The organism is Escherichia sp. E4736 (assembly GCF_005781225.1).
GTDB lineage: Bacteria > Pseudomonadota > Gammaproteobacteria > Enterobacterales > Enterobacteriaceae > Escherichia.
Map to the genome: position 1 here is coordinate 1 of NZ_VATT01000036.1, position 57,671 is coordinate 57,671.

A 57,671-nucleotide genomic window follows, 5' to 3' on the forward strand; every position below is an offset into this window, starting at 1 on the left:
CCGCTTAAGTGAACGGCATTGCCATTATGGAGGCTTCTTTTTTTATCCCTGGCAGATGCGCTAATCACCTACCTTAAAACAATATAATCTATTGTTTTAAAACAAAATCAGAATGGGATATCGTCATCGAAATCCATCGGCGGCTCGTTAGACGGCGCTGCCGGAGCGGACTGCTGCGGGCGAGACTGTGCGCCGCCGCTGAACTGATTGCCACCCTGCGGCTGCTGAGGCTGACCCCAACCGCCCTGCGGCTGACCGCCACCGACGTTACCGCCAGCCGGAGCGCCACCGCCCTGACGACCACCCAGCATCTGCATGGTGCCGCCAACGTTCACCACCACTTCCGTGGTGTAGCGATCCTGACCGGATTGATCGGTCCATTTGCGGGTACGCAGCTGACCTTCGATATAAACCTGGGAACCTTTGCGCAGATATTCGCTGGCCACTTCAGCCAGTTTGCCGAACAGCACAACGCGGTGCCATTCAGTCTGCTCTTTCATCTCGCCGGTCGCTTTATCACGCCAGGATTCGGAAGTAGCCAGCGTAATGTTGGCAACTGCGCCACCATTTGGCATGTAGCGTACTTCCGGGTCCTGACCCAGATTACCAACGAGAATAACCTTGTTTACGCCTCTGCTGGCCATGTTCATGTCTCCTGAAAAAAAACGTTCTAATAAGTGTAAACGCGCGATTGTAGCATTACCAATAGCGGTTTTACTATGTTGTGACCTCGGTTCCGCTAAACAATTCTGGTCAAACATTGTTACATCGCGCTCTGGGTTTCACATTCCAACACTGTATATTCATTCAGGTCATTCTGTGTCATAATTAACCGTTTGTGATCGCCGGTAGCACCATGCCACCGGGCAAAAAAGCGTTTAATCCGGGAAAGGTGAATGGATAAGATCGAAGTTCGGGGCGCCCGCACCCATAATCTAAAAAACATCAACCTCGTTATCCCCCGCGACAAACTCATTGTCGTGACCGGGCTTTCGGGTTCTGGCAAATCCTCGCTCGCTTTCGACACCTTATATGCCGAAGGGCAGCGTCGTTACGTTGAATCCCTTTCCGCCTACGCGCGGCAGTTTCTGTCACTGATGGAAAAGCCGGACGTCGACCATATTGAGGGGCTTTCACCCGCCATCTCAATTGAACAGAAATCGACGTCTCATAACCCGCGCTCTACGGTGGGGACAATCACCGAAATCCACGACTATTTGCGTCTGCTGTACGCTCGCGTCGGTGAGCCGCGCTGCCCGGACCACGATGTTCCGCTGGCGGCGCAAACCGTCAGCCAGATGGTGGATAACGTGCTGTCGCAGCCGGAAGGTAAACGTCTGATGCTGCTGGCGCCGATTATTAAAGAGCGCAAAGGCGAACACACGAAAACGCTGGAGAATCTGGCAAGCCAGGGCTACATCCGTGCGCGTATAGATGGCGAAGTCTGCGATCTTTCCGATCCACCGAAACTGGAACTGCAAAAGAAACACACCATTGAAGTGGTTATTGATCGTTTCAAAGTGCGCGACGATCTTACCCAACGTCTGGCTGAGTCGTTTGAAACGGCGCTGGAGCTTTCTGGTGGTACCGCGGTCGTCGCTGATATGGACGATCCAAAAGCGGAAGAACTGCTTTTCTCCGCCAACTTCGCCTGTCCGATTTGCGGCTACAGTATGCGTGAACTGGAACCGCGTCTGTTTTCGTTTAACAACCCGGCGGGGGCCTGCCCGACCTGTGACGGCCTCGGCGTACAGCAATATTTCGATCCTGACCGTGTGATCCAAAACCCGGAACTGTCGCTGGCAGGTGGTGCGATCCGTGGCTGGGATCGCCGCAACTTCTATTACTTCCAGATGCTGAAATCGCTGGCAGATCACTATAAGTTCGACGTCGAAGCACCGTGGGGCAGCCTGAGCGCGAACGTGCATAAAGTGGTGCTGTACGGTTCTGGCAAAGAAAACATCGAATTCAAATACATGAACGATCGTGGCGATACCTCCATTCGTCGTCATCCGTTCGAAGGCGTGCTGCACAATATGGAGCGCCGTTATAAAGAGACGGAATCCAGCGCGGTACGCGAAGAATTAGCCAAGTTTATCAGCAATCGCCCGTGTACCAGCTGCGACGGAACACGTCTGCGTCGGGAAGCACGCCACGTGTATGTCGAGAATACGCCGCTGCCTGCTATCTCCGACATGAGCATTGGTCATGCGATGGAGTTTTTCAACAATCTCAAACTCGCTGGTCAGCGGGCGAAGATTGCGGAAAAAATCCTCAAAGAGATTGGCGATCGTCTGAAATTCCTCGTTAACGTCGGTCTGAACTATCTGACACTTTCCCGCTCGGCAGAAACACTTTCCGGCGGTGAAGCCCAGCGTATCCGTCTGGCGAGCCAGATTGGCGCGGGCCTGGTTGGTGTGATGTACGTGCTCGATGAGCCGTCTATCGGCCTGCATCAGCGCGATAACGAACGCCTGCTGGGTACACTTATCCATCTGCGCGATCTCGGTAATACCGTGATTGTGGTGGAGCACGACGAAGACGCTATTCGCGCCGCTGACCACGTTATCGACATTGGCCCGGGCGCTGGTGTACACGGTGGTGAAGTGGTCGCGGAAGGTCCGCTGGAAGCGATTATGGCGGTGCCGGAGTCGTTGACCGGGCAGTACATGAGCGGCAAACGCAAGATTGAAGTGCCGAAGAAACGCGTTCCGGCGGATCCGGAAAAAGTGTTGAAGCTGACAGGCGCGCGTGGCAACAACCTGAAAGACGTGACGCTGACACTGCCAGTCGGTCTGTTTACCTGCATCACAGGAGTTTCAGGTTCCGGTAAATCGACGCTAATTAACGACACGCTGTTCCCGATTGCCCAACGTCAGTTGAATGGTGCGACCATCGCCGAACCGGCACCGTATCGCGATATTCAGGGACTCGAGCATTTCGATAAAGTCATCGATATCGACCAAAGCCCGATTGGTCGTACTCCGCGTTCTAACCCGGCGACCTATACCGGCGTGTTTACGCCTGTACGTGAACTGTTTGCGGGCGTACCGGAATCCCGCGCGCGCGGTTATACGCCAGGACGTTTCAGCTTTAACGTCCGTGGCGGTCGTTGCGAAGCCTGTCAGGGCGATGGCGTGATCAAAGTGGAGATGCACTTCCTGCCGGATATTTACGTACCGTGCGACCAGTGCAAAGGTAAACGCTATAACCGTGAAACGCTGGAGATTAAGTACAAAGGCAAAACCATCCACGAAGTGTTGGATATGACCATCGAAGAAGCGCGTGAGTTCTTCGATGCCGTACCGGCGCTGGCGCGTAAGCTGCAAACATTGATGGACGTTGGCCTGACGTACATTCGCCTCGGGCAGTCCGCAACCACGCTTTCCGGCGGTGAAGCCCAGCGCGTGAAGCTGGCGCGTGAGCTGTCAAAACGCGGCACCGGGCAGACGCTGTATATTCTCGACGAGCCGACTACCGGCCTGCACTTCGCCGATATTCAGCAACTGCTCGACGTGCTGCATAAACTGCGCGATCAGGGCAACACCATTGTGGTGATTGAGCACAATCTCGACGTAATCAAAACCGCCGACTGGATTGTCGACCTGGGACCAGAAGGCGGTAGCGGTGGCGGCGAGATCCTCGTCTCCGGTACGCCAGAAACCGTCGCGGAGTGCGAAGCATCACACACGGCACGCTTCCTCAAGCCGATGCTGTAATCCTTAAGGCCGCTTTCTGAGCGGCCTCAGATTATTGACAAAGTGCGCTTTGTTCTTGCCGGATGCGGCGTGAACGCCTTATCCGGCCTACAAAAACATGCAATTTCAATATATTGCAGGGATTACGTAGGCCTGATAAGCGTAGCGCATCAGGCAATTTTGCGTTTGTCATCATTCTCAGGCCGCTTGCTGAACGGCCTCAGATTATTAACAAAGTGCGCTTTGTTCTTGCCGGATGCGGCGTGAATGCCTTATCCGACCTACATAAACATGCAATTTCAATATATTGCAGGGATTACGTAGGCCTGATAAGCGTAGCGCATCAGGCAATTTTGCGTTTGTCATCATTCTCAGGCCGCTTGCTGAACGGCCTTTTCCTTTCAGAGTTACGCCAGCAATTTACGTTTTTCTTCCGGCAGCAAATTCACCGCCTGCTGATACGACGCATCGACCAGATAATAGATTTGCGAATCCGGCAACGAGCCGTCGAGATATACGGTGCTCCAGTGCGCTTTGTTCAGATGCCGACTGGGACGAACATCGCTATGCTGCTGTCGCAAAAGCTCGGCCAGCGCAGGGCTGGTTTTCAGCGAAACCGCTGGGCGATTTTCCACTTCTTTCACCATCGCAAACAGCACATCTTCCACTTTGATTTGCGTTGCTTTCCAGTCACTATGCACACTCTGTTCTGCGCCTGGTTTTGCCATGCAATATTGTAGCAACTCCGAAATGGTCATTTTTTACTCCCCTTGTAGTGTCGCGATAATGCGACGCGAACCGCCGTGGATGCGATGTTCCCCAAGCCATATTCCCTGCCAGGTGCCGGTCTGAATACGCCCCTGATGCACTGGCAATACGAGCGATACCCCCAGCATCGAGGATTTGATATGAGAAGGCATATCGTCTGCCCCTTCATAGTCATGCTCATAGTTTCCGTTGTCGGGAACGGTGCGGAGGAAAAAACGCTCCATGTCATAGCGTACTGTGGGGTCGCAATTCTCATTAAGTGTCAGAGAGGCGGAAGTGTGTTGCAGCAACAGGTGCAGTAAACCGACATTAACACGCGGCATATCAGCTAGTTGAGTCAGGATTTCATCCGTTACCAAATGAAACCCACGAGATTTAGCGCTAAGCGTGAGCGTCTTTTGAAACCACATGTGCTGCTCCTTGATAAAACTCTCTTAATCAGTTTGCAGCAAGACAGCGAAAGGATAAAGGTGCGATTAAAAAAACAGCATTCGGGAGAGTCAGGCGCTCTCCCGACTTATCAGTATTCTGAATTGATGATCACCTCTTCATCGAATGCACCCGCTTGTGGCAAGGGTTTGTAGGTGGAGTTGGAGGCTCGCAGAATGCGGATGCCACGGATGCCAACATCACGTGCAGCGGTAATATCGTTATCGGAATCACCATAAAAAATTCGGATATTTTTATCCTGTAGCCACTGCGTTTTTGTATTTTGTCCTGCTTTATCGCCCGCAAAAATCACCGGGTTCATACTGGTTGCAGGAATGTGAAAGTCATCAGCCAGCGTTTTTGACACTGTTTCAGTTTTCGTAGGGCTACGACCTGTCACAAAGAAAATGGTGTCGCCACGGCGGACATGCATATCAATCAGCTGACGCGCGACCTCTTTTGGAATACTAAATTCATCCCAACCGTTGTTCATCTTTTCCCAGAATGCTGGGTTTTTTAGATAATCTTCGCTTTCTGGCGAGAACGTTTTTTTGCCGCGCCAGAATCCAGGGCTGGAAAACAGAACAGTGTCATCAATATCAAACCCAACAGCCATCTGTGGGCGTCCTGCCAGACTGTTCTCAATTTGGGCGACTGAAACCCAATGAATTGGTGCCTGTTCAGCGAGTTTGGCTACGTTAGTACCCGGATTAAGCGGTGAAGGTGATGAGGCCAGGGCAACAGCGGAACTGTTTAGAGCGAACAATAAGCAAACGGCACTCAATGCCTGTGTGATCTTGCGCATATTTTTCCCTAAATAGTCAGTAAGTTAAAACTTTTTATTGTGAGATTTGTTGAAAAAACCATCTGACCATAACGCCAGCAGCGGAGGAAAGGAAGGATTATCTGCGGTTTTGTTAGAGAAAGGGAGCAGGATCACATGAGAGAAGTTCGTGTTTTTTAATAGCTTAATGTCTATCCATGGAGTAGGTATATCCATTTAGTCCGTGGTTAATATCGCTTACCAGAAGTGAGCGGCTTTATATGAGGGGCAGAATATTTCTTTCTCTCTATTCTCAATGATACTAATTATATCAACAAGTTAAAATTGAGCAGGCGGCTGTTCAACCACCTGCTAACGACATTACATCACGGCTGCAAACGCCTTCGCCACGCGATGCACATTTTGCGCATTAAGTCCGGCAACACACATGCGGCCGCTGGCAATCAGGTAAACACCAAACTCTTCACGCAGTCGGTCAACCTGAGCAGCGCTTAAACCGGTATAACTGAACATGCCGCGCTGCTTAAGCAGATAACCAAAATTGCGTTCTGGCATCTCTTTACTCAATACCTTCACCAGTTCCTGACGCATCGCCAGAATACGGGTACGCATTTCTTCCACTTCTGCCAGCCAGCTAGCTTTTAACGCCGCATCATTCAGCACCGTAGCCACCACCTGCGCACCAAAATTCGGCGGGCTGGAGTAGTTGCGGCGAACAGTTGCTTTCAACTGCCCCAGTACGCGACCTGCGGCTTCGGCATCTTCACACACCACAGAAAGACCGCCGACACGCTCACCGTAGAGGGAGAAAATTTTCGAGAATGAATTGCTCACCAGAGCAGGTAATCCGACGCTGGCGATCGCGCGAATGGCATAGGCATCTTCTTCCATACCGGCACCAAATCCTTGATAGGCAATATCGAGGAATGGGATAAGCTCGCGTGCTTTGAGAATTTCAATCACCGCATCCCACTGGTCGTTGGTGAGATCGGCGCCCGTTGGGTTATGACAACAAGGATGCAGCAGCACAATGCTGCGGGCAGGTAATGTTTTCAGCGTCGCCAACAGGTCATTAAAACGCACGCCGTTAGTCGCTTCGTCATACCAGGGGTAAGTATTCACTTCGAATCCAGCCCCAGCGAATATTGCCACATGGTTTTCCCAGGTGGGATCGCTGACCCAGACGCCTGATTCCGGGAAGTAGCGTTTCAGGAAGTCAGCGCCTACTTTTAATGCCCCCGAACCACCGAGCGTCTGAATGGTCGCCACACGCTGTTGTTGTAGCACCGGATGGTCAGCGCCAAACAGCAGCGGCGAAATGGCATGGCGATAGCTGTTCAGCCCTTCCATCGGTAAATAAAGCGAAGCGCCATGAGGTTGTGCATTCAGACGCGCTTCCGCTTCCGCGACAGCTTTTAGTTGCGGAATAATCCCGTCTTCGTTGTAGTACAGACCGATACTCAAATTCACTTTGTCGCTTCGAGTGTCTTCTTTAAAACGCTCCATAAGCGAAAGAATCGGGTCGCCAGCATAGGCGTCAACTTTTTGAAACACGCGATGGTTCTCCAGGTTTACGGGCAGGTGGTTAAAACACAATAAACCGGAAAATGGCGAAGATCGAGAGGATGTTCAGCGACGAACGGCAATTAACCAGAGGGTAAGACTGATGACAAACGCAAAACCACCAGAAGCATGACGTTTATCAGGCCTATGCGAGAATATCAATTTATTGAATTTACAAGATATTACGTGCCGGATAAGGCATTCACGCCGCATCCGGCACAGACAATCAACTATTACAGAACGATTAATCCACGTATTTCATCGCGACCCTTGACGTCAGGCGCGTGATAAGTTCGTAAGCACTCACTTTTGTTATTTCTGCGATACGCTCTACGGGCAAACCTTCACCCCATAAAATGACCTGGTCCCCAGCTTTATCCTGCGCCTGTGGACCTAAATCTACGCAAATCATATCCATCGCCACGCGACCAACAATCGGCACTTCACGACCATTAACCAGCACTGGCGTACCGGACGGCGCGGCGCGCGGGTAGCCATCGCCATAGCCCATCGCCACCACGCCAAGGCGGGTATCGCGCTCGCTAATCCAGGTGCCGCCATAGCCTACCGGTTCACCCGCTGTATGCTCACGCACGGCAATCAGGCTGGAGGTCAGAGACATCACTGGCTGGCAACCGAAATCAGCACCGGTGGAGCCATCTTCCAGCGGTGACACGCCGTAAAGAATGATGCCCGGGCGCACCCAATCAAAATGCGACTGCGGCCATAACAAAATTCCACCCGATGCGGCGATTGAACGCTTGCCGGGTTTGCCTTCGCAAAAGGTATTGAAGATATCGAGTTGTTTCTCAGTCGAGCCGCATTTTGGCTCATCAGCGCGAGCAAAGTGGCTGACAATATTCACCGGCTGACGGACGTTTTTACATTGCGTAAGACGTTGATAAAACGCCTCAGCTTGTTCCGGTAAAACGCCCAGTCGGTGCATACCGGTGTCGAGTTTCATCCAGACGGTAACTGGCTCCTCCAGACTGGCCTCTTCCAGAGCAGCAAGCTGTTCTTCGTTATGCACGGCGGTATGCAGATGTTCAGCGGAAATCGTCGGCAGATCGTCTGCTTCAAAAAAGCCTTCCAGTAACAATATAGGTTGCGTGATGCCCCCTGCTCTAAGCCGCAGGGCTTCTTCGAGACGGGCTACGCCAAAGGCGTCGGCATCAGGAAGCGTTCGCGCGGTTTCAAGAAGACCGTGACCATAAGCGTTCGCTTTCACCACCGCAACCAGTTTACTGGCGGGGGCCAGTTCACGCAGACGTTGCAAGTTGTGTCGCAGAGCGCGGCGGTTAATCACTACAGTTGCCGCTTGCATTTGTATTCCTTGATAAGTGTTTGCTTTAATTACCTAATACATAAAATAATTATTATTCGTCATCGTACTGCGGCCCCGCGTAGTTGTCGAAGCGCGACCATTGACCGTTAAAGGTCAGGCGTACCGTCCCGATTGGGCCGTTACGTTGTTTACCGATAATAATTTCCGCGATGCCTTTCAAATCACTGTTCTCGTGATAAACCTCATCACGATAGATAAACATGATCAAGTCCGCATCCTGCTCGATGGAGCCGGATTCACGCAAGTCGGAGTTGACCGGACGTTTGTCGGCACGTTGTTCCAGAGAACGGTTCAACTGGGACAGGGCCACCACCGGCACATTCAGTTCTTTTGCCAGCGCCTTCAGCGAGCGGGAGATTTCCGCAATTTCCAGCGTACGGTTGTCGGAAAGTGACGGCACACGCATCAGCTGCAGGTAGTCGATCATGATAAGCCCGATGCCGCCGTGCTCACGGGCAATACGACGCGCGCGCGAGCGCACTTCCGTTGGCGTCAGACCGGAGGAGTCATCAATATAGATGTTACGTTTCTCGAGCAAAATGCCCATCGTGCCGGAAATACGCGCCCAGTCTTCATCATCCAGTTGCCCGGTACGGATTTTGGTCTGGTCAACGCGCGACAGCGATGCCAGAGAACGCATCATAATCTGTTCCGATGGCATCTCCAGCGAGAAGATAAGTACCGGTTTATCCTGCAACATCGCCGCATTTTCGACGAGGTTCATCGCAAATGTCGTTTTACCCATCGACGGACGCGCCGCGACGATAATCAAGTCCGACGGCTGCAAACCGGCGGTTTTTTTGTTGAGATCGTCATAGCCGGTGTTTACGCCAGTAACGCCATCATGCGGCTGCTGGAACAGTTGCTCAATACGCGCCACGGTAGCGTCGAGCACATCGGCGATGTTCTTCGGCCCTTCGTCTTTATTGGCGCGACTTTCGGCAATTTTAAAGACGCGGGATTCAGCCAGGTCCAGCAGGTCTTCGCTGGTGCGCCCTTGCGGATCAAAACCGGCTTCGGCAATCTCATTAGCAACTGAGATCATCTCACGAACAACGGCACGTTCGCGCACGATGTCAGCATAAGCGCTGATGTTCGCCGCACTTGGCGTATTTTTTGACAGTTCTGCCAGATAAGCGAAACCACCGACGCTATCAAGTTGCCCCTGGCGCTCCAGCGATTCCGCCAGAGTTATCAGGTCTATCGGGCTACCACCTTCCTGCAAACGCGCCATTTCGGTAAAGATATGGCGGTGCGGACGGGTGTAGAAATCGTCTGCCACTACACGCTCGGCCACATCGTCCCAGCGTTCGTTATCCAGCATTAAACCGCCCAACACCGACTGCTCCGCTTCGATCGAGTGCGGAGGCACTTTCAGCCCGGCAACTTGTGGATCGCGTTCGCGAAGCTCAGCCTGCTGTTTGTTGAAGGGTTTATTTCCAGCCATAGTGAATGGAGTTACCTGCTGTTAAAAAGGGATAGAGAGTATAGCGAGAAACAGTTTCTCGCTACAGCATTTAACGCCCCCGTCTTCCGGTAGAAGCGCGAATTTGCAGGGTTGGGCGATAGACGTAATGGCTGAGCGGTGCGTCTGGCTGCGCAATACGCCGTAAAATTTGCTGCGCCGCCTGTTTCCCCAGAGCCAATGGTTCTACCGCAATTGTGGTTAACGGCGGGTTACTGTAAGCACAAGCCGCCACGCCATCATTACCAATCAACGAAATATCTTCCCCGGCAAATAATCCTCTTTCGCCCAGTGCCGACTCCGCGCCAAAAGCCATTAAATCGTTATAACAAATCACCGCTGTGGGTGGCGAAGGCGTATCCAACAGTTGTTGCATCAACTGGTAACCGTTGGCCTGAGTCGGTTCAGCGCGAAGCGAAAAAGCATCAGTGCTCCACGGCTGTAAATCATGATGGTTCATCGCCTCCAGGTATCCCTGATAACGCATATGGTGCGTAAGTCCCCCAATAAACACGATGTCTCTGTGCCCTTGTTGAATGAGATATTCCGTAGCTTCCCGGACGCCTGCGTGGCTGTCCACGCCAACGTAATCGACGGGCAATTGTTGCCAGTCCAGAGGGCGCATTGTGATTAATAAGGGTGTGGAACTGTTGGCATAACGCTGTAAATCGGCTTCTGAGGTGCTGTTTACTGGACAGAGGACAATGCCCGCGACGTGGTGTTCCAGCAAGGTATCAAGTACCTGTTTTTGCCGATCGCTACGCTGGGAGGTATTGGACATTACGGTGATAAAACCGTGCTCCGCCAGCGTGATCTCAAGGCCCATTGTAAATTCAGCGAAAAAAGGGTTGGTCAAATCATCAATCACCACGCCGATAGTCAGCGATTTTTGCGAACGCAGATTGGCAGCAAAACGGTTATAGACATAGCCTAATTGCTCAATGGCTTGCTGGACTTTTTGTTGCGTCTCTTTTTTGATAAGCGGACTGTCGTTGAGTACCAGCGACACGGTCGATTTCGAAACGCCAGCCGCACGTGCAACATCGGTTAATGTTACCCGCTTTCTTCCTGTATCCGACTTCGCCATGACTACTCCAACCCCCATAAGATCAAGGCATTTACTTTATCATAATCTCCTTTTACTCATGCGATCCGTTAACGTCGGGGATCGCAGGAGATCGTCGTTTCGATCACAGATTCATACTTCCCTTGTTGTGTTTTTTGCACGCCAATCGTACAAATTACGCATAAATTAGATCGTTCCAATTAATTTATAATTACTATCATATTGTTTTACATGCATATTTTTAATTATTTTTATATCGAAATAAGGAAATTATTATGTGCTCTGTACGCACGATCACTGCATCGGAAGCTGCAGATTTGATTGCTGATGGCGCAGTTGTCACCGTCTCCTCCTCCAGTGGAATGGGGTGTCCGGATGCCGTGCTGGCAGCAATAGGTGAACGCTTTCAACATGCCGGACATCCGCAAAACATCACCAGCATCCACCCTATCGCCGCAGGTGATATGTATGGCGTAAAAGGCATCGATCATCTGGCGCAATCGGGTTTACTGGCAAAAGTGATCGCTGGCTCCTACCCCTCCGGGCCATCATCAATGACGCCTCCGCTAATCTGGCAAATGATCAATGACAACGCGATCCCCGCCTGGAATCTGCCTTCCGGGATCTTATTTGATATGCACCGGGAAGCGGCGGCTCATCGTCCTGGCGTGCTGACACAAACAGGCATGGATACCTATGTGGATCCCCTGTTGCAGGGCGGCGCAATGAATGAAAAAGCGGCGCAACAATCTCTGGTTGAACGTGTTCGATTTGCTAACGACGACTGGCTGTTTTTCCCCAGCATCGTGCCCCAGGTAGCGATCATTCGCGCTACCACTGCCGATGAACGCGGCAACCTGACTTATGAACATGAAGGGGCTTATCTTGGGCCACTGGAACAGGCCACAGCTGTTCGCAATAACGGTGGCATCGTAATTGCGCAGGTAAAACGGCAGGTTGCCGCCGGAAGTCTGAAACCAAAAGAGGTGCGTATTCCGGGTGTACTGGTGGATTACATCGTGATTGCGCCGGAACAAACACAAACCACGCAAACACAATACGAACCTGCCATTTCCGGCGAAATCAGTCGTCCGCTGTCCGCCTTTCGTTATATGGAACATGGCCCGGCGCGGGTTATTGCCCAGCGAGTCGCGCAAGAACTACAAAGTGGAGATGCGGTAAATATTGGCTTTGGTATTTCTGCCAATGTACCGCGTATTTTACTGGAACAAGGTCGCCACGGTGATGTCACCTGGCTGCTGGAACAGGGCGCAATTGGCGGAGTTCCACTACTGGAATTTCAATTCGGCTGCACCTCTAATGCAGAAGCATTTTTACCCTCTCCCCAGCAGTTCACCTATTTCCAGGGCGGGGGTTTTGATCTCACTCTGATGTCATTTTTACAAATCGGCGCAGATGGCTCAGTAAACGTCTCGCATCTGCCTGCCCGTCCACATGTCACTGCCGGATGCGGTGGGTTTATTGATATCACTTCACATGCGAAGCGAATTATTTTCTCTGGCTTTTTCAATGCTGGTGCCCAGCTGCAACTGGATGATGGTCAGCTGCGTATCATTAAAGAAGGCAAAGCCAAAAAGCTGGTGCAAGAAGTCGCCCACGTGACGTTCTCCGGCAAACGCGCAATAAGACTCGGGCAGCAAGTGCAGTACATCACTGAACGCTGCGTTCTGGAATTAACACCAGACGGGCTACTGGTCACAGAAATTGCCCCTGGTATTGATCCTGAACGCGACATTCTCGCCCAAAGCGATGCCCCACTCCGTCTGGCAGACGATCTCAAGCTAATGAATCCCCACTATTTTCAACAAGGACGTCACCATGAATAACGGCACTATTGACCTCCAGCGCAACGGTTTCATTGCCACTCTGGTGATTAATCGTCCGGCGAAACTCAACGCATTAACCCCGGAGATGCTTGAACAGCTGCTGACACATTGCCACACGTTGGAAACGGATTCGGAGATCCGCGTGGTTCTGCTGACCAGCGCCAGTGAAAAAGCGTTTTGTGTCGGTGCGGATATTCATCGCTGGACCTCTCTTTCTGCACTTGATATGTGGCGCAACTGGATCCGCCGCGGTCATCAGGCATTTGACGCTCTGGCACAACTGCCACAACCCGTAATCGCCCTGGTGCACGGACTGGCTTATGGCGGTGGTCTGGAACTGGCTGCTACCGCCGATATCCGTATTTGTAGCGCCGAGGCTCGGATGGCGCTACCAGAAACCGGACTGGCGACAGTGCCTGGCTGGTCAGGAACGCAGCGGCTGACGGCACTACTTGGGCGTTCACTGGTGAAAGAACTGGTATTTACCGGCGAACCACTAGATGCACAGCGTGCGCTGTCCTGCGGGCTGGTGAATCGTGTTGTCGCCAGGGAAACGTTACACGACGCCGGGCTGCAACTGGCACAACGTATCGCCCAACGTGCTCCGGTTGCTGTGCAGATCGCCAAGCAAGTTATCGATGCCGGAGAAGGTATTGCCGTTGCCTCGACGCTTGAAGCGCTTGCTGGCGCTTTTTCCGCCACTACTGAAGATGCTCGTGAAGGAAGTCAGGCATTCGCCGAGAAGCGTCTCCCGCACTTTCAGGCGCGCTGAAAGCCTCTTACAAGGAAAGAAAGATAATGAATATGACAACCTCTGTTCCCCAAACGCCTTCTTTATTCCGGCGAATAATGACAAAACTTGCGGCCTTTGCGCCTGGCATCTTTCTTATTGGCTACAGCATTGGGACAGGCAGTATCACCACTATGGCGAAAGCGGGTGCAAACTATGGCGTCTCGCTGATGTGGGCCGTGGCGCTTTCTTGCATTGTTACCTGGTTTTTAATCCGTATTTATGGTCGTTATGCTTCCGTCACAGGTGAACGCGCGTTGACTGCATTTCGTCGCCATATCCATCCTGGCGTTGCTATGTTGTTTCTGATCGGGTTAACCGTTGCCGTCAGTGGTTCCATTATGGGGGTAATGGGCATTCTGGCGGATGTAATGGCAACATGGTCCACGACCTGGTTTAGTGGCGGTATCTCAGCACTCGCATGGGCTATCGCGATGGTCATTATGATTAACGTGATGCTCTGGACCAACAGCAACGCCGGGTTCGACAAAATCCTCTCCGCGCTGGTTGGCATTATGGGGCTGGCGTTTGTGATTAATTTTTTCATTATGATGCCGCCGGTCGCAGATCTGCTGGCCGGATTTATTCCGTCTGTTCCCGATCCTGTCGCTGGCGATAACAGTACGCCATTTCTGATAATTTCTGGCATGGTGGGTACAACCGTAGCGCCAGCAATGTTTCTTATGCGCACGACTCTGGTAAAAAGTAATGGTTGGGGTGTGGACAATCTGCCTCATCAAAATCGTGATGCCATTGTCAGTGCAGGAATGATGTTCATCATCAGTGCGGCGGTGATGGCTGCGGCTGCGGGTACGTTGTATCAAACTGGCACAGGTTTAAATAACGCCTCGCAAATGGTCATTATTCTCGAACCTATTGCTGGCTCGGCTGCCGTGGGACTATTTGTTATTGGTATTGTTGCTGCCGGGCTTTCCAGTCAGTTCCCGAATTTACTGTTAACGCCCTGGCTGCTGGCTGACTGGCGTGATACCAGCAACGAAGTTAGCCCAGGTTACCGTATCCTGATGACGGTTATGTCTCTGCTTTGTCTGGTTGTGCCGCTGTTCCACGCACGCCCGGTATTGGTGATGATTGCCAGCCAGGCCTTTAACGCCATTATTCTGCCGCTGACTGTTTTATGTATGTTCTGGCTGGCGAACAAGCCTTCGTTAATGGGCGAATATCGTTGCTCACGCTGGGAAAACGTCATGTTTATTGCCATAAGCGCATTTACGCTAATCATGGGCTATATGGCAATGAGCGGCTTAATCGAAAGTCTGATGAAATAGGTGGGACGCAATGATTGACGAAACGCTAACGGCGCTCACTGATATCAAAATGCCCCATTACGCACCGCTGGCTCAAGCCAGCGGTAGTATCGACCTTAACGGCGCCATTTTACCTGAGTACCGCTGCAACACGCTGGTGCTAGGCAGTGGTGCTGCCGGATGGCGAGCTGCCGTCGAGCTGAAACGGCAAAATATCGATGTCATGGTCGCTTCCAGCAAAGTTTTCTGGGGCACTTCCGCCTGTTCTGGTTCTGATAAACAAACTCTCCACACCGCCAATACCCGTGCAAATGGTGACCATTTTCTGGCATTAAGTGACACTCTGGCGGCGGGCGGTTCGATGGATCATGACACTGCCTATGTTGAAGCCGTCGGCTCAGTGAACACCTGTGAAGTACTGAAATATCTGGGTCTGGATCTGCCAGAAGATCTCTTTGGCGCAACGTTGCGTTATCAAACCGATCACGATGAGTTCGGTCGCGCCACCAGTTGCGGCCCACGAACTTCTCGCCTGATGGTTAAAGTTCTGGCTCTGGAGGCAATGCGCCTTAATATTCCTCTGCGCGATCACACAACGGCGATTCGTATCCTGACCCGCGGTGAAGGAGAAAACAGACGAGTCGTAGGGGTGATCGCTATCGATAAAGCCTGTCGGGATAATCCCTGGCGAATGATAGTGATTCGCTGCCAACATCTGGTTTTAGCCACGGGCGGGCCAGGTGAACTTTATCGTGACAGTGTCTATCCGGTGAACTGTTTTAGTGCGTTGGGCATGGCGTTGGAAGCAGGTATAAGCCTGGTGAATCTTACGGAGAGTCAGTTTGGTATCGGTACACCGCGCAGCCAATTTCCGTGGAATCTTTCCGGTACTTACATGCAAGCGATGCCGCGCATCTACTCGCAGGACCACTCCGGACGTCAGTATAATTTTCTGGCAGCTTATTACCCCACGACTCGTATGCTGGCCTCCGCGATATTTCGCAAAGGTTACCAGTGGCCGTTTCACGCGGAACGAATGCTGGAATATGGCTCCAGCCTGCTGGATGTCGCGGTGTATGAGGAGACACAAAAAGGGCGCGATGTTTTCCTCGATTTTCTGCGGGAACCCGAACCCGCAGCGGACGGAACGCCATTCAACCTGCGGGAACTGGATGATGATGTCATCGACTATCTGCAACAAAATCACGCCCTGCTGGCGCAACCGCTGGCGCGATTAACACAGATGAATCCTCTGGCTATTCGTTTGTATCAGATGCATGGTCATGATCTCACAGCCTCACCGCTAAAATTTACGCTAAACAATCAACATCTTAATGGCGGAATTGATGTTGATATTTGGGGGCGTACATCGCTAACTGGTTGTTATGCTGCCGGAGAAAATGCCGGAACACATGGTGTGACGCGTCCTGGTGGGTCGGCGCTCAATGCCGGGCAAGTTTTCGCCCGCCGCTGTGCATTGCATATTGCTCATCAGAAAAGTCAGGACCTCCCTCTCGAGAGGCAACAAATTCTCAGCACGATTAATGAGGCGCAACAGTTCCTGAATCAGGGGCTGCTGCGCGACGACGTGCGAGAAACGATACAAAATACCATGAGCCACCATGCTGCAATTTTGTGTCATACGCAGGGGATCAACACTGCCGCGCAAACCATAGCAACACTTTGTGAAGATATTCGCCGGGAAGGCATTCAAAGCAATGAAAACAGCCTCGCCCAATCTTTCCAGTGGCGGCAAAGTGCGCAACTGGCGCTGGCTGTACTGCGCTCTTTACAATGCTATATCGAAAATGGTGGCGGGAGCCGTGGCGCCAGGGCTGTCTATGATGGCGAAGCCGGTATCGCACCGCAAACGCCAGGTGGGCCACTCCTGACCTGGCGTTTTCGACCAGAAAATCAGGATGCCCGGCAATACATGATTTGTGTTTGTCTGGAAGCTAATGATTGCCATGCCTGGATTCGCTTGTGCCGTGAGCGGGGCGTATTAACGCTAACCAACTTTGAGCGCCAGTGGCAAAACTGGATTGCGGCGACGCTGTTTCAATACTGACCAGAGATATTCCGGGTTGTGACCACAGCCCGGAAAAAATCCCCGCGCGGCCCGGCGACTACTGTTAGGCTTAAAACAGATATGTCGCTCAGTAAAGGAGTTTAAATGGCAACACGCATCGAATTTCACAAGCACGGTGGCCCGGAAGTTCTGCAAGCCGTGGAGTTCACGCCTGCCGATCCGGCGGAGAATGAAATCCAGGTCGAAAATAAAGCCATTGGCATTAATTTTATCGACACGTATATCCGCAGCGGCCTTTATCCGCCGCCATCGCTGCCCAGTGGATTAGGCACAGAAGCGGCTGGCATCGTGAGCAAAGTCGGTAGCGGCGTGAAGCATATTAAAGCAGGCGATCGCGTGGTTTATGCACAGTCAACGTTAGGGGCTTACAGCTCTGTGCATAACGTCAATGCCGATAAAGCCGCAATTCTTCCCGCGGCGATCTCTTTTGAGCAAGCCGCTGCATCATTCCTGAAAGGCTTAACGGTTTATTATCTGCTACGCAAAACGTATGAAATCAAACCTGACGAACAGTTCCTGTTCCATGCGGCTGCTGGCGGCGTGGGCTTAATTGCCTGTCAGTGGGCAAAAGCCTTAGGGGCAAAACTTATTGGCACCGTGGGAACGGCGCAAAAAGCGCAAAGCGCCTTAAAAGCCGGGGCATGGCAGGTCATTAACTATCGCGAAGAGAATCTGGTCGAGCGGTTAAAAGAGATCACCGACGGCAAGAAAGTGCGCGTAGTGTACGATTCCGTGGGCAGAGATACCTGGGAACGCTCGCTGGATTGCCTGCAACGTCGCGGTTTAATGGTCAGTTTTGGCAACTCATCAGGCGCGGTGACGGGTGTGAACTTAGGCATTCTCAATCAGAAAGGCTCGCTGTATGTGACACGCCCTTCCCTGCAAGGCTATATCACCACGCGGGAAGAGTTAACTGAAGCCAGTAATGAACTGTTTTCTTTGATTGCCAGCGGCGTAATTAAAGTGGATGTCGCAGAACATCAGAAGTACCCGCTGAAGGATGCGCGGCGTGCGCATGAGATTCTGGAAAGCCGGGCGACGCAGGGTTCCAGCTTACTGATTCCATAAAGAAATTGGGCTTCCACCTGGGAAGCCCTTTCTTTTATAGTTCGGCTGTATGTAGGGTACAGCTCGATGAATTTGTTTGACGCGCAATAGTGACAGATTTGATTATCAATTCCTATTTTGTTCTAAGGATAAAACCCGAGGTTGTGATCATCCGCACAATCCCTTAGTAACGCCAGCGGTCATAACGCTGATATTTAGGCACTTTTGGCGCTTTAATCGCCTTGATCACCCACACTACAGCAATCGCCAACAGCAGCCACGGCAGCAACTTAATCATCAATGCCAGCATCCCACCGAGGAACATAATGGCCGTCGCCACAACCAGCGCAGCGATAATGCCCAGCAATGAAACGCCGGTGACCATCAACATGACAAAAAAGCCAATCACAAAAAGTAGTTCCAGCATGATGTTCTCCCAAAAATGAAATCTCTTGCTGGCTTTACAAGAATCATGCCAGAAATAACATATTGATTTATCAACAAAACGCCCGCGTCGAAGCGCAGGGCGTGGTGAATTTGACTACTTTGTGGTGAAAAATTAACGCTTATCCGCTACCAGTTTGAGCGCATGTTCCAGCACGTTAATGTCAGCGCCCGCTTTATGGGCATTTTCACTTAAATACCGCCGCCACTGCCGCGCACCAGGAATCCCCTGGAACAGCCCCAGCATATGCCGGGTGATATGACCGAGATACGTCCCCTGGCTGAGTTCACGCTCAATGTACGGATACATAGCGCGTACCACCGCCACCGGATCGGCATCGGTATCCGAGGAACCAAATATCTCTCGATCCACCGCCGCCAGAATGCCTGGGTTTTGATACGCTTCACGCCCGACCATCACGCCATCCATATGTTGCAGGTGTGCTTTAGCCTCTTCCAGTGACTTGATGCCGCCGTTAATCGACATAGTCAGATGCGGGAAATCACGCTTCAGTTGATAGACACGCGGGTAATCGAGCGGCGGGATCTCACGGTTTTCTTTCGGACTTAAACCAGAAAGCCAGGCTTTGCGCGCATGGATAATAAACATCTCGCATTCGCCTTTGCCGGAAACAGTGTCGATAAAATCACAGAGAAATTCATAGCTGTCCTGGTCGTCAATGCCAATACGCGTTTTCACCGTCACTGGAATCGACACAACATCGCGCATCGCTTTTACGCAGTCAGCCACCAGTTGCGCATTCCCCATCAGGCACGCGCCAAACATGCCGTTCTGTACCCGGTCTGACGGGCAGCCGACATTCAGGTTGATCTCATCATATCCGCGCGCTTCTGCCAGCTTCGCACACTGCGCCAGCGCCGCCGGATCGCTACCGCCCAACTGCAACGCCACCGGATGCTCTTCTTCACTGTATGCCAGGTAATCACCTTTACCGTGAATAATCGCCCCTGTGGTCACCATTTCGGTATAGAGCAGCGTATTACGGGAGAGCAGACGCAGGAAATAACGGCAGTGTCTGTCCGTCCAGTCGAGCATAGGAGCAATAGAGAAACGGTATGCGGGATAAGCGGTTTGTGATTCTGCTGACATGGCGATTTTTTAAGCATCTGGTGAATTGGGGGCGCTACTATAGCATAACGAATATGCGATCAGGCAATGTGGCAGCTTCGATGCCCGGTTGTCGGTGTTTAAGTGAGAATTATGGTAAAGTAAGGACATTTTTAACCCCACTTTCGAGGTGCACAATGGAAAAGACCACAACGCAGGAGTTATTGGCGCAGGCTGAAAAACTCTGCGCGCAGCGTAATGTGCGCCTGACTCCGCAACGTCTCGAAGTGCTGCGCCTGATGAGCCTGCAAGAAGGGGCTATCAGCGCCTACGATCTACTTGATTTGCTGCGCGAAGCCGAGCCACAAGCCAAGCCGCCGACGGTTTATCGCGCGCTCGATTTTCTGCTTGAACAAGGTTTTGTGCATAAGGTGGAATCCACTAACAGTTATGTGCTCTGTCATCTGTTCGATCAGCCCACCCATACGTCAGCCATGTTTATTTGCGATCGCTGCGGCGCAGTGAAAGAAGAGTGTGCAGAAGGCGTGGAAGACATTATGCATACGCTGGCGGCAAAAATGGGGTTTGCCCTGCGGCATAATGTGATTGAAGCACATGGACTCTGTGCGGCATGTGTGGAAGTTGAAGCGTGTCGTCATCCTGAACAGTGCCAGCATGATCACTCTGTGCAGGTTAAGCAGGTTAAAAAGAAACCGCGTTAAGAGGGCGTACATCCTTGTACACGTCGGGCAGGAGGGATTAATTACCAGCGGTAATCATGGCGTTTTTCCCAGCTATCAACCTCTTTTTCTGCCTGATCTTTCTGGTAACCGTAACGTTCCTGGATTTTACCCACTAACTGGTCACGCTTACCTTCAATGACCGTCATGTCATCATCGGTCAGTTTGCCCCATTGCTCTTTCACTTTACCTTTGAACTGTTTCCAGTTACCGCCGACTTCGTCTTTATTCATATTCAAATCCTCATCGTTAGGTGGTGAATGAGAGTACGCTCACTTTTCTTCTGAACGTGGGATTAAGTGTAGTCAGGAATTTGGCTTAGGATTATTTATTCAGAATTTTTAACCGTCACGTTGCTGAAAACCAGGTTCCATTACGCCAGTGACGACGCCAGATAACCGCCAGTGAAAGCCCGCGCAGCGCCAGAAAGACGGTTAACGCCAGCCATAAACCATGGTTACCCAACCACGGCAACGTCAGTAGCGTCAAAGCGAACCCTGCTGCTGCGACTGCCATACTATTGCGCATTTCGGCAGCGCGCGTTGCGCCAATAAACATACCATCCAGCAGATAACACCAGACTCCTACCAGCGGTAAAATAACCTGCCAGATTAGGTAGCGATCGGCCAGATTCTGGATCTGAGTTAACGACGTTAGCAACGCGATGATATGTTCACCCGCCAGCAAATAAACCACCGAAAACAACAATGCCACGATCCCCGACTGGCGGCACGCTGCGCGCCAGACATCCAGTAACTGGCTACCGTCGCGCGCACCATACGCCTGACCGGAGTGGGCTTCAACCGCGTAGGCAAAACCATCCAGCGCATAGGCTGTAAAGGTGAGTAACGTCATCAGGACTGCGTTGACGGCGATAATATCGCTCCCCAGTCGCGCGCCAAGTACGGTGATCGCGCCGAAACAGAGTTGCAACAACAGCGAGCGCAGCATGATATCGCGGTTAAGCGCCAGCAAGCGACGGAAGTTTCCTCGCCAGGCAGTTTTCAGCATTTCGCCGGAGATGCCACGTAGTTTGAGGATTTTACGCACCATTAGCAGACCAATCAGCAATGTTGCATATTCCGCAATAACCGTCGCCAGCGCCGCACCCTGCACGTTCATATGCAGCCCCATCACCAGCCAGACATCCAGCACAATGTTGAGGATATTGCCAACCACTAACAAAATCACTGGCGCGCGGGCATATTGCACGCCGAGCAACCAGCCGAGCAGCACCAGATTCGCCAGCGACGCCGGTGCGCTTAACCAGCGGATTGCAAGAAATCGCCGCGCCTGTTCCAGAACCGCTTCGCTACCACCAACAATATGCAGCGCCAGCTCGATAATCGGCGTACGCAGTAACGCAATCAACGCTCCGGCCCCCAGAGCCAGCAGCAACGGCTGCACCAGTGCACGCGCCAATGCCTGAGGATTTTTGGCACCATAAGCCTGTGCAGTAAGCCCGGTAGTGCTCATACGCAAAAACAGCAACAGCATAAAGAGAAAACTGGTCGCCGTTGCGCCAACCGCCACGCCGCCCAGATAAACCGGACTATCAAGATGACCAATGACCGCCGTATCAACCAGTCCCAGCAAGGGAACGGTGATATTGGAGAAAATCATGGGTAAAGCCAGATGCCAGAGTGCCTTATCAGATGAAGTGAGGAATGCCATGCAGACAAGCCTGATGAAGAGAGATTAAAAACAAACCGCGATGCCAGGCGGCATCGCGGTATCAGAGATAGATTACAGCCAGTCGCCGTTGCGAATAACACCAACCGCCAGCCCTTCAATGCTGAAGCTCTGCTGACGAAGGTCAACGACAATGGGTTTAAACTCGCTATTTTCTGGCAGAAGTTCGACTTTATTACCCTGTTTTTTCAGACGCTTAACGGTAACTTCGTCATCTATACGCGCGACAACGACCTGACCATTACGCACATCCTGGGTTTTATGCACTGCCAGCAAGTCGCCGTCCATAATGCCGATATCTTTCATCGACATCCCACTGACGCGCAGCAGGAAATCGGCATTCGGTTTGAACAGGGAAGGATCGACCTGATAATGACCTTCAATATGCTGCTGCGCCAGAAGCGGTTCACCGGCAGCCACACGGCCCACCAGCGGCAACCCTTCTTCCTCTTCCTGCAACAGACGAATCCCGCGCGATGCGCCGGAAACAATTTCAATAACGCCTTTGCGTGCCAGCGCCTTCAGATGTTCTTCTGCCGCATTTGGGGAACGGAACCCCAAACGCTGCGCGATTTCCGCACGCGTCGGCGGCATACCTGTCTGGCTGATGTGATCACGGATGAGATCAAACACCTCTTGTTGCCTGGCCGTTAACGCTTTCATTCCGCCCCCTGGGTGTATATACAGTTATGCTGTGAGTATATACAGCAAAAGGTGATTTTGGAACCATAAACTACACAATAAACCAGAGATTTATCGAATTCTGGAAGGGTTATCCAAAATGCGACCATAACAGAATGCACCAAGTAATCACGGCGACGATAATGGCGATCAGCACCGCGGCAGAGCCCATATCTTTCGCCCGCCCGGAAAGCTCATGGTATTCAGAGCCAATACGGTCAACCACCGCTTCGATGGCACTATTGAGAATTTCCACAATCATCACCAGCATGACAGAACTAATAAGCAATACTCGGGTTATTGCATCCACATCCAGCCAACAGGCAATAACAACTGCCAACAATACCGCGACACCTTCCTGACGGAATGCCGCTTCGTTGCTCCATGCGGCACGTAAACCTTTCCAGGAATAGCCAGCAGCTTTGATAATTCGGGTGAATCCAGTGGTATTATTGGCCATCGAAAGAACCTTTTTACATTATGAGCGTCAATATCAGTGTACCGTTGAATCCGAAGATTACGGTTAGCGTAACGTCGCGCGAAACATGAGCGGATACCACAGAATTTCCCATGACTTTCTGCTATCCTTCCCGCGCATTTGCATTATTAACCAGAGGCTTTACATCGTTTATGTCCGGCTGGCCACGAATTTACTACAAATTACTGAATTTACCATTAAGCATCCTGGTAAAAAGCAAGTCTATTCCGGCAGATCCTGCCCCGGAACTGGGACTGGATACCTCTCGTCCAATTATGTACGTTTTACCGTACAACTCAAAAGCGGATTTGCTGACGTTGCGCGCCCAGTGCCTGGCGCACGACCTGCCTGACCCATTAGAGCCGCTGGAAATAGACGGCACGTTACTACCGCGCTATGTGTTTATTCATGGCGGGCCGCGTGTTTTCACCTATTACACACCGAAAGAAGAGTCTATTAAGCTGTTCCACGACTATCTCGATCTGCACCGCAGCAACCCAAATCTGGATGTGCAGATGGTGCCGGTATCGGTGATGTTTGGTCGTGCGCCGGGGCGCGAAAAAGGTGAAGTTAACCCGCCACTGCGCATGCTCAACGGCGTACAGAAATTTTTCGCCGTGCTATGGCTCGGTCGCGACAGTTTTGTGCGCTTCTCTCCGTCAGTTTCGCTGCGCCGTATGGCGGATGAACACGGCACGGATAAAACCATCGCCCAAAAACTGGCACGCGTGGCGCGTATGCACTTTGCCCGCCAGCGTCTGGCTGCCGTAGGGCCGCGCCTGCCAGCTCGTCAGGATCTGTTTAACAAACTGCTCGCCTCCCGCGCCATTGCCAAAGCGGTAGAAGACGAAGCGCGCAGCAAAAAAATCTCCCATGAAAAAGCGCAGCAGAATGCTATTGCACTGATGGAAGAGATTGCTGCGAACTTCTCTTACGAGATGATCCGCCTGACTGACCGTATTCTGGGCTTCACCTGGAACCGACTTTATCAGGGCATCAACGTCCATAACGCCGAGCGCGTTCGCCAGTTGGCCCACGACGGTCATGAGCTAGTGTATGTGCCTTGCCACCGCAGCCACATGGACTACCTGCTGCTTTCTTACGTGCTGTATCACCAGGGGCTGGTGCCGCCGCATATCGCCGCCGGGATCAACCTGAATTTCTGGCCTGCCGGGCCGATTTTCCGCCGTCTGGGTGCATTCTTTATTCGCCGCACGTTTAAAGGCAATAAACTCTATTCCACGGTTTTCCGTGAGTATCTCGGCGAACTGTTCAGCCGTGGTTATTCCGTCGAGTACTTTGTGGAAGGCGGTCGTTCGCGTACAGGCCGTTTGCTGGACCCGAAAACCGGTACGCTGTCGATGACCATTCAGGCGATGCTGCGTGGCGGCACACGTCCGATTACGCTGATTCCGATCTACATCGGTTATGAGCACGTCATGGAAGTGGGTACTTACGCCAAAGAACTGCGCGGGGCAACGAAAGAGAAAGAGAGCCTGCTGCAGATGCTGCGCGGTTTAAGCAAGCTGCGTAATCTCGGTCAGGGCTATGTCAACTTCGGTGAACCAATGCCGTTGATGACCTACCTTAACCAGCACGTGCCAGACTGGCGTGAATCTATCGATCCCATCGAAGCGGTGCGTCCGGCCTGGTTAACGCCGACGGTCAATAACATTGCTGCCGATCTGATGGTACGCATTAACAACGCGGGCGCCGCAAACGCCATGAACCTGTGCTGTACTGCGCTGCTGGCGTCACGTCAGCGCTCACTCACCCGCGAGCAGTTAACCGAGCAACTCAACTGCTATCTGGATTTGATGCGCAACGTGCCTTACTCCACGGACTCTACCGTTCCTTCAGCCAGTGCCAGCGAGCTTATCGATCACGCGCTGCAGATGAACAAGTTTGAAGTTGAGAAGGATACGATCGGCGACATCATCATTCTGCCGCGCGAGCAAGCAGTGCTGATGACCTACTATCGCAACAACATTGCGCATATGTTGGTGCTGCCTTCGCTGATGGCGGCAATTGTCACCCAGCATCGCCACATCTCCCGCGACGTATTGATGGAGCACGTCAATGTGCTGTATCCGATGCTGAAAGCGGAGCTGTTCCTGCGCTGGGAGCGCGACGAGTTGCCGGGCGTTATTGATGCGCTGGCGAATGAAATGCAACGCCAGGGGCTGATTACGCTGCAAGATGATGAATTGCATATCAACCCAGCGCATTCCCGCACGCTTCAGTTGCTGGCCGCAGGCGCGCGCGAAACGCTGCAACGTTATGCCATCACTTTCTGGCTGCTGAGCGCCAACCCGTCGATCAACCGCGGTACGCTGGAGAAAGAGAGCCGCACCGTGGCGCAACGTCTCTCCGTGCTTCACGGCATCAACGCGCCAGAGTTCTTCGACAAAGCAGTATTCAGTTCTCTGGTACTGACGCTGCGTGATGAAGGGTATATCAGCGACAGCGGCGACGCCGAACCGACAGAGACGATGAAGGTCTATCAGTTGCTGGCGGAGTTGATTACGTCAGATGTACGTTTGACGATTGAGAGTGCGACGCAAAGCGAAGGGTAATCGGTGAGAGTTGCCGGATGCGGCGCAAACGCCTTATCCGGCCGACCATAATCTGCAAATTCAATAAATTGCGATGTGTTGTGTAGGCCTGATAAGCGCAGCGCATCAGGCAGCCCAGAAGAAAGCCGGATGATCATCCGGCTTTTTTACATCATCAGAAATGCCAGTAACTCATTGCCAGCCCTAAAAACAGCACCAGGCCAACATAGTTATTATTCATAAATGCTTTAAAGCAGGCTTCACGCTCGCGGTTGGCAATCAGTTTTTGTTGATAAACAAACAGAGCGCCAGCCACCAGAATTGACCAGTAATATCCCCAGCCTAAGCCATTTAACTCACCGATGATTGCCATCAGCGCCAGTACGCCAATCTGCAAAATACCGATAATCAACTTATCGTATTGGCCGAACAGAATTGCGGTGGATTTAATGCCAATCTTCACGTCATCGTCACGGTCGACCATCGCATATTGCGTGTCGTAAGCCACCGCCCACAGAATATTGGCAAGGAACATCAGCCAGCAGCTTAACGGCACCGATTCACTCACAGCGGCAAAAGCCATTGGAATCGACCAACCAAACGCCGCACCCAGCACCACTTGCGGTAAATGGGTATACCGCTTCATAAACGGGTAAACCCACGCCAGCGCCAGTCCGGCAATCGACAACAGAATGGTCATCGTGTTCAGTGTCAATACCAGTAAGAACGAAATCAGCACCAGCACCACAAATAGCGTTCGCGCCTCTTTCTCCGTAACCGCACCGCTGGGAAGTGGTCGGTTTGCCGTGCGCTTAACATGGCCGTCAAACTTACGGTCAGCATAGTCATTCACCACGCAACCGGCGGCGCGCATCAGCCAGACGCCTGCGACAAACACCGCCAGGATCCAGAGTTGGGGAACACCTGGGGTCGCCACCCACAGCGCCCACAACGTTGGCCAGAGCAGCAGTAACGCGCCAATTGGCTTATCCGTACGCATTAAGCGGTGAAACGCCAGCAGCTTATTTTGCGTCAGACTCCACTCCATATTTTTTTCCTCTTAGTACAACGGTGACGCCGGTAAAAACAGCTCGGTCAGCAGCAGTGGCTTACCGCTTAATCGCAGGCGGGAACGTCGCCCCCACAATCCGGCATCACGGCCTATCTCAATAAAGTCCCGGGTTAATGTCGATGATGTGAACAGATAGCGGCCTAACGGCGTTTTACCTAATTTTTGTAACGCCAGCTCGGGGCCACTTAACGTTGACACAGGAACGACGGTACGTCCGGCGAGCCAGGGTTCACCATCAGCACATAACAATATTTCTCGTAACCAGTAACGGGGCTCTTTCGGCAGCAGCGGTAATTCTTCGGGGATTTCATTCTGCTCGACAAACCCTTCGCGGATCATCGTTACGCTCACCGTTTTTCCCTGCTGTTCAAAACGTTTAGTCATGGAATCTTCCAGCAACAACCAGTCGAGCAGTTGCGGTTCCAGCGCAGGAATCTCTGCAAAATAGCGCAGCGCACGCAGTTGCGTTAACGCGGGGTGTGACATGCCGAACTCTCCGTTACATAACGTAAAGGCATTGTATCGCAGAAAAGCGATAACGGGAGATGTAAAGCATATTAAGTGATCTAATACGCAACAAAAACGCAACAATCACTGGGAGGGAGAAAAAAAGGTGCGCCCGAAGACGCACCAGTTGTTGCAAAATCAGCACTGTGGGGCGTACTTACCCCTTGCCTTTTACACTGCTGATAAAGGTGGAACGGGCAGATGTCGATCCCAGGCGTTCAGCTTCATCAAGCAGTTTTAACGCCTTATCAACATCACCTTTCGCGACAGCGTTTTTGATCGCGGTATTAAAATAACTTTCCGTGTCGTTGAGCATCGGTTCGCTTTTCTTCACCGGTGCCGGAGCGGGTGCAGCCACGGCGGGTGCCGTCGTGTTACCTACCGTAACCGGAGCTGGAGCGGAAGAACCAAATAACGGCCCCACCAACACGCTGGAGCTGGAGTTGGTTTTCACTTTCAGTTTCAGCAGACCATCAGTGGTATGACGGGCAACCGGATCTGGAATATCTGGCACCGAGTTACCGACACCTTTGGCATAGGCTTTTGCCGGGTCGAGCAGTTGCGTCGTCTGCTGGAGATCTTTTTCCGTGGTAAAGACCAGAACATACAGTTTTTGCTGCCCCAGTGCTGGTGTCAGGCGCATCACTCCTTCCAGACGATCGGCGCTCATGACGCCAGGTTCCTGGTAAGTGAAATAACTGCTGGGGAAGAAGGCAGATGGCGTCATGTTTTGATCAAGAATCAGCACGTTCGGCGCAAATACACTGGTTTGTTTGTTCACTTCGCTGGTCAGCGTAAGGGTCAGTTCGCCAATGTTTGCCGGAACGCTGTATGCCGCAACCGGGCCACTGATACCAGGAACGTTCAACCGTTGGCCGCCAGTCGCTAACTGGGTAGTCTGAGTTTTGGATTGATCGACGGGTGTCCAGGTTAATTGTTGCAGCGCAGCAGATGGAATGGCAGGCGCGTCACTGGTGTTTTGCGGTACGTAGTTGACGTCGGCGAGGCTAATTCCAGGCGCGCTCGCCAGCAACCCTGCTGATAAACAGAGGGCGATGAGACTTTTATTCATTTTCATTGTTTTCACCTCAAAATCTGGAGTTCAGCGGTAGCCAGGCAATAGCGCGCTAAACCGATAATCAGTGGGGCTTGCGCCCCTTATAGATAATGGCAACGTGTTTTTATGCCGGATGCGGCGTAAACGCCTTATCCGGCCTACATTCGGCAGCTGTTGTAGGCCTGATAAGACGCGACAGCGTCGCATCAGGCGTTGGTTGCCGGATGCGGCGCAAGCACCTTATCCGGCATGCACATTGCTATTACCACCAGATTTCCATCTGGGCGCCGAAGGTCCACTCGTCGCTATCACCGCGACCGAAGCTACCACCTTCGAAGCTCGCCGGAACGGCTTTACCGTAGTTCGGGTTGGAAGAGGAACTACCGTTGTAGTCATAGCCCCATTTCTCATCCCACTTGGCGTAGGTTGCGAAGACACGAATAGCCGGGCGTGACCAGATGCTGTCGCCAGCCTGCCATTGTTGTGCGAGGGTAATTTTGTACTGATTGTTCTTGTCGCCAGTGCGCTGGGATTCGACGTTGTCGTAGCCGATCTCCATCAAAGTGCTCATGATTGGCGTCCACTTGTACATCGGGCGAATACCGACGGTCCACCACTTGGTGCCGTTATCGTTATCCCAGTTGATGTCCTGATACATACCCACGTACATCATGTCCCAGTTGTCGCCCATCGAGATCGCACCGTGATCAAGAATACGCAGCATGTGACCGTTGTTGTTGATGTTGTAGGCAAAGTGTTCGTTATCAAACGCGACGCCAGAGCCCTGCGACAGACCTTTACCCTGCGAGGTCATCGAGTCAGTTGCGTACTGAACAACAAACTTGTTGAAGCCCTTCAGGATGCTCTGAGTATGTTCAGCAGTGAATAACCAACCGTCTTTCGATGCGCCATCAACCAGACGATAGTTATCACGCAGGTTAGCGCGACCGTAGTCGACACCCAGTTCTAACGTCCCGCCTGGGTTGATTTCCATCTGCGCTAAACGCACGTCGAAGACATCGTTCGCAGTTTCGTTGGTGTAGTCATAGATATTGTTGCTGGCGAACGAGGAAGAACCACCTGCTTCAGAAGAGCGGGTTGCAGCCAAAGAGAGCTTACCGAAGCCAACATCGATGTTTTCCAGACCGGCACCAGGACCAGAAATATCCCAGTAGTAGAAGTCGATCATATGAACGTCATGACGTTGATAGAAACGCTTACCCGCCCAGATGGTGGAACCAGGCAGCCATTCAATCAGGTTTTTACCCTGCACGTTCGCTTCACGGAAGGCCGGATCAGTGGCTTCCCAGTCATTCTGTTGCGCGACGGAATAGGCCACGTTAGTGTCGAAATAGAAGCTCTTATCGCCCTCTTTCCACACTTCCTGACCCAATTTTAATTCAGCATAAGTTTCACATTCGTTGCCAAGACGGTATTTACTTTGAGCACCAGTGGTCTGGAAACACTGTTGTTCACCGCCACTCCCTGTCCAGCCGATACCGGAACGAGCGTAACCGTGGAAATCCACAGCCATTGCCTGAGCAGACATTACGCCCGCTGCGACGGCAACCGCCAGAGGAAGTTTGCGCAGAGTAATCATCATTCTATCTCCTGAGTCATTGCTTTTCTTTTTTCACATCACCTGTCACAGGTTTTGTGTCTTTTGTAGGGTGCTTAAACGCCCGGCTCCTGATGCAGTCGACGACATGCAGTGCCATCCTCACGGAACAGATGGCAACGCTCTGGCGGCAGGCCGATAGCGAATGTGGCACCTTCTTCTACCAACACCACGTCAGACTGGCGGTACACCAGGTTTTGACGAATGGAAGGGATCTGGATATGAATTTGGGTTTCGTTGCCGAGTTGCTCGACGACCTGAACTTCACCTTCAAGGATGACGTCGGCGATATCACTTGGCAGTAGATGTTCCGGGCGAATGCCCAGTGACATGTTGGCTCCGACCTGAACGTTGTGGCTTTCAACAGGAAGCCAGACTTGCTGGAGGTTTGGCATAGGCAGCTCAACCTGGACTTGATCGATTGCAACGGCGGTCACTTTTACCGGCAGGAAGTTCATTTTCGGCGAACCAATAAAACCTGCGACAAAGCGGTCTGCCGGATAGTGATACAGCTCGAGGGGTTTCCCGACCTGCGCCACGCGCCCGGCATCCAGCACCACGATTTTATCGGCCAGCGTCATCGCTTCGACCTGATCGTGGGTGACGTAAATCATCGTGCGGCCCAGACGTTTATGCAGGCGGGAGATTTCGATACGCATCTGCACACGCAGCGCAGCGTCAAGGTTGGATAGCGGTTCATCAAGTAAAAACACGCTTGGCTCTGCCACCAGCGTTCGACCAATCGCCACTCGCTGACGTTGCCCGCCGGAGAGTGCCTTCGGTTTGCGATCAAGCAAGTGCGCCAGTTGCAGTACTTCCGCCACCTGGTTAACGCGCTGGTTGATCACCTCTTTCTTCGCGCCCGCCAGTTTCAGGCCAAAGGACATGTTTTCTGCCACTGACAGATGGGGATAGAGCGCATAGGACTGGAACACCATGCCGACGCCGCGTTCTGCTGGCGGGGTATCGTTCATTCGTTTCTCACCGATGAACAGGTCGCCGCTGGTGATCGTCTCAAGACCGGCAATCATGCGCAGTAACGTTGATTTACCGCAGCCAGATGGCCCGACAAACACCACGAACTCACCTTCGTGGATCTCGAGGTTGATATCTTTCGATACCACCACATCCCCCCAGGCCTTCGTTACATTTTGCAGCTGTACGCTCGCCATGCCCTTCTCCCTTCGTTACAACCTGTCATCGACAGCAACATTCATGATGCGGTGACTATGCTTGATCGACAGATAGCTTAAATCCTCCACCCCCAGGCTTTTTTATGGGGGAGGAGGCGGGAGGATGAGAAGGTGGTGTCTGCGTACTAATCCGAAGGAAAGTAAGGAAATTCGTGATGTTGCTTGCAAAAAACATGGCGATTTTGTGTGCGCCCTCCCGCAATACTGCCGTTTCTGCGACATGGATCACACAAAACGAAGGTGGGGCGTAGGGGCAAGGAGGATGGAAAGAGGTTGCCGTATAAAGAAACTAGAGTCCGTTTAGGCGTTTTCACAAGCACTTCACCAACAAGGACCAGAGATTATGAAAATAAAAACAGGTGCACGCATCCTCGCATTATCTGTTTTAACGACGATGATGTTTTCCGCCTCGGCTCTCGCCAAAATCGAAGAAGGTAAGCTGGTAATCTGGATCAACGGCGATAAAGGCTACAACGGCCTTGCTGAAGTCGGTAAGAAATTCGAGAAAGATACCGGAATTAAAGTCACCGTTGAGCATCCGGATAAGCTGGAAGAGAAATTCCCCCAGGTTGCGGCAACTGGCGATGGTCCGGACATCATCTTCTGGGCGCACGACCGCTTTGGCGGCTATGCCCAGTCTGGTCTGTTAGCTGAAATCTCTCCGGACAAAGCGCTCCAGGACAAGATTTATCCATTCACCTGGGATGCCGTGCGTTTTAACGGCAAACTCATTGCTTACCCGGTTGCAGTTGAAGCGTTATCGCTGATTTATAACAAAGATCTGCTGCCGAACCCGCCAAAAACCTGGGAAGAGATCCCGGCGCTGGATAAAGAACTGAAAGCGAAAGGTAAGAGCGCGCTGATGTTCAACCTGCAAGAACCGTACTTTACCTGGCCGCTGATTGCTGCCGACGGTGGTTATGCGTTCAAGTATGAAAACGACAAATACAACGTGAAAGACGTTGGCGTGGATAACGCTGGCGCGAAAGCGGGTCTGACCTTCCTGGTTGATCTGATTAAAAACAAACACATGAATGCGGATACTGACTACTCCATTGCAGAGGCAGCCTTTAACAAAGGTGAAACTGCGATGACCATTAATGGTCCGTGGGCATGGTCTAACATCGACACCAGCAAAGTGAACTACGGTGTGACGATGCTGCCAACCTTCAAGGGACAACCGTCCAAACCGTTCGTTGGCGTGCTGAGCGCAGGCATTAACGCGGCCAGTCCGAACAAAGAGCTGGCGAAAGAGTTCCTCGAAAACTACCTGCTGACCGACGAAGGTCTGGAAGCGGTGAATAAAGACAAACCGCTGGGTGCCGTGGCGCTGAAGTCTTACCAGGATCAGCTGGCGAAAGATCAACGCATCGCCGCCACCATGGATAACGCCAAGAACGGTGAAATCATGCCGAACATCCCGCAGATGTCCGCCTTCTGGTATGCCGTGCGTACCGCAGTAATCAACGCAGCCAGTGGTCGTCAGACCGTTGATGCCGCGCTGAAAGATGCACAGGGTCGTATCACTAAGTAATGCCTGAAATGCCGGATGCGGCGTAAACGCCTTATCCGGCCTACGAAAACGAAACGTATGTAGGCCTGATAAGACGCGTCAGCGTCGCATCAGGCAGTTGTTGCCGGATGCGGCGTAAACGCCTTATCTGTCCTGGAATGAGGAAGAACCCCATGGATGTCATTAAAAAGAAACATTGGTGGCAAAGCGACGCGCTGAAATGGTCAGTGTTAGGTCTGCTCGGCCTGCTGGTGGGTTACCTTGTTGTTTTAATGTACGCACAAGGGGAATACCTGTTCGCCATTACCACGCTAATTTTGAGCTCAGCGGGGCTCTATATTTTCGCCAATCGTAAAGCCTACGCCTGGCGCTATGTCTACCCGGGAATGGCCGGGATGGGGCTATTCGTCCTCTTCCCTCTGGTCTGCACCATCGCCATCGCCTTCACCAACTACAGCAGCACCAACCAGCTTACCTTTGAACGCGCTCAGGAAGTTCTGTTGGACCGCGCCTGGCAGGCAGGGAAAACCTATAACTTTGGTCTTTATCCCGCTGGTGATGAGTGGCAACTGGCGCTCACCGACGGCGAAACCGGCAAAAATTATCTCTCCGACGCCTTTAAATTTGGCGGCGAGCAAAAACTGCAACTGAAAGAAAGCGCCACGCAGCCTGAAGGCGAGCGTGCGAATCTGCGCGTGATTACCCAGAATCGTCAAGCCCTGAGCAACATTACCGCCATTCTGCCGGATGGCAACAAAGTGATGATGAGCTCCCTGCGCCAGTTCTCCGGCACTCAGCCGCTGTACACATTAGGCGATGACGGTACGCTGACCAATAACCAGAGTGGCGTAAAATATCGTCCAAACGACCAGATTGGTTTTTACCAGTCCATCACTGCTGACGGCAACTGGGGTGACGAAAAACTCAGCCCGGGTTATACCGTGACTACTGGCTGGAAAAACTTTACCCGCGTCTTCACCGACGAAGGGATCCAAAAACCGTTCCTTGCAATTTTCGTCTGGACCGTAGTGTTCTCACTTATCACCGTCTTTTTAACGGTGGCGGTCGGCATGGTGCTGGCGTGTCTGGTGCAGTGGGAAGCGTTACGCGGCAAAGCTGTCTATCGCGTCCTGCTGATTCTGCCCTACGCGGTGCCATCGTTTATTTCAATTTTGATTTTCAAAGGATTGTTCAACCAGAGCTTTGGTGAAATCAACATGATGTTGAGCGCGCTGTTTGGTGTGAAGCCCGCCTGGTTCAGCGATCCAACCACCGCCAGAACGATGCTGATTATCGTCAACACCTGGCTGGGTTATCCGTATATGATGATCCTCTGCATGGGCTTACTGAAAGCGATTCCCGACGATCTGTATGAGGCCTCAGCGATGGATGGCGCAGGCCCGTTCCAGAACTTCTTTAAGATTACGCTACCGCTGCTGATTAAGCCGCTCACACCGCTGATGATCGCCAGCTTCGCCTTTAACTTTAATAACTTCGTGCTGATTCAACTGTTGACCAACGGCGGCCCGGATCGTCTTGGCACGACCACGCCAGCCGGTTATACCGACCTGCTCGTTAACTACACCTACCGTATCGCCTTTGAAGGCGGCGGGGGTCAGGACTTCGGTCTGGCGGCGGCGATTGCCACGCTGATCTTCCTGCTGGTCGGTGCGCTGGCGATTGTGAACCTGAAAGCCACGCGAATGAAGTTTGATTAAGGGAGATAACAAAATGGCAATGGTCCAACCGAAATCGCAAAAAGCACGTTTGTTTATTACTCACCTGCTACTACTACTTTTTATCGCGGCAATTATGTTCCCGCTGCTGATGGTCGTCGCCATCTCGCTGCGCCAGGGGAACTTCGCGACCGGTAGCCTGATCCCGGAGCAAATCTCGTGGGATCACTGGAAACTGGCGTTAGGTTTTAGCGTTGAACAGGCTGATGGCCGCATTACGCCACCGCCATTCCCGGTACTGCTGTGGCTGTGGAACTCGGTGAAGGTCGCCGGTATTTCCGCGATTGGTATTGTGGCGCTCTCCACCACCTGCGCTTATGCCTTCGCCCGTATGCGCTTCCCTGGCAAAGCGACGCTGCTGAAAGGGATGCTGATTTTCCAGATGTTCCCGGCAGTACTCTCACTGGTGGCGTTGTATGCGTTGTTTGATCGTCTGGGTGAATACATTCCGTTCATCGGCCTGAATACTCACGGCGGCGTGATCTTCGCGTACCTGGGGGGGATTGCGCTGCACGTCTGGACGATTAAAGGCTATTTCGAAACCATCGATAGCTCGCTGGAAGAAGCAGCAGCGCTGGATGGTGCGACACCGTGGCAGGCCTTCCGCCTCGTCCTGTTGCCATTATCTGTACCGATTCTGGCGGTGGTGTTCATCCTGTCGTTTATCGCTGCCATTACCGAAGTTCCGGTCGCGTCGTTGTTACTGCGTGACGTGAACAGTTACACCCTGGCCGTGGGTATGCAGCAATACCTCAACCCGCAAAACTACCTGTGGGGCGACTTTGCTGCCGCTGCCGTGATGTCTGCATTACCCATCACCATCGTCTTCTTGCTGGCTCAGCGCTGGCTGGTTAACGGCCTGACGGCAGGTGGTGTGAAAGGTTAAAGATGTTGTTCTGCCAATGTTATGCCGCTAGACCCTCAACTTACGTTATCCTAACTTGTGACTGTTATTCGGCGCTCTTCGGAGCGCCTCTTTTTTACTCCCGCTTCAGCCGTTTCGAATTACATAACCACAGGGTGATCACCAGCAACAAGATCGCTGCCGAGTAGATCAACACATCCAGTGGCGATTTATGATCGACGATGATCAAGCGCACAATGGCGGTGATCCCGATATAGACAAAGTAACGCAGCGGGAAGTGAAAACCGGACTGAAAGTACTTCACAATCAGCGCGATAAATTCGAAATAGAGAAAATAAACCACCAGCCCTTCCACCAGCTCATATTTGCTGGTTTGTTCTGGCGCGAACAGCACATCAGCCAGATGCACCGTTTCTTTGCCGAGGAAGACAACCAAAATCAGGCCGAGACACAGCAGGCCAAGATTGAGTACGGTCTGCAAAATGGTGGAGATAAACTCCACGCGCGGACGAGAGAGTGACGTCATAGCAGTACCTCCTTCACAGTGGCGAGCTTCCTGTATAACGTAAAAATGTGACGGAGATCTATATTTTTTGTGTATGTTTTGTTCAACCTGGATTTGGGGGCGCCCCCACCAACGCCGGATGCGCCTACCCGTAGGCCAGATAAGCCGTGCCTGGCGGCGCATCCGGCAAGGCAAACCGCACCAAAGCCGGTAATGCAAAAATCACCCATTCAGGTGATTCTCAGCCACCAATAATGCGCGAAAAATCGACAATGTTCCTCTGGAACAAATGAAACGTAACCTGATAAAGGTGGTAAAAATGAAGCCTTATTTTGCTGCTTTGTTGTTATCAGTCTCTGTTCTTCCTGCTTATGCTGGTCCGCTCGGTACTGCTGATAAAGCCGACCTACCGCAAAGCAATGTCTCCAGCCCAATGATGGCCCAGTCGCTCAGGCAACCAGACCTGCACCCCATATCGACGGACAGGAAGACAGAATGTTTTCGCCTTTACACACCAGATCGCAAACCGGGGGTGAACTGCGTTCCTGATGGCTCAACAGGCCATTAAGAATGAGGGTGCCAGTGATTGCGAAAACTGGCACCTTTCCCATGACTTAGCGGAAATTCACGCTACGGTCGCTGGTCATATCATACAACTGGAACTTACGCCCAAGTTGCTGACCCCCGTCACGCGTCAGCGGCGTCCAGCCAATTGCCGCACGGCTACGTGTCGGGCCAGACGAGAAGAGATCCAGCGGTACAGAGACATACACACCTTTGGTGAAGTCCCCTTCGCCGTACTCCTCTTTCGAAACATTAGTGATCGTGGCATAGCCACCCACCACCACGCCGCTATCAAAGCGTTTGGCGATCTCCAGCGTGCCGCCTTTATCCCCTGCCAGATACTGCCCGACACTCGCTTTCACCAACACGTCCTGGGCGAAAGATGGCGTCCAGTACGCGGTCAGATGTCCGGTTTTCACGCTGTAATCGGTGAATTTCATCATATCTTTTGCGCTACGCCAGTCGCGCTGTTTAACGTAGTTGGCATCCAGACCAAACGCCCAGTTGCTGTCCAGCGGGCGATACAACACTTCTGCTCCCGCACCGCCAAACATGGTTTCGAGATAGCCGCCGTAGACCTGACCGTAGAAGCCGTTGCCCAGATGCTGGAAGTAGTTGGCTTGCAGGTTATTCACATAGACATCGTTCTGCACATACTCGCGCACATGGGTACGAACACGCGGTAAGTGTGAGTCCTGCGGTGGATTGGTGTAGTTAAACTTGTCGTAATTGTTGGCAAGGTTAGCAAACAGGCTACCGGTGGTGAGCAGATGGTCCGTCAGCCACAAATCCGCCGTTCCCATCACGCCCAGCTGATACATGTAAAAGTTTTCCGGGCCACCGACCGACTGGTTCAGCACCGGATCGATATGGAAATCAAAGCGCGATTTGTCGATATACCAGCCCTGCTCGGTGGACTTCGGAACCACTGGCTCGACGCGTTTTTGCGCCAGCTTCGTTTCGTGGCCCAGCGGCTCTCCGGCGAGATGATTTTTCAAGCTGGCGACATCGGTTTCCGTCGTCACCTGCGGCATGTTAAGGCGATTTTCCGTAACGCGGATCGTTTTGATCCCCTCCGGCAGATCGTTCATCACGATCCGATTAGCACGAATGATCCCTTCGCGCGAATCACGATATTTCACCTGCTCACCGGTGACGTATAGCGTATCGCCTTTCGCCTGGATCTGCGGATCGGCCAGTCCGGCATTGTATTTCAACAGCGTTAACTGATTCGCCACCACCGAGTGCTGCAAAATGGCATCCTGTGGCTGCGGTTGATATTGCGGGCGGGCGTTATCGTTGTAAGACGGGCGCAGATCGTTAAAGTTGGTGCGCAGCGTGACGCCGAACATAAAGGTGTTGCCACGTTCATAGCTAAGGTTAACGTCGGCCCAATCGGTAACGCGATAAATCGCACCGACGTTAAACTTACTTTTTTGCTCCAGCTTCCCGGCAAAATCCTGCTGATAATTATTGCCTTCATACTCCAGTTTCAGGCGCAGCGGCTGCCAGGGCGTCTGGTATTCCACGCCGCCAAACAGTGAGGCCGGGCCGTGGAACATCTGGCTGCCGTCGATAGATCCCGCCTGTTTGTAGCTGTTATCGCGGTAGCAATATTTGTCACTGGCTGAACAGAGCGGATTTTTCACGTTACCGCTGGTACCCAGATATCCCCAGCCCAGGCCAAGCGTAAAATCGAACGGCCCCCAGGCTTTGCTGGCGACAAGATATTCTGCATCGAACAGCCCCGTACCGCCGATATCCCGCGCGCCAACCGCCACTTGCGGCATCCAGTAACTCTCTTCCCACAAACGCAGTTTGAGATCGAAGGCTTTATCTTTATACGTTTGATCGCCAGAGAACGCTTCGACGCTGCTGTACTGACGGGTGCGCACATCGGTATAACGCAGCGTTGTTTCCAGCCACGGGAAGAGTTGCACTGAAGCTGAGTAATAACGGTACTGATCGTTATCGCGATAGTTCAGGCTCAACTCCCCTTCCCGCGCCATGCGGGCGGTGGGCGTTTGTAACAGTCCTACGCCACCGAAATCCGATTGCGATGGGCCAATGGGCGCAGGATACGTTTCGCCGTAGCAAGCCGTGCTAATGCCCAGCGCCAGTAAGATAAGCAGATGTCTTTTTTTCATTATTGGGGTATCCGCTGCGTCAGGGTCTGAAGAATGTCTGCGTTAAGGGCGTCGGGCGTCTTACTCCAGACAGAATCCGCGAGGCCAACATAAATAATGCCGCCGGGCATTGGCTCTACGTGACGCTTGTTCCAGTAAGCCACCGGCGCTTTTTGCGTGCGTCCGTCCGGGTAAACCACCCACGCGTAGCTGCGATCCGCACCGCTAAGCAGACTTTGCCCGGAGAGATAGCTCGCCACGTCGCGACCTGGAGTGAATGGCTGATTGCCAGGACGGCTGATAAGCCCGAACAATGTGACCGTGGACGGCGGTGGTCCGACCCACAGCGTGTAGTTGCCCTGCAACGGCGGGTTACCGCGTTCAGCAACGCGGACGATATCGGGATCAAGTTTGATTTTTTGCCTGCCCGTCACTTTCAACGCCTGAATTTGCTGGCGTAAGGCGTTAATGGCGGCGGCATCGTCGGCGCTGGAATCTGCGGCTTGTTCATCCAGCCGTGTCAGCAACGCCTGCTGCTGACGCAATGCTGCCGCCGTTGCCAGCTCTTCGCTAATCACCGCACCGGGCCACCAGCTGTTTGCCAGTCGAGATTGGCCTACCAGATCGATTAAATGCTCTGCACCCGTCAGCGTTTTGGCCTCACTGCTGCCATTGCTGAATACCTTGACGGTTCCCGCCGCGAAGACCGATGACGCCCCCACACTCAAAAGCAACGCGACAATAGTTTTTTTAATCATTGTTTTGCCGCCTTGATGAGAGTGGTTTTCACCGGGAAATAATCCGCGCCGAGATACTGTTCCGACTGGCGAATTTGCCCTTCGCTGTCGATCCAGTAGCGGTTATGCCAGCGCGCCTGGTCGGTGGAGACTTCTTCGTCCAGCACGCGAACCGGGGTTTCATCGCTGCCGACTTTCACGGTATCGGTGCCATCCCATTTGAAGACTGAGCGTGCGGTGGCGTAGCGTACCTGCTGGTACTCGGTCCAGCCCATCGTGCGCGTCCAGGTTGCGCCATCAACGATTTGTGCTGGTTTGATCAGCGGGTCAGTGGCAAGGTTATTCACTTCAATCAGGTTGTCGCCGCCAAGCAAAGTTTTCACCAGACGCCCATGTTGTGTAACGAGAGTGGCCTGATCCTGAGTAACCCATTTTTGTTGTCCGTCTTCAGCGAAGGCCAAAACGACAAATAATTGTGGACCGCCATTTAGCCGCATGTACTGGCTGGCGTAGGGCATATTTTGAATATCATCGTCCGTCAGCTGTACGCCTGGCGTACCGAACAGACTGTCCCACAGTGAATTGCCCAGCTCTTTAGTCGTGGCTGAACAGGCCTGTAATAACAGGCAGATAAGAATGAGTGCAGGTCGCTTCACGACTCTTCTCCAGAGGGGCAGAATAACCACACCGGAGTGTGGTTATGGTTAATCCCCGTCATACTGAATTATTTTGGGGATACATACGTTATTACTGGGTACTGGTGGTCGTGGTTGTGGTGGTCCCGGTATTAGAACCATCACCGCCACCGGTTGCCGCGAGCGCGACACCCACCGCCGAGCTTACGGTGCTGACGCTGGTCGCGGAGGAACTACCCGCTGAAACCGACGTTGCTGCCGACCCTGCCGCTTCGCCCACCTGTACAGGTGCAGCCCACGCAGAAGTCGCCGCAAGCGCAGATATGGCAAAAATGCCATACAGAACTTTTTTCATAACAATTTCCCTTCATTGAATGAATGGAGATTTACCCAAAAACATTTCGGGCGGGATCGAGTATACACAACTAAAGCATGCGAATTACGGCGCGAGGAATTAGTGAAGGTGTTTTAGGACAATTGGAATGAATATCAAATATAAGCTTTAACTTATATATAAATAAGATTAAAAATCATTAAGTTAAAATAAAATAAAAAGTGATTGATCTGCGTATTTTCCGAAATCATTACAGACTAAAAATCTATTTTAGGATTAACCTCACGGTATGATTTTCGTTAAATCTCCGACAAGGGGATTTATCTGATAAAACAATGCCGACTTATAGTCGGCATTGTTATTAAGGTTATTTAATCAATCGTGCTATGTATTAATTGCCGAATACGATGTACATATCGGCATCGACCTGTAGGCCTGATAAGACGCGACCGCGTCGCATCAGGCACTGGTTGCCGGATGCGGCGTGAACGCCTTATTCGGCCTACATATCGGCATCAGGCATGCACGATGATTAACCACGCCACGCTTTATAGCGGTTAATCAGACCATTGGTCGAGCTATCGTGGCTGCTGATTTCTTTGTCATCTTTCAGCTCTGGCAGAATACGGTTCGCCAGCTGTTTACCCAGTTCCACGCCCCACTGGTCGAAGGTGAAGATGTTCAGGATCACGCCCTGAGTAAAGATTTTGTGCTCATACAGCGCAATCAACGCACCCAGGCTGAACGGAGTGATTTCACGCAGCAGGATGGAGTTGGTCGGGCGGTTACCTTCGAACACTTTGAACGGCACCACGTAGTCAAGCGTTGCCGGATCTTTACCCTGATCGCGATATTCCTGCTCAACCACTTCACGGGATTTACCAAACGCCAGTGCTTCGGTCTGAGCGAAGAAGTTAGACAGCAGTTTCTGGTGATGATCAGAGAGCGGGTTATGGGTGATAGCCGGAGCGATGAAATCGCACGGTACCATTTTGGTTCCCTGGTGGATCAGCTGGTAGAACGCATGCTGACCGTTAGTGCCTGGTTCACCCCAGATAATCGGGCCAGTCTGGTAATCCACTACGTTACCGTTACGGTCAACATACTTACCGTTGGATTCCATATTGCCCTGCTGGAAGTACGCCGCAAAACGGTGCATATACTGGTCATACGGCAGAATCGCTTCAGTTTCCGCGCCAAAGAAATTGTTGTACCAGATGCCAATCAGCGCCAGCAGTACAGGCAGGTTTTTCTCGGCAGGCGTAGTGGAGAAATGCTTGTCCATCGCGTGTGCGCCAGAAAGCAGTTCAACGAAATTATCAAAGCCGATAGAGAGAACAATCGACAGGCCAATCGCTGACCACAGGGAGTAACGGCCGCCAACCCAGTCCCAGAACTCGAACATGTTGGCGGTATCAATACCAAACTCGCCAACGGCTTTGGCATTGGTGGAGAGCGCCGCAAAGTGTTTCGCAACGTGTTTTTCATCACCTGCCGCTTTCAGGAACCAGTCACGCGCGCTATGGGCGTTGGTCATGGTTTCCTGAGTAGTGAAGGTTTTAGATGCTACCAGGAACAGCGTGGTTTCTGGGTTTACTTTTTTCAGCACTTCCGCGATGTGAGTGCCATCAACGTTAGAAACAAAGTGCATGTTCAGGTGGTTTTTGTAAGGGCGCAGTGCTTCGGTCACCATGTACGGGCCGAGGTCAGAACCGCCGATCCCAATGTTCACCACGTCAGTGATTGCTTTGCCGGTATAACCCTTCCACTCACCAGAAATAATCGCTTCTGAGAAGGTTTTCATCTTCTCCAGCACCGCGTTGACTTCCGGCATAACATCTTTGCCATCAACCAGAATCGGCGTATTGCTACGGTTACGCAGCGCCACGTGCAGTACGGCACGGTTTTCGGTGCGGTTGATCTTCTCGCCAGAGAACATCGACTTAATCGCGCCCGCCAGATCGCACTCTTTCGCCAGATCTTGTAATTTCGCCAGCGTTTCTTCGGTGATGCGGTTTTTGGAGTAATCCACCAGCATCTGATCGTCGAAGGTTGCGGAGAACTTAGAAAAACGATCGCCGTCTTTAGCAAAAAGATCGGCGATCGTAACGTCTTTCATTTCATCGAAGTGTTTCTGTAATGCCTGCCAGGCCGCGGTCTGCGTTGGATTGATGTTTTTCATTAGCAATACTCTTCTGATATTGAGAATTGTGACTGTGGAAGATTGTAGCGCCAGTCACAGAAAAATGTGATGGTTTTAGTGCCGTTAGCTCAGCTAACCACTGAAGAGGATAAAAAGTGTAGACGTTATAAGCACAATTTCTGACCACGCCCGCTGCATGAATAATCCGCATAATCCCAGCGTTGACACACTCCCCTACACCTTTTATTTATAAATACGGTCTGCGCCTGCACCGGTTTCTGTTTTGCCTTTGTGCCAAGGTCGCTTCTTTCATTCCCTGACACGAGGTTGTTATGCCCGATATTGTTGTCTCCAAATTTGGTGGTACTAGCGTGGCTGATTTCGACGCCATGAACCGCAGCGCCGACATTGTGCTTTCTGATGTGAATGTGCGTTTAGTTGTGCTTTCTGCTTCTGCGGGCATTACCAATCTGTTGGTTGCACTGGCTGAAGGTCTGGAACCGGTTGAGCGTTTCGAAAAACTCGATGCCATTCGCAATATTCAGTTCGCCATTCTGGAGCGCCTGCGTTACCCGAACGTCATCCGTGAAGAGATTGAACGTTTGCTGGAGAACATTACCGTCCTGGCCGAAGCTGCTGCACTGGCAACCTCTCCAGCACTAACTGATGAACTGGTCAGCCACGGCGAACTGATGTCTACCCTGCTGTTTGTGGAGATTCTGCGTGAACGCAATGTTCAGGCCCAGTGGTTCGATGTGCGTAAAGTGATGCGCACAAACGATCGCTTTGGCCGCGCGGAGCCAGATATTGCTGCGCTGGCAGAACTGTCTGCGCTGCAACTAACCCCACGTCTCAGCGAAGGTTTAGTCATCACCCAGGGCTTTATTGGCAGTGAAAGTAAAGGGCGCACCACAACGCTTGGTCGCGGCGGTAGTGACTACACGGCGGCACTATTGGCAGAAGCGTTAAACGCTGCTCGCGTCGATATCTGGACAGATGTGCCGGGGATTTATACTACCGACCCACGCGTCGTGCCTGATGCCAAACGAATTGATGAAATCGCCTTTGAAGAAGCAGCTGAAATGGCAACCTTTGGTGCCAAAGTACTTCATCCGGCAACCTTACTGCCTGCAGTTCGCAGCGATATCCCGGTGTTTGTCGGTTCAAGCAAAGATCCGCGTGCTGGCGGTACTTTGGTGTGTAATAAAACCGAGAATCCGCCGTTGTTTCGTGCGCTGGCTCTGCGTCGCAAACAAACGCTATTAACCCTGCATAGCCTGAATATGCTGCATTCTCGCGGCTTCCTCGCGGAGGTTTTCGGCATTCTCGCACGGCATAATATTTCGGTGGATTTAATTACTACGTCAGAAGTGAGCGTGGCATTAACTCTCGACACTACCGGTTCAACGTCAACTGGCGATACGTTGCTGACACAATCGCTGCTGATGGAGCTTTCAGCTCTGTGCCGGGTAGAAGTGGAAGAAGGCCTGGCGCTGGTGGCTCTGATTGGTAACGATCTGTCAAAAGCCTGTGGTGTTGGCAAAGAGGTGTTTGGCGTACTTGAACCGTTCAACATTCGCATGATTTGCTACGGTGCTTCCAGCCATAACCTGTGCTTCCTGGTGCCAGGCGAAGATGCGGAACAGGTGGTGCAGAAACTGCATAGTAATTTGTTTGAGTAAAAACAGTGCGGCCCGGATGATACTTGCCGGGCCGAATTTATTCTCCCATCACTGTCGCCATCAACAACCTATCCAGCTCCCTGGCATCACCATCCCTACTATCCGGTAACACAGGCGGAATTTCCCCACGCGCCAGTTCCGCATGGATAAACGCATGTAGCAATGGACGGCGTGGGCCATATTCCGCTTCACCCGCACGCTGTTTACGTTCCAGCAACTCATCTATTTCTGCGCGTAAGGCCGCATCCAACTCACTTCCCGCCAGCAATTCGGAAAAACGCATTGGCGGTACGCCTTTTCCCGCTTCGACCCAGCGCACGGCCAGCAGCGGACGCAGCACATAAAAGTATTTTTTCAGCCGCACTTCGTCGCCTTGTAAATAACCGCGAAAATTTTTCCGCGCCATCGAATAATAATGCCAACGCGCACGCAACGGAGAAAACCACATTGGGACCATTGCCTTAAGCGCCGTTATCGTTTCTTCATCTTGTTGATAGACCACCGGTGAATCCAGCCATTCAATTAGCGTCGGGTTCGCACCTTTCAGCAATCCCAGCGCTTTGCGCCATTCCCAACCGGAAACATCTAACTCGTCGTCGATAGGCAGTTCGATAACATCGCGTGGTGACTCTACCCGCAGATACCATTCCAGCGGATGAACATACAAAAACCGCACATCGTAATCGCTGTCGGGCGAAGCAAATCCCCAGCCGCGACTCCCCGATTCGCAGGCGTACAGCACTTTCACGCCATAGCGACGTTCAATTTCCTTTAACTGCTGCGATACCCGTTCACGCATCGCAGCACTGACTCCATTTAATGGCATTTGATTCATCCTTTGATATTAACTACCCCGAACAAGACCACTGAAAACAGAGATGTTATCAATGAGATAGAGTTATTGCGAAAAACAGGCCAGAAGTAAAATTACAACTTTAACGCATTGAATAACAAAGAATTAATTAAATTTTATAAGTTAGCGGTCATTTATTTTCGTTAAATTTTTATCTGTATTTATCGCCAATTATCTAAGCAGATAAAAATAAAGAGAAGGCAAATGAATCTTATCAGTTCTGCTTGCAAATAAATTCCCGTACACTGAACTATCCGATTAACAGAGGGCACCATCATGGCACTCCCCCGTATTACTCAAAAAGAGATGACTGAGCGTGAACAGCGCGAACTGAAGACGCTGCTGGATCGCGCGCGTATTGCACATGGTCGCGTGCTGACCAACGCCGAAACCAACAGCATTAAGAAAGAGTACATCGATAAATTAATGGTTGAGCGTGAGGCTGAAGCGAAAAAAGCCCGCCAGTTGAAGAAAAAGCAGGCTTATAAACCGGATCCTGAAGCATCATTCAGTTGGTCGGCAAATACGTCGACGCGCGGCAAACGCTGATTAACGACCTTTTTTCTTCCGCCCCGGCGAGGCGAAACGCTTGCCGTTTGATGCCGGGCGGCCACCTTTCTCCGCCGTTTTTTCTACCTTCACCACCGGGCGTTTGATGCCTGCCGTTTTCGGTTTGGCCTTCGCTTTGGGCTTCGCCTCGGAAGAGGAATTTTCAATGAGCTTAAAGAGATCGATAAGCTCGTCGTCGGTTAAATCGCGCCATTCTCCCAGCGGAATGCCGCTTAAGCTGACGTTCATAATGCGCGTACGTTCCAGCTTTTTCACTTCGTAGCCAAAGTGCTCGCACATGCGACGGATCTGACGGTTCAGCCCCTGCACCAGGGTAATGCGGAAGACAAACGGCGCTTCTTTTTTGACTTTGCACTTTTTAGTCACTGTCCCGAGGATTGGCACCCCCGCACTCATGCCGCGAATAAACTCCTCGGTAATCGGTTTATCGACCGTCACCAGATATTCTTTCTCATGATCGTTACCCGCGCGGAGGATCTTATTCACCAGATCGCCGTGGTTGGTGAGGAAAATCAGCCCCTGGGAGTCTTTATCCAGGCGACCAATCGGGAACACGCGTTTGCTGTGGTTAACGAAATCGACAATGTTATCGCGCTCGCCATCTTCGGTGGTGCTGACAATACCGACGGGCTTGTTCAGGGCGATAAGTACCAAATCTTCGGCTTCCCGTGGCTCAATCAACTGACCGTTTACTTTTACAACGTCGCCGGGTTTCACCTGATCGCCAATGGTGGCACGCTTGCCATTAAGGAACACATTGCCTTGCTCGATGTAGCGATCCGCTTCGCGGCGTGAGCAAATTCCGCTTTCGCTGATGTATTTATTTAAACGGACTGATGAGTCGGGCAGCATAAATTCTCCTGTAAAACGCGGAATATACCGTACCTCTTAGCGGGGAAAAACAGGGTTATGCGGCAACGTCGAAATTAAATGTGATCTGCCGCGCCTTTTATCACAAAAGTGTCACCAGAAGCCCGATGCAAATTTGCCTGGCGAAAACCAGGATAATCAACCTATTACGAATCTCTGCACACTTGTGCTGATGACTGCTACGCAGAGAAACAAATGTGCAAGATAAAGCGCCATTTCAGTCCAAACAAAGAGTGAAAAATCGCTTTTAAAGGTCACCATGATGGAGTTATATCAGATCAAGCGGTTAAAAAGCATATTTGCACAAATGTGCAAAATCAGGAGGCGGCGATGGAAAACAGTGACGATATCCGTTTGATTGTGAAGATTGCCCAACTCTATTACGAACAGGACATGACGCAGGCGCAAATCGCCCGCGAACTGGGTATTTATCGGACCACCATCAGCCGCTTACTTAAACGGGGCCGCGAACAGGGAATTGTCACCATCGCCATCAACTATGACTACAACGAAAATCTCTGGCTGGAGCAGCAACTGAAGCAAAAGTTTGGTCTGAAAGAAGCTGTGGTGGTATCAGGGCGCGATGAAGAGGAAGACGCTCAGTTGGCGGTAATGGGGTTACACGGCGCGCAATTGTTAGATCGTTTGCTGGAACCTGGTGATATTGTTGGTTTTTCCTGGGGCCGCGCGGTGAGCGCACTGGTTGAAAACTTGCCGCAGGCGGGGCAATCGCGGCAGTTAATTTGCGTACCGATTATTGGCGGCCCGTCCGGTAAACTCGAAAGCCGCTATCACGTAAACACATTAACCTACAGCGCGGCGGCAAAGCTGAAAGGGGAATCGCAGCTCGCGGATTTTCCAGCTCTGCTAGATAACCCCTTAATTCGTAATGGGATCATGCAGTCTCAGCACTTTAAAACCATCTCAGCCTACTGGGATAATCTGGATGTCGCCCTCGTGGGGATTGGCTCACCGGCTATTCGCGATGGCGCCAACTGGCATGCATTTTATGGCGGCGAAGAGAGTGACGACCTGAATGCCCGTCAGGTTGCCGGTGATATTTGCTCACGCTTTTTTGATATTCACGGCGCAATGGTCGAAACGAATATGAGCGAGAAAACACTCTCTATCGAAATGAATAAACTAAAGCAGGCACGTTATTCCATTGGCATTGCCATGAGTGAAGAAAAATACAGCGGAATTATTGGTGCACTGCGTGGAAAATATATTAATTGTCTGGTAACGAATAGCAGCACAGCTGAACTATTACTGAAATAAAAATCTTCCCGATGTTTACCGTAATAAAAAATTACGGCGGGCCTCTATTACCTAAAATCAGGAGTCTGTTATGCAAACGTGGTTAAATTTGCAGGATAAAATCATTATTGTCACCGGTGGCGCATCCGGTATTGGTCTGGCGATTGTGGATGAATTATTAGCACAAGGCGCGAATGTACAGATGGTCGATATTCACGGTGGCGATGGTCAATATGAAAGTCATAAAGGTTATCAGTTCTGGCCGACCGATATTTCCAGCGCCAAAGAGGTAAATCATACGGTAGCGGAAATTATTCAGCGTTTTGGTCGCATCGACGGTCTGGTCAATAACGCCGGGGTCAACTTCCCGCGTCTGCTGGTCGATGAGAAAGCGCCTGCCGGACAGTATGAACTCAACGAAGCCGCATTCGAAAAAATGGTCAATATCAACCAGAAAGGCGTTTTTCTGATGTCGCAGGCAGTGGCGAGACAGATGGTCAAACAACATGATGGGGTGATTGTGAATGTCTCCTCGGAAAGTGGGCTGGAAGGCTCAGAAGGCCAAAGCTGCTACGCCGCGACCAAAGCCGCGCTCAATAGCTTCACGCGCTCCTGGTCGAAAGAGCTGGGTAAACACGGTATCCGTGTGGTCGGTATCGCGCCGGGGATTCTGGAAAAAACCGGGCTGCGCACGCCGGAATATGAAGAGGCGCTGGCGTGGACGCGCAATATCACCGTCGAACAGCTGCGTGAAGGCTATACCAAAAACGCCATTCCTATTGGGCGCGCCGGAAGATTAGCGGAAGTGGCTGATTTTGTTTGTTATCTGCTGTCTGAACGCGCCAGCTATATCACCGGAGTAACCACTAACATTGCCGGCGGCAAAACGCGCGGCTAAGGAGGCTTTATGGTCAATGCCATTTTTTGCGCCCACGGCAAATTAGCTTGCGCCATGCTGGAATCGGTTCAGATGGTGTACGGCGACGCCAATGTTGAGGCAGTTGAATTTGTGCCCGGCGAGAACGCCGGAGACATCGTGGCAAAGCTGGAAAAGTTAGTGAGTATTCACAATCATGACGAGTGGTTAATCGCCGTGGACTTACAGTGCGGCAGCCCGTGGAACGCGGCGGCAACGCTTGCGATGCGTAATCCGCGCCTGCGGGTAATCAGCGGCCTTTCCCTGCCGCTGGCGCTCGAACTGGTCGATAACCAGGACAGCATGAACGTTGATGAACTGTGTGAACACCTGACGCAAATCGCAAAGCAAACCTGCGTTGTCTGGAAACAACTGGCAACGGCAGAGGAGGATTTCTGATGAACATTACGCTCGCCCGCATTGATGACCGCCTAATCCACGGCCAGGTCACTACCGTCTGGTCGAAAGTAGCTAACGCCCAGCGCATTATTATCTGCAATGACGAGGTGTATAACGATGAAGTTCGCCGGACATTATTGCGTCAGGCCGCCCCGCCGGGAATGAAAGTTAACGTGGTCAATATTGAAAAAGCCGTCGCGGTGTATCACAACCCACAATATCAGGACGAAACCGTATTTTATCTTTTTACCCGACCTCAGGATGCCTTAGCGATGGTTCGCCAGGGAGTAAAAATAGGCACCCTGAATATTGGCGGCATGGCCTGGCGACCCGGTAAAAAACAGTTAACCAAAGCAGTTTCATTAGATGACGATGATATTAACGCATTTCATGAGTTAAATAATCTTGGCGTCACGCTGGATTTACGCGTTGTAGCGTCAGATCCTTCAATCAATATTATCGACAAAATAAAAGAACAGTTAGTCGCAAATTAAATAATAGCGCCTATGTACATATGCTTTAACAGGCAGGGATGACGACACTTAAAAGGTGACAAATCATGGAAATAAGTACCCTACAAATCATTGCCATATTTCTTTTTTCCTGTATTGCCGGAATGGGCAGCGTGCTGGATGAATTTCAGACTCATCGCCCGTTAATTGCCTGTACGGTGATTGGTTTAATTCTCGGTGATTTAAAAACCGGAATTATGCTCGGTGGTACGCTGGAATTGATAGCTCTCGGCTGGATGAACGTCGGCGCGGCACAATCTCCGGATTCTGCACTCGCCAGCATAATCTCCGCCATTCTGGTTATCGTTGGTCAGCAAAGCATCGCCACCGGTATCGCCATCGCGTTGCCTGTGGCTGCGGCAGGCCAGGTGCTGACGGTGTTTGCCCGCACCATCACCGTAGTGTTCCAGCACGCGGCGGATAAAGCAGCGGAAGAGGCGCGGTTTCGCACTCTCGATATTCTGCATGTCTCCGCGCTTGGCGTGCAGGCACTGCGCGTTGCGATTCCAGCACTGATTGTCTCGCTGTTCGTCAGCGCCGATATGGTGAGCAATATGCTGAGCGCCATTCCCGAATTTGTGACCCATGGATTGCAGATTGCTGGCGGTTTTATCGTGGTGGTCGGTTACGCCATGGTGCTTCGCATGATGGGCGTGAAATATTTGATGCCTTTCTTTTTCCTCGGTTTCCTCGCAGGTGGCTACCTCGATCTCAGTCTGCTGGCGTTCGGTGGCGTCGGCGTGATCATGGCCCTGCTCTACATCCAGCTAAATCCACAGTGGCGTAAAGCTGAACCACATCCCCAGGCCACCACTATCACCGCCCTTGACCAACTTGATGATTAACGGAGCCATCATGGAACAGAGAAAAATTACACGCAGCGATCTGGTGAGCATGTTTCTGCGCTCCAACCTGCAACAGGCGTCCTTCAACTTTGAACGCATTCATGGGCTGGGCTTTTGCTACGACATGATCCCCGCCATCAAGCGACTCTACCCATTAAAAGAGGATCAGGTTGCGGCGCTCAGGCGACACCTGGTGTTCTTCAATACCACGCCAGCCGTATGTGGTCCGGTCATCGGCGTGACCGCCGCCATGGAAGAAGCGCGGGCCAACGGTGCAGAAATTGATGACGGCACCATTAACGGCATCAAAGTCGGTCTGATGGGACCATTGGCAGGAGTTGGCGATCCACTGGTCTGGGGAACCCTGCGCCCGATTACCGCCGCGCTCGGCGCATCTCTGGCTCTTTCTGGCAACATTCTCGGCCCACTGCTGTTCTTCTTTATTTTCAATGCAGTACGTCTGGCAATGAAATGGTATGGGCTGCAACTGGGCTTTCGTAAAGGCGTGAATATCGTCAGCGATATGGGCGGTAATTTGCTGCAAAAACTGACTGAGGGCGCATCGATTCTCGGACTGTTTGTGATGGGCGTGCTGGTCACCAAATGGACGTCGATCAACGTGCCGTTGGTAGTTTCGCAAACGCCTGCCGCCGATGGCTCCACCGTCACCATGACCGTGCAGAACATTCTCGACCAACTTTGCCCTGGTTTGCTGGCGCTCGGTCTGACGCTGCTGATGGTGCGTCTGCTCAACAAAAAAATTAACCCGGTATGGCTGATTTTCGCCCTGTTTGGTTTAGGGATTATCGGCAATGCGCTGGGCTTCCTGTCCTGATTCTTCGCCCCGGCGCAACCGTCGGGGCCATCGTTCAACACGAGGTGGTTTATGAAAACAACAGCTCTGCGTCTTTATGGTAAACGTGATTTACGCCTGGAAACCTTTGATCTTCCTGAAATGCAGGAGGATGAAATCCTCGCGACGGTGGTCACCGACAGCCTGTGCCTCTCTTCCTGGAAAGAGGCCAATCTGGGTGAAAACCATAAAAAAGTACCCGACGATGTGGCGACCAATCCCATCATCATCGGCCATGAATTTTGCGGCGATATTCTGGCCGTGGGTAAAAAGTGGCAGCACAAATTTCAGCCGGGCCAGCGCTATGTGATTCAGGCCAACCTGCAATTGCCGGAAAGCCCGGACTGCCCCGGTTACTCTTTCCCGTGGGTGGGTGGTGAAGCCACACATGTGGTTATCCCAAATGAGGTTATGGAACAGGATTGCCTGCTGGCATACGACGGCGAAACCTACTTTGAAGGCTCGCTGGTTGAACCGCTTTCCTGCGTGATTGGCGCGTTCAACGCCAACTATCATCTTCAGGAAGGTAGTTATAACCACACGATGGGGATTCGCCCGCAAGGGCGCACACTGATCCTCGGCGGCACCGGACCAATGGGACTGTTAGCGATTGATTATGCGCTGCATGGGCCAGTTAACCCGTCGCTACTCGTTATTACCGATACCGACAATAACAAATTGAGTTATGCGCGACAGCACTATCCATCAGAACCGCAAACACTGATTCATTATCTCAATGCCGCCGATGCAGCATTTGATACGTTAATGGCACTGAGTGGCGGTCACGGCTTCGATGATATTTTCGTCTTTGTGCCAAATGAAGGACTGGTGACTCTCGCCTCTTCCTTGCTGGCGACAGATGGTTGTCTGAATTTCTTCGCCGGACCGCAGGATAAACACTTCAGCGCGCCAATTAATTTCTACGATGTGCATTATGCCTTTACTCATTACGTTGGCACGTCGGGCGGCAATACCGATGACATGCGCGCGGCGGTCAAATTGATCGAAGAGAAAAAAGTGCAGGCCGCAAAAGTGGTAACACATATTCTTGGGCTGAATGCTGCGAGCGAAACCACGCTTGAATTACCTGCCGTCGGCGGCGGCAAAAAACTGGTGTATACCGGGAAAGACCTGCCGCTGACGTCACTCACGCAGATTCAGGATCAAGCACTGGCGGCAATTCTGACGCGTCATCAGGGAGTATGGTCCGGTGAGGCGGAGCAATATCTGCTCACTCATGCAGAGGCAATCAGCCATGATTAATCGCGATACTCAACTGTGCATGTCGCTGGCCGGTCGCCCCGGCAACTTCGGCACGCGTTTTCACAATTATCTGTATGAAAAGCTGGGGCTGAATTTCATCTACAAAGCGTTCGCCACCCAGGATATTGAGGCGGCGGTGAAAGGTGTTCGCGCATTAGGTATCCGCGGCTGTGCCGTGTCGATGCCGTTTAAAGAAAGCTGTATGCCCTTTCTCGATGCGATCGATCCGTCAGCGAAAATCATTGATTCAGTGAATACCATCGTGAATGACGGCGGCAGGCTGACCGGGTTTAACACCGACTACATTGCGGTGAAAAACCTGATTATTCACCACCAGCTCAATAGCGCCGCACGCGTGATGATTCGCGGCAGTGGCGGCATGTGCAAAGCGGTCATTGCCGCCTTTCGCGACGCGGGGTTTACCGATGTCATCATCGCCGCCCGCAACCACGAGAGCGGCCCGGCGCTGGCGAAGCAGTATGGCTTCCAGTGGCAACCGCAGCCAGAAGGAATCGACTGCGACATTCTGGTTAACGTTACCCCCGTTGGCATGGCTGGCGGTAAAGAGAGCCATGAGCTGGCCTTCAGCGAGGCAATGATCTCTACGGCAAGCGTCGTTTTTGACGTCGTGGCATTGCCACCGGAAACGCCGCTCATTCGTCTGGCGCAGCAGCTTGATAAGCAGACGATCAGCGGCGCAGAGGTGATTGCTTTACAGGCCGTCGAGCAGTTCGCGATGTATACCGGTGTGCGACCTGATGCGCGGCTGATTACTGAAGCGGCACAATTTGCACGAGAAGGATAAGAAACATCAGCGTATTAAGGGGCGCTCTGATTGGTGGCAAAGTGCACGTTGTTTATGCCGGATGCGGCGCAAACACCTTATTCGGCCTACAAAATCGCGAAAATTCAAGATATTGCGATTAGCTTGTAGGCCTGATAAGCGTAGCGCATCAGGCAATCTTACGTTTGTCATCAGCCTCAGCGCCTTGTTTGCTAACCGTCTTCAGAACGCCTGGTACAATGTGTGACATCGTGAGCCACGTCAGTAAGTGGTTAAATTTGCAGTGGTAGCATTCCTTCCGTGTTTTCTTACTAACCGGAGAAGTAATGGAACTGCTTTTATTGAGTAACTCGACGCTGCCGGGTAAAGCCTGGCTGGAACATGCGCTGCCGTTGATTGCTGAACAGTTGCAAGGTCGCCGTTCAGCGGTGTTTATTCCTTTCGCTGGCGTAACGCAAACCTGGGATGATTATACGGCCAAAACGGCTGCGGTCCTTGCCCCACTTGGCGTTTCTGTCACCGGTATTCATAGCGTGGCCGATCCTGTTGCCGCGATTGAAAATGCTGAGATCGTGATTGTCGGCGGCGGCAACACTTTCCAGTTGCTGAAACAGTGCCGCGAGCGCGGGCTGCTGGCACCAATTACTGACGTGGTTAAACGTGGCGCGCTGTATATTGGCTGGAGCGCAGGCGCTAACCTGGCTTGCCCAACCATTCGTACCACCAACGATATGCCGATTGTCGATCCGCAAGGTTTCGATGCGCTGAATCTGTTCCCGCTGCAAATCAACCCGCACTTCACCAACGCGCTGCCGGAAGGCCATAAAGGGGAAACGCGCGAGCAGCGTATTCGCGAACTGCTGGTCGTCGCGCCAGAACTGACCATTATTGGCCTGCCGGAAGGTAACTGGATCACGGTGAGTAAAGGTCACGCTACGCTGGGCGGCCCGAATACCACTTATGTATTTAAAGCTGGTGAGGAAGCGGTGCCGCTGGAAGCGGGTCACCGTTTTTAAGTGAATTGCCGGATGCATGATCCGGCATCTTGTACATAGTGCCTGATGCGACGCTTGACGCGTCTTATCAGGCATATTAATACTCGTCCCGTCCCTCATCTTCATCCGGCTGTTCCAGCACACTGTAAGCCACCGAACAAAACAGCGAGTTCAGACGCTGCATATCGCCCAGTAAGCCTAAATGCAGCGAACTGGTTTCAATGCTTTGCACGTTTTGCTGATGCAGGCGATCAACGTGAGCATGGGAATAACGGCGATTAAGAATGCGAAAGCGATGCTTACTACGGCGCAAACGACGAGCGCTGGTGACATCGCCAGAGAAGAACACTGACATTGCCAGCTTTAAATTACTGAGCAATTGCTCATAGAGCGCATCCAGTTCCTTCAACCCATCAAGCGAAAATGCCCGCCGTGCTGCCAGTGATTTGTCAGCAATTTCGCTGCCCATGCGCTCGACGATATCGGAAGCCTGCTCCAGGTTGAGAGCCATTTCGATAATCTCTGCCCAGCGGCGCGACTCTTCTTCCGCCAGCTCTTCTTTTGGCATCCTCGCCAAATAAAGTTTAATCGCGGTGTAGAGGACGTTGATATCATCCGCCAGCTTGCGCAACTCCTTCTCTTCACGCGGTTCACCGTGCATCACTTTATTCAGCCCTTCCATCATCTGTTCCATCGCGTCACCGATACGCAGTGTTTCACGGGCGGCATTCGCCAGAGCAAGAGTCGGAGTATCCAGCGCACTAACGTCCAGATGTTTTGGTTTCAGATGGGCATCCAACTCAGGTTCATCGCGAATAATCGTTTTGCAAAATCGCGCCATTGGATCGACAAACGGCAGCATGACCAGGCAACGAACGAGGTTGTAGAAGACGTGGAAATAGATAACCAGTTCCGCTTTTGGCAAAGGCAGTTTATCCATTGATTCAGCCAGAACATGGACAAATGGCAGGATAATCAAGCTCCCCACCAGCTTAAACAACAAGCTCCCCATCGCAACACGGCGAGCAGCGGCATTGGCGGCACTATTGTTGAGCATCGCCAGCAGGCCGGAACCGAGGTTGGCTCCGATTACCAGACAGAGCGCCACCGGGAAGGAGATAATGCCTGCGGCGGTCAAAGTAGCGGTCAGCAATACAGCTGCAAGGCTGGAGTAGCTGATAACGGCGAACATCGCGCCAATCAGCGCATCCAGCAGAATATCGCCAGTCAACGAAGCAAAGATCACCTGAACGCCGTTTGCCTGGGTGATCGGCGTTACGGCCTGCACAATCAACTCCAGCGCCAGCAAAATCAGCCCAAGACCAATACCGACGCGGCCCAGTTGCCCGGCGCGTGACTGTTTGCGTCCGAGGAAAAAAATAACGCCGATAAAAATGAGCAGCGGTGACAACCAGGATAAATCGAAGGTGAGGACCCGCGCCATTAGCGCCGTCCCGACATCAGCCCCCAGCACAATCACCAGCGCGGGCGCGAGAGCAACCAGATCCTGGGCGACAAACGAGGTCACCAGCATGGTGGTGGCATTACTACTCTGTACCAGTGCGGTAACGCCGATCCCCGCGCAAAAGGCGAGCGGCTTCTTTTCGACGCTCCGGCTAAGGACTGTACGCAGGCGTGCGCCGAAGACGCGCATTACGCCTGTTCGAACAATATGCGTCCCCCAGACCAACAGGGCGACGGCAGAAAGCAGGTGAAGCAGCGTTAACACGAGTTCAGGTTCTCCTTATCGTTATATGTTCCTGAAGCAATTGAATGACCAAAGGACCGGAAACACGCTGGCTGGCATCTTTACTGTGCCTTTTGACATTCGTTTTTCCGGCTAAGATTATTCCAGCCTGATTCCAGTATAAGTGTTTCATATTAATAAAGAGACAGGGCACCCATTGAGTGCCCTGTTTGTTGTAAGGAAAAGTGACATATTTGTGAATCAGTCCGCGTCATACCCCAGATTCGGCGCCAGCCAGCGCTCAACTTCGGTAACGCTCATACCTTTACGACGGGCATAGTCTTCGACCTGATCGCGTTGAATCTGCGCCACGGCATAGTACTTGCTGTCCGGATGGCTGAAGTACCAACCCGAAACCGATGCACCGGGCCACATCGCGAAAGATTCCGTGAGTTTCATGCCAGTGTGTTTTTCCACTTCCAGCAGCTCCCAGATGGTGGCTTTTTCCGTATGTTCCGGGCAGGCCGGATAGCCCGGTGCCGGACGGATGCCCTGGTAGTTTTCGCGGATCAGCTCTTCGTTGCTGAGGTTCTCGTTCGGCGCATAGCCCCAGTAAACTTTACGCACGCGCTCATGGAGATATTCCGCAAAGGCTTCCGCCAGACGGTCAGCAAGGGCTTTCACCATGATTTTGTTGTAATCATCGTGCTGCGCTTCGAACGCATCAGCCAGTGCGTCTTCTTCCAACCCACCAGTCACGGCAAATGCGCCGATGTAATCTGCTTTACCAGAAAGCTTCGGCGCCACGAAGTCAGCGAGACAGTAGTTGGCGAAGCCGGTTTTTTCGGTCTGTTGACGCAGATGGTGGCTGACGTTGATCACATGTGTACGCGTTTCGTCACGGTAGATTTCAATGTCATCGCCCACACGGTTTGCCGGGAACAGGCCCACCACGCCACGCGGATTCAGCGTTTTCTCGGCGCTTAATTTATCCAACATGTCGTTGGCGTCTTTAAACAGCCGCTTCGCCTCAACGCCTACCACTTCATCTTCCAGAATGCGCGGATACTTCCCGGCCAGCGACCAGGTCATAAAGAACGGCGTCCAGTCGATGTAATTACGCAGCGTTTCGATGCTGGCTTCAACTTCCTGCACACCGAGACGGTGCGCTACCGGCGGTGTGTAGCTTTCCCAGTCAAAAGCGAAATCGTTATCGCGCGCCGCTTCCAGCGTAACTGGCGGTGTGCGCGGTTTCTTGCGCCCGTGCTGAATACGCACGGTTTCGTACTCCTTGCGGGTACGAGCGACAAAGTCATCACGCTGAGTGTCGGAAAGCAGCGCCGCCACGACGCCAACGGTGCGCGAGGCGTTCTGAACATACACCGTCGGGCCGCTGTAGTTTTGCTCGATTTTCACCGCTGTGTGCGCTTTTGAGGTGGTCGCACCGCCAATCAGTAGCGGAATGGTGAAGCCCTGACGCTCCATCTCTTTCGCCACGTTGACCATTTCGTCCAGCGATGGAGTGATCAATCCCGAAAGGCCAATCAAATCGGCATTCACTTCTCTGGCGGTACGGAGGATTTTTTCCGCAGGCACCATCACGCCGAGATCGACGATTTCATAGTTGTTGCATTGCAGCACCACGCCAACGATATTTTTACCGATATCGTGCACATCGCCCTTCACGGTGGCGATCACCATCTTGCCGTTGGTTTTGCCCTGCTCTTTGCTGGCTTCGATAAACGGTTCGAGATACGCCACC

At 52.1% G+C, this 57,671-nt stretch carries 52 protein-coding genes (1 of these 52 running past the window's edge); 23 read left to right on the plus strand and 29 right to left on the minus strand.

What is annotated here, in order from left to right:
* Nucleotides 1-107: 107 nt before the first annotated feature.
* A complete protein-coding gene (gene ssb1, locus FEK46_RS19750) occupies nt 108-644 on the minus strand; it encodes a single-stranded DNA-binding protein SSB1 (RefSeq protein ID WP_000168309.1) in 537 nt (178 codons plus the stop codon).
* Between the two features lie 252 nt (nt 645-896).
* Between ssb1 and uvrA the strand changes: the two genes are divergently transcribed.
* Nucleotides 897-3,719 (plus strand): excinuclease ABC subunit UvrA, encoded by a 2,823-nt coding sequence (uvrA, locus tag FEK46_RS19760; protein WP_130205822.1) that lies wholly within the window; start codon nt 897-899, stop codon nt 3,717-3,719.
* Nucleotides 3,720-4,105: 386 nt separating this feature from the next.
* Here the strand turns inward: uvrA and FEK46_RS19765 are convergent, their stop codons facing one another.
* The 7 genes from FEK46_RS19765 to FEK46_RS19800 form a co-directional block, all read right to left on the minus strand.
* Nucleotides 4,106-4,456, minus strand: coding sequence for an MmcQ/YjbR family DNA-binding protein (locus FEK46_RS19765; RefSeq protein ID WP_135408646.1), 351 nt, complete (start codon nt 4,454-4,456; stop codon nt 4,106-4,108).
* Nucleotides 4,457-4,459: 3 nt separating this feature from the next.
* Nucleotides 4,460-4,876: a secondary thiamine-phosphate synthase enzyme YjbQ gene (locus tag FEK46_RS19770; protein ID WP_130205818.1), complete on the minus strand. Its 417-nt coding sequence runs from the start codon at nt 4,874-4,876 to the stop codon at nt 4,460-4,462.
* A 110-nt stretch (nt 4,877-4,986) separates the two neighbouring features.
* Nucleotides 4,987-5,700: an acid phosphatase AphA gene (aphA, locus tag FEK46_RS19775; protein ID WP_130205816.1), complete on the minus strand. Its 714-nt coding sequence runs from the start codon at nt 5,698-5,700 to the stop codon at nt 4,987-4,989.
* 339 nt (nt 5,701-6,039) lie between these two features.
* Nucleotides 6,040-7,233, minus strand: a complete 1,194-nt coding sequence (gene tyrB, locus FEK46_RS19785; protein WP_135560233.1) for an aromatic amino acid transaminase — start codon at nt 7,231-7,233, stop codon at nt 6,040-6,042.
* A gap of 253 nt (nt 7,234-7,486) precedes the next feature.
* Nucleotides 7,487-8,566 (minus strand): alanine racemase, encoded by a 1,080-nt coding sequence (gene alr, locus FEK46_RS19790; RefSeq protein ID WP_135560234.1) that lies wholly within the window; start codon nt 8,564-8,566, stop codon nt 7,487-7,489.
* Between the two features lie 52 nt (nt 8,567-8,618).
* Nucleotides 8,619-10,034 carry a replicative DNA helicase gene (gene dnaB, locus FEK46_RS19795; RefSeq protein WP_130205810.1) on the minus strand — a complete coding sequence of 472 codons (1,416 nt, stop codon included), beginning with the start codon at nt 10,032-10,034 and terminating at the stop codon, nt 8,619-8,621.
* Between the two features lie 70 nt (nt 10,035-10,104).
* Nucleotides 10,105-11,139 carry a LacI family DNA-binding transcriptional regulator gene (locus FEK46_RS19800; RefSeq protein WP_135560235.1) on the minus strand — a complete coding sequence of 345 codons (1,035 nt, stop codon included), beginning with the start codon at nt 11,137-11,139 and terminating at the stop codon, nt 10,105-10,107.
* 254 nt (nt 11,140-11,393) lie between these two features.
* Here FEK46_RS19800 and FEK46_RS19805 point away from each other — a divergent pair, with 254 nt between their 5' ends.
* The 5 genes from FEK46_RS19805 to FEK46_RS19825 all read left to right on the plus strand — a co-directional run bounded on the left by FEK46_RS19805 (nt 11,394) and on the right by FEK46_RS19825 (nt 18,180).
* Complete coding sequence (locus FEK46_RS19805) at nt 11,394-12,965, plus strand: malonate decarboxylase subunit alpha (protein ID WP_135560236.1); 1,572 nt, start codon at nt 11,394-11,396, stop codon at nt 12,963-12,965.
* A complete protein-coding gene (locus FEK46_RS19810) occupies nt 12,958-13,737 on the plus strand; it encodes an enoyl-CoA hydratase/isomerase family protein (protein WP_130205804.1) in 780 nt (259 codons plus the stop codon). Before FEK46_RS19805 ends, FEK46_RS19810 begins: the two co-directional genes overlap by 8 nt.
* A gap of 77 nt (nt 13,738-13,814) precedes the next feature.
* Nucleotides 13,815-15,044 (plus strand): Nramp family divalent metal transporter, encoded by a 1,230-nt coding sequence (locus tag FEK46_RS19815; RefSeq protein WP_165383314.1) that lies wholly within the window; start codon nt 13,815-13,817, stop codon nt 15,042-15,044.
* A gap of 10 nt (nt 15,045-15,054) precedes the next feature.
* A complete protein-coding gene (locus FEK46_RS19820) occupies nt 15,055-17,091 on the plus strand; it encodes an FAD-binding protein (protein WP_138194807.1) in 2,037 nt (678 codons plus the stop codon).
* Between the two features lie 105 nt (nt 17,092-17,196).
* Nucleotides 17,197-18,180 carry a quinone oxidoreductase gene (locus FEK46_RS19825; protein ID WP_130205798.1) on the plus strand — a complete coding sequence of 328 codons (984 nt, stop codon included), beginning with the start codon at nt 17,197-17,199 and terminating at the stop codon, nt 18,178-18,180.
* A gap of 163 nt (nt 18,181-18,343) precedes the next feature.
* Here the strand turns inward: FEK46_RS19825 and pspG are convergent, their stop codons facing one another.
* Together pspG and dusA are read right to left on the minus strand one after the other, a co-directional pair.
* Entirely contained in the window at nt 18,344-18,586 is a 243-nt protein-coding gene (pspG, locus tag FEK46_RS19830; protein WP_000891404.1) for an envelope stress response protein PspG, read from the minus strand.
* Between the two features lie 132 nt (nt 18,587-18,718).
* Nucleotides 18,719-19,714, minus strand: a complete 996-nt coding sequence (gene dusA / locus FEK46_RS19835) for a tRNA dihydrouridine(20/20a) synthase DusA (RefSeq protein ID WP_130205796.1) — start codon at nt 19,712-19,714, stop codon at nt 18,719-18,721.
* A gap of 155 nt (nt 19,715-19,869) precedes the next feature.
* Here dusA and zur point away from each other — a divergent pair, with 155 nt between their 5' ends.
* The gene (gene zur / locus FEK46_RS19840; RefSeq protein WP_135560237.1) at nt 19,870-20,394 is read left to right on the plus strand and encodes a zinc uptake transcriptional repressor Zur; all 525 of its coding nucleotides are present in this window, start codon (nt 19,870-19,872) and stop codon (nt 20,392-20,394) included.
* Between the two features lie 41 nt (nt 20,395-20,435).
* Here the strand turns inward: zur and FEK46_RS19845 are convergent, their stop codons facing one another.
* The 4 genes from FEK46_RS19845 to dgkA all read right to left on the minus strand — a co-directional run bounded on the left by FEK46_RS19845 (nt 20,436) and on the right by dgkA (nt 23,245).
* On the minus strand, nt 20,436-20,645 hold the full coding sequence (locus FEK46_RS19845; protein WP_001030602.1) for a CsbD family protein: 210 nt from the start codon (nt 20,643-20,645) through the stop codon (nt 20,436-20,438).
* Nucleotides 20,646-20,760: 115 nt separating this feature from the next.
* Entirely contained in the window at nt 20,761-22,086 is a 1,326-nt protein-coding gene (dinF, locus tag FEK46_RS19850; protein WP_130218583.1) for an MATE family efflux transporter DinF, read from the minus strand.
* Nucleotides 22,087-22,158: 72 nt separating this feature from the next.
* Entirely contained in the window at nt 22,159-22,767 is a 609-nt protein-coding gene (lexA, locus tag FEK46_RS19855) for a transcriptional repressor LexA (protein ID WP_064525560.1), read from the minus strand.
* Nucleotides 22,768-22,876: 109 nt separating this feature from the next.
* Entirely contained in the window at nt 22,877-23,245 is a 369-nt protein-coding gene (gene dgkA / locus FEK46_RS19860) for a diacylglycerol kinase (protein ID WP_135560238.1), read from the minus strand.
* Nucleotides 23,246-23,415: 170 nt separating this feature from the next.
* Here dgkA and plsB point away from each other — a divergent pair, with 170 nt between their 5' ends.
* Nucleotides 23,416-25,839: a glycerol-3-phosphate 1-O-acyltransferase PlsB gene (gene plsB / locus FEK46_RS19865; RefSeq protein WP_135560248.1), complete on the plus strand. Its 2,424-nt coding sequence runs from the start codon at nt 23,416-23,418 to the stop codon at nt 25,837-25,839.
* Between the two features lie 154 nt (nt 25,840-25,993).
* Here plsB and ubiA read toward each other — a convergent pair whose 3' ends face one another.
* From ubiA to malK, 5 genes are all read right to left on the minus strand, one after another.
* Nucleotides 25,994-26,866 (minus strand): 4-hydroxybenzoate octaprenyltransferase, encoded by an 873-nt coding sequence (gene ubiA / locus FEK46_RS19870; protein WP_130224276.1) that lies wholly within the window; start codon nt 26,864-26,866, stop codon nt 25,994-25,996.
* Between the two features lie 12 nt (nt 26,867-26,878).
* Nucleotides 26,879-27,376, minus strand: a complete 498-nt coding sequence (ubiC, locus tag FEK46_RS19875; RefSeq protein ID WP_064525550.1) for a chorismate lyase — start codon at nt 27,374-27,376, stop codon at nt 26,879-26,881.
* A 178-nt stretch (nt 27,377-27,554) separates the two neighbouring features.
* Entirely contained in the window at nt 27,555-28,475 is a 921-nt protein-coding gene (gene malM, locus FEK46_RS19880) for a maltose operon protein MalM (protein WP_130205785.1), read from the minus strand.
* A gap of 241 nt (nt 28,476-28,716) precedes the next feature.
* Nucleotides 28,717-30,057, minus strand: coding sequence for a maltoporin LamB (gene lamB / locus FEK46_RS19885; RefSeq protein WP_130205783.1), 1,341 nt, complete (start codon nt 30,055-30,057; stop codon nt 28,717-28,719).
* A 71-nt stretch (nt 30,058-30,128) separates the two neighbouring features.
* The gene (gene malK / locus FEK46_RS19890; RefSeq protein ID WP_130205781.1) at nt 30,129-31,244 is read right to left on the minus strand and encodes a maltose/maltodextrin ABC transporter ATP-binding protein MalK; all 1,116 of its coding nucleotides are present in this window, start codon (nt 31,242-31,244) and stop codon (nt 30,129-30,131) included.
* Nucleotides 31,245-31,608: 364 nt separating this feature from the next.
* On the opposite strand from malK, the gene malE reads away from it, so the two are divergent.
* The 3 genes from malE (at nt 31,609) to malG (ending at nt 35,400) form a co-directional block, all read left to right on the plus strand.
* Nucleotides 31,609-32,799, plus strand: a complete 1,191-nt coding sequence (gene malE, locus FEK46_RS19895; protein ID WP_130205779.1) for a maltose/maltodextrin ABC transporter substrate-binding protein MalE — start codon at nt 31,609-31,611, stop codon at nt 32,797-32,799.
* A 152-nt stretch (nt 32,800-32,951) separates the two neighbouring features.
* The gene (gene malF, locus FEK46_RS19900; protein WP_131162673.1) at nt 32,952-34,496 is read left to right on the plus strand and encodes a maltose ABC transporter permease MalF; all 1,545 of its coding nucleotides are present in this window, start codon (nt 32,952-32,954) and stop codon (nt 34,494-34,496) included.
* Between the two features lie 13 nt (nt 34,497-34,509).
* A complete protein-coding gene (malG, locus tag FEK46_RS19905) occupies nt 34,510-35,400 on the plus strand; it encodes a maltose ABC transporter permease MalG (protein ID WP_001252058.1) in 891 nt (296 codons plus the stop codon).
* 94 nt (nt 35,401-35,494) lie between these two features.
* Here the strand turns inward: malG and psiE are convergent, their stop codons facing one another.
* On the minus strand, nt 35,495-35,905 hold the full coding sequence (gene psiE, locus FEK46_RS19910; RefSeq protein WP_000202902.1) for a phosphate-starvation-inducible protein PsiE: 411 nt from the start codon (nt 35,903-35,905) through the stop codon (nt 35,495-35,497).
* 268 nt (nt 35,906-36,173) lie between these two features.
* Between psiE and FEK46_RS19915 the strand changes: the two genes are divergently transcribed.
* Complete coding sequence (locus FEK46_RS19915; protein WP_135560239.1) at nt 36,174-36,452, plus strand: hypothetical protein; 279 nt, start codon at nt 36,174-36,176, stop codon at nt 36,450-36,452.
* A gap of 46 nt (nt 36,453-36,498) precedes the next feature.
* Here the strand turns inward: FEK46_RS19915 and FEK46_RS19920 are convergent, their stop codons facing one another.
* The 5 genes from FEK46_RS19920 to pgi form a co-directional block, all read right to left on the minus strand.
* The gene (locus FEK46_RS19920; RefSeq protein ID WP_135560240.1) at nt 36,499-38,595 is read right to left on the minus strand and encodes a YjbH domain-containing protein; all 2,097 of its coding nucleotides are present in this window, start codon (nt 38,593-38,595) and stop codon (nt 36,499-36,501) included.
* Nucleotides 38,595-39,332, minus strand: a complete 738-nt coding sequence (locus FEK46_RS19925; protein WP_135560241.1) for a capsule biosynthesis GfcC family protein — start codon at nt 39,330-39,332, stop codon at nt 38,595-38,597. The genes FEK46_RS19920 and FEK46_RS19925 overlap by 1 nt, the downstream gene beginning before the upstream one ends.
* Nucleotides 39,329-39,967: a YjbF family lipoprotein gene (locus FEK46_RS19930; RefSeq protein WP_130205771.1), complete on the minus strand. Its 639-nt coding sequence runs from the start codon at nt 39,965-39,967 to the stop codon at nt 39,329-39,331. Before FEK46_RS19930 ends, FEK46_RS19925 begins: the two co-directional genes overlap by 4 nt.
* A 91-nt stretch (nt 39,968-40,058) precedes the next feature.
* The gene (gene yjbE, locus FEK46_RS19935; protein WP_000757333.1) at nt 40,059-40,301 is read right to left on the minus strand and encodes an exopolysaccharide production protein YjbE; all 243 of its coding nucleotides are present in this window, start codon (nt 40,299-40,301) and stop codon (nt 40,059-40,061) included.
* 511 nt (nt 40,302-40,812) lie between these two features.
* Nucleotides 40,813-42,462 carry a glucose-6-phosphate isomerase gene (gene pgi / locus FEK46_RS19940; protein ID WP_000789986.1) on the minus strand — a complete coding sequence of 550 codons (1,650 nt, stop codon included), beginning with the start codon at nt 42,460-42,462 and terminating at the stop codon, nt 40,813-40,815.
* 293 nt (nt 42,463-42,755) lie between these two features.
* Here pgi and lysC point away from each other — a divergent pair, with 293 nt between their 5' ends.
* The gene (gene lysC, locus FEK46_RS19945; RefSeq protein WP_130224367.1) at nt 42,756-44,105 is read left to right on the plus strand and encodes a lysine-sensitive aspartokinase 3; all 1,350 of its coding nucleotides are present in this window, start codon (nt 42,756-42,758) and stop codon (nt 44,103-44,105) included.
* Nucleotides 44,106-44,142: 37 nt separating this feature from the next.
* On the opposite strand, the gene FEK46_RS19950 is transcribed toward lysC, so the two are convergent.
* Nucleotides 44,143-44,931, minus strand: a complete 789-nt coding sequence (locus tag FEK46_RS19950; protein ID WP_135495171.1) for a nucleotidyltransferase domain-containing protein — start codon at nt 44,929-44,931, stop codon at nt 44,143-44,145.
* A gap of 303 nt (nt 44,932-45,234) precedes the next feature.
* Between FEK46_RS19950 and FEK46_RS19955 the strand changes: the two genes are divergently transcribed.
* Nucleotides 45,235-45,507, plus strand: a complete 273-nt coding sequence (locus tag FEK46_RS19955) for a DUF3811 domain-containing protein (RefSeq protein ID WP_001207629.1) — start codon at nt 45,235-45,237, stop codon at nt 45,505-45,507.
* On the opposite strand, the gene rluF is transcribed toward FEK46_RS19955, so the two are convergent.
* Nucleotides 45,508-46,380 carry a 23S rRNA pseudouridine(2604) synthase RluF gene (gene rluF, locus FEK46_RS19960; RefSeq protein ID WP_130218604.1) on the minus strand — a complete coding sequence of 291 codons (873 nt, stop codon included), beginning with the start codon at nt 46,378-46,380 and terminating at the stop codon, nt 45,508-45,510.
* A 348-nt stretch (nt 46,381-46,728) separates the two neighbouring features.
* Here rluF and FEK46_RS19965 point away from each other — a divergent pair, with 348 nt between their 5' ends.
* The 9 genes from FEK46_RS19965 to pepE all read left to right on the plus strand — a co-directional run bounded on the left by FEK46_RS19965 (nt 46,729) and on the right by pepE (nt 54,243).
* On the plus strand, nt 46,729-47,676 hold the full coding sequence (locus FEK46_RS19965) for a sugar-binding transcriptional regulator (RefSeq protein WP_135490099.1): 948 nt from the start codon (nt 46,729-46,731) through the stop codon (nt 47,674-47,676).
* A gap of 70 nt (nt 47,677-47,746) precedes the next feature.
* A complete protein-coding gene (locus tag FEK46_RS19970) occupies nt 47,747-48,553 on the plus strand; it encodes an SDR family oxidoreductase (protein WP_001195410.1) in 807 nt (268 codons plus the stop codon).
* Nucleotides 48,554-48,562: 9 nt separating this feature from the next.
* Nucleotides 48,563-48,970, plus strand: a complete 408-nt coding sequence (locus tag FEK46_RS19975; protein WP_131162353.1) for a mannose/fructose/sorbose PTS transporter subunit IIA — start codon at nt 48,563-48,565, stop codon at nt 48,968-48,970.
* A complete protein-coding gene (locus FEK46_RS19980; protein WP_130205757.1) occupies nt 48,970-49,464 on the plus strand; it encodes a PTS system mannose/fructose/N-acetylgalactosamine-transporter subunit IIB in 495 nt (164 codons plus the stop codon). The genes FEK46_RS19975 and FEK46_RS19980 overlap by 1 nt, the downstream gene beginning before the upstream one ends.
* 65 nt (nt 49,465-49,529) lie before the next feature.
* Nucleotides 49,530-50,327: a PTS mannose/fructose/sorbose transporter subunit IIC gene (locus FEK46_RS19985; protein WP_135560242.1), complete on the plus strand. Its 798-nt coding sequence runs from the start codon at nt 49,530-49,532 to the stop codon at nt 50,325-50,327.
* Between the two features lie 10 nt (nt 50,328-50,337).
* Entirely contained in the window at nt 50,338-51,162 is an 825-nt protein-coding gene (locus FEK46_RS19990; RefSeq protein WP_130205755.1) for a PTS system mannose/fructose/sorbose family transporter subunit IID, read from the plus strand.
* A 51-nt stretch (nt 51,163-51,213) separates the two neighbouring features.
* Nucleotides 51,214-52,443: an L-sorbose 1-phosphate reductase gene (sorE, locus tag FEK46_RS19995; protein WP_135560243.1), complete on the plus strand. Its 1,230-nt coding sequence runs from the start codon at nt 51,214-51,216 to the stop codon at nt 52,441-52,443.
* Nucleotides 52,436-53,248: a shikimate 5-dehydrogenase gene (locus FEK46_RS20000; protein ID WP_135560244.1), complete on the plus strand. Its 813-nt coding sequence runs from the start codon at nt 52,436-52,438 to the stop codon at nt 53,246-53,248. The genes sorE and FEK46_RS20000 overlap by 8 nt, the downstream gene beginning before the upstream one ends.
* A gap of 305 nt (nt 53,249-53,553) precedes the next feature.
* Nucleotides 53,554-54,243, plus strand: coding sequence for a dipeptidase PepE (pepE, locus tag FEK46_RS20005; RefSeq protein ID WP_133142544.1), 690 nt, complete (start codon nt 53,554-53,556; stop codon nt 54,241-54,243).
* A gap of 76 nt (nt 54,244-54,319) precedes the next feature.
* On the opposite strand, the gene FEK46_RS20010 is transcribed toward pepE, so the two are convergent.
* Both FEK46_RS20010 and metH read right to left on the minus strand, forming a co-directional pair.
* Nucleotides 54,320-55,951, minus strand: a complete 1,632-nt coding sequence (locus FEK46_RS20010; RefSeq protein WP_130205749.1) for a Na/Pi cotransporter family protein — start codon at nt 55,949-55,951, stop codon at nt 54,320-54,322.
* Between the two features lie 219 nt (nt 55,952-56,170).
* Nucleotides 56,171-57,671: the final stretch of a methionine synthase gene (gene metH / locus FEK46_RS20015; protein WP_135560245.1), read on the minus strand. It continues 2,183 nt past the right edge of the window; 1,501 of the gene's 3,684 nt are visible here — the last part of the coding sequence; its start codon lies off the right edge, out of view — the gene reads right to left on this strand; the stop codon is at nt 56,171-56,173.

Coding starts and splice junctions, on each gene's coding strand:
- pspG (WP_000891404.1), bottom strand. CDS start 18,586: ATGCTGGAACTACTTTTTGTGATTGGCTTTTTTGTCATGTTGATGGTC.
- dusA (WP_130205796.1), bottom strand. CDS start 19,714: ATGTCAGCAGAATCACAAACCGCTTATCCCGCATACCGTTTCTCTATT.
- FEK46_RS19820 (WP_138194807.1), top strand. CDS start 15,055: ATGATTGACGAAACGCTAACGGCGCTCACTGATATCAAAATGCCCCAT.
- ubiA (WP_130224276.1), bottom strand. CDS start 26,866: ATGGAGTGGAGTCTGACGCAAAATAAGCTGCTGGCGTTTCACCGCTTA.
- aphA (WP_130205816.1), bottom strand. CDS start 5,700: ATGCGCAAGATCACACAGGCATTGAGTGCCGTTTGCTTATTGTTCGCT.
- FEK46_RS19990 (WP_130205755.1), top strand. CDS start 50,338: ATGGAACAGAGAAAAATTACACGCAGCGATCTGGTGAGCATGTTTCTG.
- FEK46_RS19800 (WP_135560235.1), bottom strand. CDS start 11,139: ATGGCGAAGTCGGATACAGGAAGAAAGCGGGTAACATTAACCGATGTT.
- uvrA (WP_130205822.1), top strand. CDS start 897: ATGGATAAGATCGAAGTTCGGGGCGCCCGCACCCATAATCTAAAAAAC.
- FEK46_RS19985 (WP_135560242.1), top strand. CDS start 49,530: ATGGAAATAAGTACCCTACAAATCATTGCCATATTTCTTTTTTCCTGT.
- malF (WP_131162673.1), top strand. CDS start 32,952: ATGGATGTCATTAAAAAGAAACATTGGTGGCAAAGCGACGCGCTGAAA.
- malK (WP_130205781.1), bottom strand. CDS start 31,244: ATGGCGAGCGTACAGCTGCAAAATGTAACGAAGGCCTGGGGGGATGTG.
- FEK46_RS19765 (WP_135408646.1), bottom strand. CDS start 4,456: ATGACCATTTCGGAGTTGCTACAATATTGCATGGCAAAACCAGGCGCA.
- plsB (WP_135560248.1), top strand. CDS start 23,416: ATGTCCGGCTGGCCACGAATTTACTACAAATTACTGAATTTACCATTA.
- FEK46_RS19970 (WP_001195410.1), top strand. CDS start 47,747: ATGCAAACGTGGTTAAATTTGCAGGATAAAATCATTATTGTCACCGGT.
- malG (WP_001252058.1), top strand. CDS start 34,510: ATGGCAATGGTCCAACCGAAATCGCAAAAAGCACGTTTGTTTATTACT.
- lamB (WP_130205783.1), bottom strand. CDS start 30,057: ATGATGATTACTCTGCGCAAACTTCCTCTGGCGGTTGCCGTCGCAGCG.
- FEK46_RS19805 (WP_135560236.1), top strand. CDS start 11,394: ATGTGCTCTGTACGCACGATCACTGCATCGGAAGCTGCAGATTTGATT.
- malE (WP_130205779.1), top strand. CDS start 31,609: ATGAAAATAAAAACAGGTGCACGCATCCTCGCATTATCTGTTTTAACG.
- dinF (WP_130218583.1), bottom strand. CDS start 22,086: ATGGCATTCCTCACTTCATCTGATAAGGCACTCTGGCATCTGGCTTTA.
- FEK46_RS19825 (WP_130205798.1), top strand. CDS start 17,197: ATGGCAACACGCATCGAATTTCACAAGCACGGTGGCCCGGAAGTTCTG.
- FEK46_RS19965 (WP_135490099.1), top strand. CDS start 46,729: ATGGAAAACAGTGACGATATCCGTTTGATTGTGAAGATTGCCCAACTC.
- dgkA (WP_135560238.1), bottom strand. CDS start 23,245: ATGGCCAATAATACCACTGGATTCACCCGAATTATCAAAGCTGCTGGC.
- FEK46_RS19950 (WP_135495171.1), bottom strand. CDS start 44,931: ATGCCATTAAATGGAGTCAGTGCTGCGATGCGTGAACGGGTATCGCAG.
- alr (WP_135560234.1), bottom strand. CDS start 8,566: ATGCAAGCGGCAACTGTAGTGATTAACCGCCGCGCTCTGCGACACAAC.
- FEK46_RS19955 (WP_001207629.1), top strand. CDS start 45,235: ATGGCACTCCCCCGTATTACTCAAAAAGAGATGACTGAGCGTGAACAG.
- FEK46_RS19815 (WP_165383314.1), top strand. CDS start 13,815: ATGACAAAACTTGCGGCCTTTGCGCCTGGCATCTTTCTTATTGGCTAC.
- FEK46_RS19845 (WP_001030602.1), bottom strand. CDS start 20,645: ATGAATAAAGACGAAGTCGGCGGTAACTGGAAACAGTTCAAAGGTAAA.
- FEK46_RS20000 (WP_135560244.1), top strand. CDS start 52,436: ATGATTAATCGCGATACTCAACTGTGCATGTCGCTGGCCGGTCGCCCC.
- psiE (WP_000202902.1), bottom strand. CDS start 35,905: ATGACGTCACTCTCTCGTCCGCGCGTGGAGTTTATCTCCACCATTTTG.
- FEK46_RS19810 (WP_130205804.1), top strand. CDS start 12,958: ATGAATAACGGCACTATTGACCTCCAGCGCAACGGTTTCATTGCCACT.
- FEK46_RS19975 (WP_131162353.1), top strand. CDS start 48,563: ATGGTCAATGCCATTTTTTGCGCCCACGGCAAATTAGCTTGCGCCATG.
- yjbE (WP_000757333.1), bottom strand. CDS start 40,301: ATGAAAAAAGTTCTGTATGGCATTTTTGCCATATCTGCGCTTGCGGCG.
- FEK46_RS19980 (WP_130205757.1), top strand. CDS start 48,970: ATGAACATTACGCTCGCCCGCATTGATGACCGCCTAATCCACGGCCAG.
- FEK46_RS19915 (WP_135560239.1), top strand. CDS start 36,174: ATGAAACGTAACCTGATAAAGGTGGTAAAAATGAAGCCTTATTTTGCT.
- pepE (WP_133142544.1), top strand. CDS start 53,554: ATGGAACTGCTTTTATTGAGTAACTCGACGCTGCCGGGTAAAGCCTGG.
- malM (WP_130205785.1), bottom strand. CDS start 28,475: ATGAAAATGAATAAAAGTCTCATCGCCCTCTGTTTATCAGCAGGGTTG.
- sorE (WP_135560243.1), top strand. CDS start 51,214: ATGAAAACAACAGCTCTGCGTCTTTATGGTAAACGTGATTTACGCCTG.
- dnaB (WP_130205810.1), bottom strand. CDS start 10,034: ATGGCTGGAAATAAACCCTTCAACAAACAGCAGGCTGAGCTTCGCGAA.
- ubiC (WP_064525550.1), bottom strand. CDS start 27,376: ATGTCACACCCCGCGTTAACGCAACTGCGTGCGCTGCGCTATTTTGCA.
- ssb1 (WP_000168309.1), bottom strand. CDS start 644: ATGGCCAGCAGAGGCGTAAACAAGGTTATTCTCGTTGGTAATCTGGGT.
- lexA (WP_064525560.1), bottom strand. CDS start 22,767: ATGAAAGCGTTAACGGCCAGGCAACAAGAGGTGTTTGATCTCATCCGT.
- FEK46_RS19770 (WP_130205818.1), bottom strand. CDS start 4,876: ATGTGGTTTCAAAAGACGCTCACGCTTAGCGCTAAATCTCGTGGGTTT.
- FEK46_RS19925 (WP_135560241.1), bottom strand. CDS start 39,332: ATGATTAAAAAAACTATTGTCGCGTTGCTTTTGAGTGTGGGGGCGTCA.
- lysC (WP_130224367.1), top strand. CDS start 42,756: ATGCCCGATATTGTTGTCTCCAAATTTGGTGGTACTAGCGTGGCTGAT.
- FEK46_RS19920 (WP_135560240.1), bottom strand. CDS start 38,595: ATGAAAAAAAGACATCTGCTTATCTTACTGGCGCTGGGCATTAGCACG.
- rluF (WP_130218604.1), bottom strand. CDS start 46,380: ATGCTGCCCGACTCATCAGTCCGTTTAAATAAATACATCAGCGAAAGC.
- pgi (WP_000789986.1), bottom strand. CDS start 42,462: ATGAAAAACATCAATCCAACGCAGACCGCGGCCTGGCAGGCATTACAG.
- zur (WP_135560237.1), top strand. CDS start 19,870: ATGGAAAAGACCACAACGCAGGAGTTATTGGCGCAGGCTGAAAAACTC.